The organism is Nonomuraea sp. NPDC048892 (assembly GCF_040649735.1).
In the GTDB taxonomy this organism is placed as follows: domain Bacteria; phylum Actinomycetota; class Actinomycetes; order Streptosporangiales; family Streptosporangiaceae; genus Nonomuraea; species Nonomuraea maheshkhaliensis.
Map to the genome: position 1 here is coordinate 1 of NZ_JBEZFZ010000027.1, position 55,488 is coordinate 55,488.

The window sequence follows — 55,488 nt, forward strand, 5'->3', positions numbered from 1 at the left end:
CCGACGTCCGCCTGCAGTTCACCGCCAACACCGGCGCCCCAGGCGGCCAGGTCGCCGAGTTCCAGATCTTCGGCACCCCGGCACCCAACCCCGACCTGACCGTGTCGGGCCTGACCTCCTCCCCGGCCTCACCGGTCGAGACCGACGCGGTGACGCTGTCGGCCACGGTGCGCAACGCCGGCACCGCCACCTCCGCCGCCACCTCGGTGGCCTTCTACGCCGGGGACAGCAAGGTCGGCAGCGCCGCTGTCGGCGCGCTGGCCGCAGGGGCGACCGCGACCGTGTCGGCGAACATCGGGGTCAGGGACGCGGGCACGTACCAGCTTGAAGCCAGGGTGGACGAGCAGAACGCGGTCCCCGAGCAGAACGAGGGCAACAACTCCGCCACCGGCACGCTGACCGTGCGGCCGGTCGACACGGCCGACCTGATCGCCTCCCCGGTCTCCTGGACGCCGGGCAACCCGGCCGCGGGCAACACGGTGACGTTCTCGGTCGCGATCAGGAACCAGGGCACCGTGGCATCCAGCGGGGGCTCCCACGGCATCACGCTCACTGTGCTCAACGACGCGGGCACCGTCGTCAGGACGCTGACCGGGTCGGCGAGCGGCGCCATCGCGGCCGGAGCCACCGCCGCGCCGGTCTCCCTGGGCACGTGGACGGCCGCCGACGGCAAGTACACCGTGCGCACCGTGCTCGCCGACGACGCCAACGAGCTGCCGGTCAAGCGGGCCAACAACACCAGCACGCTGCCGCTGTTCATCGGGCGGGGCGCGAGCATGCCGTACGACACGTACGAGGCCGAGGACGCCGCCGTCGGCGGCGGCGCGACCCGCGTCGGCCCCAGCAGGGACGTCGGCACGATCGCCGGCGAGGCCTCCGGGCGGCGCGCGGTGACGCTCGGCCAGACCGGGGCCTACGTCGAGTTCACCACCAGAGCGCCGACGAACAGCCTGGTCACCCGCTTCTCGATCCCCGACGCCCCGGGCGGCGGCGGCATCGACTCCACCCTGAACGTCTACGTCAACGGCAGCTTCCTCAAGGCCGTCAACCTCACCTCCCGCTACGCCTGGCTGTACGGGGCCGAGTCGAGCCCGAACAACAACCCCGGCTCAGGCCCGCCGAGACACATCTACGACGAGGCGAACCTGCTGCTCGGCACCACGGTCCCGGCGGGCGCCAGGATCAGGCTGCAGAAGGACGCGGCCAACACCTTCACCTACGCGATCGACTTCGTGGACTTCGAGCAGGTCACCCAGGCCGGCAACCCGGACCCGGCGAAGTACGCCGTACCGGCCGGTTTCGGGCACCAGGACGTGCAGAACGCCCTCGACAAGGCCCGGATGGACGCGAGCCTGACCGGCGTCTACCTGCCCGCCGGCGACTACCAGACGACCGGCAAGTTCCAGGTCTACGGCAAGGCGATCAAGGTGGTCGGCGCCGGCCCGTGGTTCACCAGGTTCCACGCCCCCTCGGGACAGCAGAACACCGACGTCGGCTTCCGCGCCGACGCCACCGCCAACGGCACCACGTTCGCGGGCTTCGCCTACTTCGGGAACTACGTCGAGCGCATCGACGGCCCCGGCAAGGTGTTCGACCTGACCAACGTGGCGAACCTGACGATCGAGAACGTCTGGATCGAGCACCAGGTCTGCATGTTGTGGGGCACGAACACCGACAACCTGACGATCAGGAACGCGCGGATCAGGAACGTGTTCGCCGACGGCCTGAACCTGACCAACGGCAGCACCGGCAACCACGTCACCAACGTCGAGACCCGCTCCACGGGTGACGACAGCTTCGCGCTGTTCTCGGCCACCGACCATAACTCCGGCGAGCAGACCGGCAACGTCTTCGAGAACCTCACCTCGCTGCTGACCTGGCGGGCGGCGGGTCTGGCCGTGTACGGCGGCTACGACAACACGTTCAGAAACATCTACATCGCCGACACGCTGGTGTACTCGGGCATCACGATCAGCTCGCTGGACTTCGGCTACCCGATGCACGGCTTCGGCGCCAGCCCGCCGACGACGTTCGACAACATCTCGCTGGTACGGGCGGGCGGGCACTTCTGGGGACAGCAGACGTTCCCGGCGCTGTGGGTGTTCTCCTCCTCGAAGGTGTTCCAGGGCATCCGGGTCAGCAATCTGGACATCGTGGACCCGACGTACAGCGGGATCATGTTCCAGACCGGCTACCAGAACCCGACCACCCCGCTGAACCCGATCAGGGACACGATCTTCACGAACGTGTCGATCAGCGGGGCGCGTAAGAGCGGTGACGCGTTCGACGCCAAGTCCGGCTTCGGCATCTGGGTGAACGAGCTGCCCGAGCCGGGTCAGGGCCCGGCGATCGGGTCGGCCACGATCAACGGCCTCAGGCTGGCGAACAACCACACCGACATCAGGAACACGACCTCGACCTTCACCCTGAATGTGAACTAACCGTACAGATCGGCTCTGGTGGGCAACCCCTGCCAGTCGCTCGCGCTGGTCACCGCGGCGGCGCTCAGCAGCGCCCCGCGGTGCAGGCGTTCCTGGGGGGTGAGGCCGTCGAGCGCCGCGCTGATGTAGCCGGCCGCGAACGCCTCCCCCGCCCCCGAGGTGTCCACGATGGGGACCTGCCAGCCCTGCACGTCGTACCGCATCCGGTCGGCCCGGACGCTGGCGCCCTTGGCGCCCCGGTCGACCACGACCTCGCGCTCGGGGGCGAGGGCGGGCTTGACCAGGTCGAGCTCGTCCTGGCGGAGGAAGAGCAGGTGCGAGGCGCAGGCCAGCTCGCTGAGCACCTCCTCGGCCTCCCGTACGGAGGGCCACAGCTCGGGGACGTACTCGACGGAGAAGGAGATCACCACGTCGGCGTTCCTGGCCGCGCTCACGGCGGCGCGCACGGCTTCCAGAGCGTTCCTGCCCAGGCCGGCCGTGATTCCGGTCACGTGCAGCATCTTCGCCGCGGCGATCCGGTCGATCGGCACGTTCCCGGGGGTGAGCAGCGAGCCGGCCGATCCCGCGCGGTAGTGGATCATCCTGGGCTCGCGCCCCACGCGTGTCTCCCTCAGGACCAGGCCCGTGCGCGTGCCCTCGGCCACGCGCACGTCGAGGACGTCCACGCCCTCGCCTCTGAGCGCGGTGAGCGCTCTGGCGCCGAGCTCGTCGGCGCCCAGTTTGCCCAGGTACGCGGAGCGGTGGCCGAGCCTGGCCAGGGCGATGGCCAGGGTGAACTCGGGCCCGCAGACGTCCAGTCTGGCCTCACTCTCGTGGCGGACCCGCCCGCTGGAGACGACCCCCAGCGCCTCCCCCAGGGTGTAGACGTCAGTCATGCGCCAGACTGTAGTGGCTCGGGCAGTCTCAAAAGGGATTTTTTGGACATCGTCCCAGGTTAAACCTGTGATCAAATATTTTCTGCAACTTTAGCGAACCTTTTCCCCAACTGATGACTCAAAGTAGTAGAGGGACCCGGCCCCCCGAGCCGGGTCTGAAGTTGTCTATACGGGGAGAGGAATCAGCACCCTCATGCAGAAGATCGCAGTAGGAATCCTTTCCGCCCTTGTGGGCGGATCCATGCTCGTCACCGGCGCGGGCGCCGCTTCCGCCGCCACCACCAAGCACGACACCCGTCTCGTCATCCGGGACATCAGCCCCAACCCCGTCGTGGTCAAGGGCGACGCCGAGACGACCGCGTACTTCGACGTCGGCGCCAGCCGCGACGTCAAGAAGGTCGAGTTCAGCGTGGCCCCCGCCGAGGGCTTCCACACGATGCGCAGCAAGAGCCTCAAGGAGCTCGAGGGCTGGCGCTACGCCATCGGCTTCAACAAGAACGACCCGGCCGGCAAGTGGAAGGCCACCGCCGTGGCCTTCGACGGCGAGGGCAAGAAGCTCGCCGAGGACTCGGCGTTCTTCGCCGTCGAGATCGCCAAGGACAAGGCCCAGACGCGGATCTCCCGCTTCAGCGCCGACCCCTCCAAGGTCCGCAAGGGCCGGTCGATCTACTTCTCCGGCACCCTGCTGGAGCGCGAAGGCCGCTTCGACTGGGACGGCGTCCGCGGCGAGCGCGTGAGCATCTACTACCGCGCCAACGGCTCCAGCGCCTGGAAGTGGGTCGCCAGCGACTGGACCTCGCGTAGTGGCAAGTTCTTCGCCAAGACGCGCGCCTACAAGAGCGGCACGTTCCGCGCCGTCTACAACGGCGACCGTGAGCTCGAGGGCACCACGAGCCGCACCGACTACGTGCGGGTCTACTCCTGGCGTCGATAGTCACCAGATTGTCTGAGGCCCGGCCCATTCGTGGGCCGGGCCTCCGGCATTCCCGGGAGTCTTTACCTTTCCCAAGGTTTATCGATCATTTAATCGCCGCATGGTGAGTCCCATTGCATTGATCGATCCCCCTAAGGAGCTCCCGTATGCCGCACCCGGTGATCGCCCTCGTCCTGAGCGTGACGAGCACGCTGGTGACGGCCCCCGCCCCGGAACTGTCCGTACGCTACGAGCAGCCCGGCTCCCGCGGCGCCGAGGAGGCCAGGCGGTTGCTGAAGGACAGCGGCGTGCTGAAGACGCGGCTCCGGCTGCCCGAGCGCGTCGAGATCGTCGCCCAGGACTGTGACGAGCCCGCCGCCCGCTGGAACCACGACAAGCGCCGGATCACCCTGTGCTACTCGCTGGTGGACAAGGTACGCGACACGATCAAGGGCATCTCCGAGACCGAGGAGACCGGCGAGCACGCCGAGGAGCACCGCATGGACGGCGCGCTGTCCGTGCTCTTCCACCACCAGCTCGGCCACGCCCTGACCACGCTCAACGGCCTGCCCGACAGCGACGCGCAGGCCGACCAGTTCGCGGCGCTCGCGCTGGCCGCCGACGCCCCCAAGCGCGTGGTGGCCGCCGCCGAGGCCCGCCACCTGCTGGCCGGCCACGCGGGCATCGGCCATCTGTCCGGCATGGAGGAGTCCGCCACGTTCGCCTGCCTGCTGTACGGCACAGACCCGGCCAAGTACGACCGGATCGCCAAGGGCGGCTGGGTCCCGCCCGAGCGCGCGCCCTCCTGCGCCGGCGAGTACGCCAAGGTCAAGTCGGCCATCGGCGACAAGGTCGTGAAAGTCGGCACCTGACGGGTAGCGTCCCGGGTATGCCCGACGACCTGCTCAAAGACCTCAACCCGTTCGACATCTTCGACGCCGAGGCCGCCCGGCTCGACCGGCACTTCTCGGGGCTCGACGAGGCCGGCTGGCTGCGCCCGTCCCGCTGCGACGGCTGGACGGTCCGCGACGTGCTGGCGCACCTGGCCGGCGAGGAGCTGTACAACCAGGCCTGCCTGCACGGCTCCGTCCAGGAGCTGCTGAGCCGCCTGGCCGACGAGGGGATCGGCGGCTACAACGACTTCAACGAGTGGTGCGTGCGGCAGCGCAGGGAGCTTCCCATCGAGGAGGTCCTGGAGGAGTGGCGGACGCAGAACGGCGCCACCCGCGAGGAGATGCGCGCCCTCGGCCCCGACGCCCTGCTCGACACGATGGCGGGGCCGTACCCGACGGGCCGGCAGGCCTTCCACTACGACTCCGAGTACGCAACCCACGCCGACGACGTCGGCGCGCCCGTCTCCGCGCAGGAGGCCCCCGGCCGGCTGGCCTGGCGGGTGGCGGTGGGCCGGTTCGTGCTCGCCGAGCAGGACGCCAAGGTGCGGGTGGAGCAGTCGGCCGACCAGATCGTGGCGGCCGTGGACGGTGTCACGGCCACGCTGTCGTACCCGGAGTTCGTCGAGGCCACAGTGGGCCGCCTGCCCGCCTCCCACGGCCTCGACCCGCGCGTCGCCGCCGCGCTGAGGTGCCTGGCCTGATCCCGCCTGATCCTGAGACTGATCCTGATCTGAGCCTGAGACTGATACTGAGAGGAGTGCGATCATGTGGCTGCGCAACCGCGCGGGCACCGAGCCGGTCACCGCGCGCAGCCCGCTGGGCGCGCGTCGTGTCCTGTCGCTCGTCGCGCTCGTGCTCGGGGTGGTGGCGGCGGTCGTCTTCGCCGTGCTCGCGATGAGCACCGGCGCGCAGGTCTGGGTCTGGGAGGCCCTCATCGCCGCCGCGGTGGCCGTCGTCGCCGCGATCGACCTGGCCGTGCTGCGGCACCGCCGCTCACGTCGTACGGGCGGATGACGTCACGTGCGGGCTCGCGTCGTGCGGGCGGATGACGTCACGGGTGTTGATGAGCCCGGATAATGAGGGGATGTCAACACCGCGGCAGCGCTACCGGGAGCAGGTCAAGAGCGAGATCAAGCAGGCCGCGCTCGCCCAGATCGGCGGCGGCGGGGCGGCGGCGCTGAGCCTCAACGCGGTGGCCAAGCAGCTGGGCATGACCGGGCCCGCGCTCTACAAGTACTTCGACAGCCGCGACAGCCTGCTCACCGACCTGATCCTCGACGGCTACGCGGAGCTGGCGGCTGCCGTACGCGCCGGGATCCGCGACGGCGGGCCGCGCGAGCGCCTGCACGGGCTCGGGGGGGCCTTCCTGACCTGGGTCACGGCCAACCCGCACGTCTTCCAACTGCTCGCGGGCACGCCGTCGCCCGGCTACCAGGCGCCGCCGGAGAGCGTCGATCGGGCCAGGGACGTGCTGGGGCCGTTCCTGCCGGTGTTCGGGCAGGGACGGTGCGGGCCCGCTGTGGAGCCGCTGCGGGAGGAGATGCTGGGCTGGGTGGAGCAGACTCCCGCCGTGGCCGAGTGGGTGCGGGCGTACGCGCCCGACGGCGACCCGGCCACGGCGCTGACCGGGACCATCATGGTGTGGAGCCGGCTCCAGGGCGTCCTGAGCCTGGAGGTCCAGGGACAGTTCGCCGGGATGGGACACCGGACGTCCACGCTGCTGACCGCGGAGATGGACTCACTGGCCGACACCATGGGCATCTAGCGTCCTCAGGCCTTGCCGTACCTCTGGTTGAACCGCTCGACCCGGCCGGCGGTGTCGAGGATGCGGCCACGGCCCGTGTAGAAGGGGTGGCTGGCGGACGACACGTCCACGTCGATGACCGGATACGTCTTGCCGTCCTCCCACTCGATGCTCCTGTCGCTGGTCAGGGTCGAGCGGGTGAGGAAGGCGAAGCCGACGCTCGGGTCACGGAAGACGACCGGACGGTAGGCGGGGTGCAGGTTCTTTCTCATGGCCCCTGCAACCATGTGACAACGGTTTTCATTCCCTGGCTTCCGGATCCAGTCCGAGCACGGTCCGGCCCCCGTCCACGGGGATCGTCGCGCCGTTGACGAAGGCGGCGTCGTCGGAGAGCAGGTGGGCCACGACGGAGGCCACCTCGGCCGGCGCGGCGACCCGGCCGAGCGGGTGCAGCCTGGCCAGGTCGGCCTCCACCCGCGCCGCCTCCTCCGGAGTCAGGCCGGCCAGGAAATCCTGGTACCGCTCGGTCGCCACCGAACCGGGGGCCACGGCGTTCACCCGGATGCCGTGCCTGCCGTACTCGACCGCGAGCGCCCTGGTCAGCCCCTCCGTGGCGGCCTTGGCCGTGGAGTAGGGCAGGCTGCCGGGCACCGCCCTGGTGGCCTGGTGCGAGGTGACGTTGACGATGGCGCCAGGGGTGCCGGCGGTCAGGAAGTGGCGTACGGCGGTCGCGCAGCCCACCACCGCCAGGTCCAGGTTGGCCGCGATCAGCGCCCTGACCTCGGCGATCGGCGACGAGTGCACGGAGAGGTCGCGGAACACGGCCGCGTTGTTGACCCAGCCCGCCAGCGTGCCCGACTCCTGCGCCAGATCGGCCGCCCAGGCCGCCACCTCCTCGTCGGCCGCGTCGCCGATCACGGGGACGACCCGGGGGCCGGCCCAGGACAGGGCCTCCTTGTCGCGTTCGACGACCACCACCGTGCGCTCGTCCGTGCGCCCGCCCGCGTGCCTGTCCGTGTGCCTGTCCGAGTGCCCGTCGCGTTGGAGCAGCCGCTCCACCACGGCCCTGCCGATCCCGCGCCCGCCGCCTGTGACCACATAGGAAATGCTCATGCTTCCGACGCTATGTCCGGCAGCGCCGCTCGGGGCGGACCCGTCCCGGGACGCCTGTCGTTGAGGCCGCCTTTGGACAAAGTGACATGTATCACCGAGTCCGCCTGTTCATGAACGGGAACCAATCAAAGGTGATCGCGCCCGCCGCCCGAAGCACGTCCGCACGAATGATCGGCGCACTCGCGATCACTCAGACCGCCGGTTACGGTGTCCTCTACTACGCGTACTCGGTGCTCATCCCGCCCATGTCGCGCGACCTGGACGCCGGGGTCGCCCAGCTCACCGGGGCGCTCACGTTCGCGGTGCTGGTGTCCGCCCTGGCCGCGCCGCTCGTCGGGCGCCTGCTCGACCGGCGCGGCGGGCGCGGGCTGATGACGCTCGGCTCGGTGCTGGGCGCGCTGGCCGTGCTCGCCTGGTCGCAGGTCCGTACGGTGACACAGCTCTACCTCGCCTGCGGCCTGCTCGGGGTGGCGTCGTCGATGGTGCTGTACGAGGCGGCGTTCGCGGTGATCGTGGCCTGGTTCGACGCGGAACGGCGGGCGCGGGCGCTGCTCGCGGTGACGGTGGTGGCCGGGTTCGCCTCCAGCATCTTCCTGCCGCTGACCGGGTTCCTCGTGGAGTTGTACGGGTGGCGGCAGGCCCTGGTCGTCCTAGCCGCCGGCTACGCGCTGACCGCCGTGCCCCTGCACGGGCTGGCGCTGCGCAGCCGGTCGGCGCCGCCCCACGCCGCGCGGCGGGAGATCGTCGCGACTGCCCTGCGCGAACGGCCGTTCTGGCTGCTCGTGGCGGCCTTCCTGACGCAGACGGGCGCGCTGGCGGTCATGGGGGTGCTGCTGGTGACGTACCTCATCACCCTGGGACACGCACCCGTGTTCGCGGCCGGCGTGGCCGGGCTGCTCGGCGTCCTGTCCGTGACCGGGCGGCTGGTGACGACCGGCCTCCAGACGCGCTGGCCGGTGGCGACGATCACGGCCGTCATGTTCGCCCTCCAGGGGCTGGCGGCGGTGCTGCTGCCGCTGACCGGGCGCAGCGTGGGCGGGGCTGTCGTGGCGGTGGTGCTGTTCGGGCTGGGCTTCGGGGTGTCCACGATCGCCCGTCCCGCGCTGCTGGCGGACCGGTACGGGACGGCCGCGTACGGGTCGCTGAGCGGGGCTCTGGCGCTGCCGATCACCGTGGCCAAGGCGGTGGCGCCGTTGCTGGCGGCCGGGCTGGCGCAGGTCGCGGGCTACCCGGCGGTGATGGCCGCGGTCGCGACGGCCTGCGGCCTCGGGGCCCTGTCACTGCTTCTGTATGGCAGGATGCCGGCGCGCCCTTGAAGGGCTTCGGACAGCGTACGGACGCGGCTTGGGACGGCTTCGGGTCGCGTACGGACGCATGTTGGCTTGAGCGGCTTCAGGTCGCGCACGAACCCGCCCCGGCCTACGATCGAGGGGTCCCACGGAACCCACAGGACTCACGGAACCGACGGAACCCACGGAACCGACAGAACCCACGGAACCCGCAGGACCACGGACCCGAACAGCAACCCGGACTCGACAGCACCCACGGAAGCGACGGCACCCACGGACCCACGAAAAATTGGGGAATCAGTCGGCCGTCTGCCGTGGGCGGAAACGACGACCCGCCCTCCCACGAACACGTAAGGTAGCCGCATGGATACCCCCACCGACGTCCTGCACCGCGTGTTCGGCTACGACGCGTTCCGTGAGGGCCAGCAGGAGATCATCGATCATGTCGTGGCCGGCGGCGACGCGCTCGTCCTCATGCCCACCGGCGGCGGCAAATCGCTCTGCTACCAGATCCCCGCGCTGGTGCGCCGGGGCGTCGGGGTGGTCATCTCACCGCTGATCGCGCTCATGCAGGACCAGGTCGACGCGCTGCGGGCGCTCGGCGTGCGGGCGGGGTTCCTCAACTCGACCCAGAGTATCGACGAGCGGCAGCTCGTGGAGTCGGAGTTCCTGGCCGGCGAGCTCGACCTGCTCTACCTCGCCCCCGAGCGGCTGCGCGTCGACTCCACGCTGCGGCTGCTCGGCAAGGGCGACATCTCGGTGTTCGCCATCGACGAGGCGCACTGCGTGGCGCAGTGGGGGCACGACTTCCGTCCCGACTACCTGGAGCTGTCCAGGCTGCACGAGCTGTGGCCCGACGTCCCGCGCATCGCCCTGACCGCGACCGCCACCCCCGCGACGCATGCCGAGATCTCCTCCCGGCTCGGCCTCGACCAGGCCCGCCACTTCGTGGCCAGCTTCGACCGGCCCAACATCCACTATCGCATCGCGTCGAAGAGCGAGCCCAAGCGCCAGTTGCTGGAGTTCCTGCGCACGGAGCATCCCGGCGATGCGGGCATCGTCTACTGCCTGTCTCGCTCCTCGGTCGACAAGCTGGCCGAGTTCCTGGTCGACAACGGCATTGCGGCGGTGCCGTACCACGCGGGGCTCGACGCCCAGACCCGTGCCCTGCACCAGTCCCGCTTCCTGCGCGAGGAGGGGCTGATCGTGGTCGCCACGATCGCGTTCGGCATGGGCATCGACAAGCCCGACGTGCGCTTCGTGGCCCACCTCGACCTGCCGAAGTCGCTGGAGGGCTACTACCAGGAGACCGGGCGCGCGGGCCGCGACGGCCTGCCCGCCACGGCGTGGATGGCCTACGGGCTCAACGACGTGGTGCAGCACCGGCGGATGGCGATGGAGGGCGACGAGGCACACCGCCGGCGCCAGGTGCTCCACCTCGACGCGATGCTGGCGCTGTGCGAGACCGTCACCTGCCGGCGCATCATGCTGCTCGACTATTTCGGGCAGAAGGGCTCGCAGCCGTGCGGCAACTGCGACACCTGCCAGACCCCGCCCGCCTCCTGGGACGGCACGGTCCCGGCGCAGAAGGTGCTGTCCACGGTGCTGCGGCTGGCGCGGGAGCGGCGGCAGAAGTTCGGGGTCGGGCAGGTGGTGGACATCCTGCTCGGCAAGAAGACCGCCAAGGTGCTGCAGCACGGCCATGAAACCCTCAAGGTGTTCGGAGTCGGCGACGACCTGGGCAACGCCGAATGGCACGGGGTGGTGCGCCAGTTGCTGGCCCAGGGGCTGCTGGCGGTCGAGTCCGACTACGGGGCGTTGGTGCTGACCGACGACAGCGCCGCCGTACTGAGAGGCCAACGCGAGGTGATGCTGAGGCGCGAAACCCCCCGCCCGACCAGAGCCAAGGCACCCTCCTCCGGCACCAAGTCCGCCCAGGCCGCCATCGAACTTTCAGCAGAAGCGACCCCGATCTTCGAACGCCTACGCTCCTGGCGCGGAGCGACCGCCAAGGAACAGGGCGTGCCTGCCTACGTCATCTTCCACGACGCAACCCTCCGCGAGATAGCCACCCGCATGCCGACGACGTTGGGGGAGCTGAGCCAGGTGAACGGCGTCGGAGAAAACAAGCTGGCGAAATACGGGGACCAGGTCCTGGCAGCCCTCCGAGGCGACGAACCGGAAGAATGAACCCTTGCTGGGCCCCCGACCAAACCCCGGCTGAGCCCGGGGACCCCGGGCTGAATTCAAGACTGCTCCCTGGGACTTCCCGGCTGAGCCGACGGCCGAGCTGTGGCTGGAATCCTCGGCTGAGTAGCGGTGGCCTTGTCGGGCTTTGTTGAGCCTGGCTGCGGGGTGGGCCGGTGGATGGGAGCGGCGTGGTGGTGGCGACGGCCGCACGAAGAACGGTCGTCGCCACCACGTTGGCCGGCCTGTCCGCGGCGGATCCGACGCGTCGCCTCGCGGACCGGGCCGGACGGGTTTCCGTCCCCCCTTGGCACGGTGTGGCCTGCGTGAACTTCCCGGCCGTGGTGGCCGGGCGTCCGTTTCCGATCTTCTCACCGTATCGGTCGTAACGTCGCGTATTCGCTTATAGCCGTGCCGGGACCAAACGTCTGGCTTTTTCGTACAGGATGATCGTACGGCGTAGGAGCGGTTGATGTGAGGGCGGGTGGGGCCCCAGTTGTGGGTGAAGTAGTCCGGTGGTGGCAGCACAGCTGTGTACGAACCAGTCCGGGTAACGGCCTAGCTGTGTAGGGACCGGTCCGGGTGAGAGGCCAGCTGTGCGCGAACCAGGTTCGGGCGGTGGCCGGTTGTGGCAAACCAGTCCGGGTAACGGCCTGAGTGAGCCAGCGGGCGGTCCTGCGATGGCGCGTCGCCAGGCACGGGCACCGCTGGGCTGAACCCGCCCGGGTGAGGAGCACGTTGCGCGCGAGCCAGGCTCAGGCGGGGGTCAATTGTGGGCGAACCAGTCTGGGTGGCGGCCTAGGTGGGCCAGCAAGTGGTCCTGTGGCGGCGCGTGGGCGGGTACGGGTACTGGTGGGGCGAATCTTCCTGGGCGGTCCTGGTCGGTGACGAACAGGTGGGCCAGGTCGAGCAACTCCTCGGCCAGGAGCGGTGGGATCAGGCGGTGCTCGCCGCAGGCCCTGGCCACGTCCCAGCCGTGTGCGGTGAGCTCGATGGCGCCGATCGCCGCCACCATCGGGCTGGTCAGGTGCCGGTCGCCGACGGGGACGAGGTCGCCGCCGGCCATGGCCGCCCATCGCCCGAGCACCTCCGTGGCGCCGTCCCGTACCAGGAGGGCGGGGTTGCCCACCCACAGCTGCCCCCCAAGTGATGGCGGTCCGGGCGACGATGGCACCTGTGGCAGCGGCCCAGGCGGCACCGGCCCAGGCGATGGCGATCCGAATGACGGCGGCCCCGGTCTCGGCGACCCCGGTGGCAGCGACCCAGGCGACGGCGGCCCCAGTGACGGTGGTCCGGTGGAGCGGCCGCCTGTGTCGGTGCCGGTAGGCCCGCCGGGGGGATGCCGGGGTGGGCAGGGGTGGCTGGAGCCGGTGAGGCCCGGAGGGAGCAGGATGGGGCCGGTGGCGGCCTCGTTGAGGGTTTGCAGGGAGTCGGTCATGTGGTCCAGCAACCGTTGCAGGTTCCAGCCGTCACACGGTGTGCTGTGGCAGAGCGCTGATGGGGTGACAGCGCGCAGGCTGCCGAGGGTGTAGTCGATGGCTCGCTCCAGCAGCGCCACGCCCGCCGCCAGCGCCCGTCCATGCTCGCGCATATCGCCTCCTCATAGGTGAAGACCCCTGGCGAGCGGAAAAGTCATCGTCTCCATCGGAGCGTTTCCAAGACGGTGTCGGGTATGTCCGCATTTGCTGCCTGGTGAACCGTACGCTTGGGGCGGGAGCGAAAGGATCTGTCATGGGCGTGCTCAGCCGGCTGTTCGACCGATTCCTCGGCCTGCCCGAGGCCACGACGCCCGACATCGAGGTCGTCCGTGAGCTGCGCGTGCCGATGCCCGACGGGGTCGTTCTGCGCGCCGACCGCTACCGCCCGCGCGGGTCCGAGCCGCTGCCGGTGGTGCTGATGCGCACTCCGTACGGCAAGCACAAGCTCGACATGACGGGCACCGCCCGCGTGCTGGCCAGGCGGGGCATGCAGGTGGTCGTGCAGGACGTCAGGGGTACGTTCAGCTCGGGCGGCCGGTTCTCGGCCTTCCACCAGGAGCGGCGGGACGGTCTCGCCACCGCCGCCTGGCTGCGCGAGCAGCCCTGGTGCGACGGAAGGCTGGCGACGGCGGGGGCGAGTTACCTCGGGTACACGCAGTGGGCGATCGGCCCCTACCTCGGTCCTCCGCTGGAGGCGATGTGCCTGGGGGTGACGGCCGGCGAGTTCAGGACGACGTTCTATCCGGGCGGCGTCTTCGCCCTGCACAACCTGCTGACCTGGGCGGCGCTGCTCGGCACGCAGGAGGACGCGTGGCTGAGCGGGCTGCTGCCGAACCCGCGCCGGGAGAGCCGGGTGCGGCGCGCCATGGCGCACGTGCCGATCGGCCGGTCCGATGTGGCCGCCATCGGCAAGCGGGTGCCGTTCCTGCGCGACGCCGCCGCCCACACCGAGGCGGACGACCCCTTCTGGGCCGACACCGACCACACCGCCGCCGCCGTCACGATGACAACGCCGACCAGCATGGTGACCGGCTGGTGGGATCTGCTCCTGCCCGCGCAGCTACGTGACTTCGCGGCCCTGCGCGCGGCCGGGCGGCACAGCCGGATCCTGATCGGCCCCTGGGGGCACGACCTGGGCGCTTTGCGGGCGCTGCTGACCGAGGAGGTGTCCTGGCTGTCGGCGCATCTGCTCGGGGACACCGCCCAGCTCCAGCGCTCCCCGGTACGGCTCTACCTCCAAGGAGCCGGCGCCTGGCTCGACTTCGACGACTGGCCGCCGCCGCGGTCCGTACCGGCTGAGCTGCATCTGCTCGATCGGTGGGCCCTCGGTTGGGACGGACCGGGAACCGGCGGGCCCGACGGCTTCACCTACGATCCCGCGCATCCCACGCGCTCGGCCGGCGGGCCGCTGCTCGATATGCGGGAGTCGAAGCAGCGTGACAACCGCGCCGTCGAGGCCCGTCCCGACGTGCTCGTCTACACCGGGGCGCCGCTCCCCCGCCGGCTCGACCTGATCGGGCCCGTCTCGGCCACCGTGCACGTACGCACCGACACCGGGCACGCCGACCTGTTCGTCCGGTTGTGCGACGTCGATCGGGACGGCGTGTCGCGCAACGTCACCGACGGCATCCTGCGACTGCCGACCGGGAGCGCGGGCGTGGTCAGGGCCGAGGTCGAGCTGCAGCCGACCGGGTACCGGTTCCAGCCTGGGCACCGGCTGCGGGTGCAGGTGGCGGGCGGGGCGTTCCCCCGGTTCGCGCGCAACCACGGGACCGGGGAGCCCGTGGGGAAGGCGGTGCGGACCCGGCCGACGCGCTTCGAGATCTTCCACGACGCGGAGCATCCGTCGTCGCTCACCCTGCCGGTGTTCGAGGGGTGATCGCTGCTACCGGCCCCGCCAAGAACCTTTTCCGCTGAGCGCGAGTAAGGGAGGTGACGGGAAGGGGTGGGTTGTTGTGGTGATGAGGGTGCTGCGGGTGCTGGCGGTCTGTTCGGTGGTGGTGGCGGCGGTCGGGGGATGTGCGGGTGGTGGGGGCGGCTCGGGTGAAGTCGGTGCCAAGGCTTCCGGTACGTCCCGGGCTGCCGCAGGTGCGAGCGTCACGGCGACCCTTGAAGGGACCCCGGCGGCTCCTTCTGCGAGCGAGCCGGCTCCCGTGGTGACGGAGGGGAAGGGGTGTAACGGTACGCCGGTCTTCCTGGGTGAGGGGTTTCCCGAGGTGCGGGGGACGGCGGCGGGTGCCGAGTTGTGGGGGTTGTTGTTCGTCGGGCCGCCGCCGCTCAGCCAGGACAAGGAGATCAAGATCGTGTGGCGGATGACCGGCGAAGGGCCGTTGCGGGTACGCGCCACACTCCCGGACGGGAGCACGGCCAGGCTGGCATGGGGCCCTGAGCAGCACGGTGGATCGACCTGGAGGCGGCCCGGGCAGGAGTGGGGCACCGGGTTCGTGTTCCCGAAGGCGGGCTGCTGGAAGGTCGAGCTCACCCGGACCAGCGGCTCGGGTCACGCCTGGCTGCTCGTCAAGTGACCCCGGCGACCGGGCCCGTCGTCGAGTGGTGGTCAAGGCCGGCGTTCGCGCGGGGTCAGGTGGGGAGGGTGCGGTCGATGAAGGAGGTCACGTCGTCCAGCACCTCGTCCTTGTTCGTCTCGTTGAAGACCTCGTGCCTGGCCCCCGGATAGATGCGTTCGGTGAGGTCGCCGCCCCTGACGGCGTGGATGCCCGAGCGGCTGCCGGGCAGCGGGACGAGCTGGTCGTCGTCCCCGTGCACCCACAGCGTGGGCAGGGCACCGAACGTGCCGCCCTTGGCGATCGTGTCGAGCGCCGTCGCGAACGCCTCCAGCGTCGTGCGCTTGAACGGCCCGTGCCACACCAGCGGGTCCTCGGCGTACGCGGCGCCGACGGACAGGTCGCGGGAGAGGGTGGCGGGGTCGATGGGGGTGTCCGGCGGCTCCTCGTACGTGAGCAGTTCGGGCACGATCGCCCATTCCCCGATCACCGGCCCGGACAGGACGAGTGCGGTCAGACCGGAGCCGTAACGCTGGGCGTAACGAGCCGCGATCATGCCGCCCATCGAGTGGCCGATCACGACGACGGGGACGCCCGGATGGTCGGCCCTGGTTCGCTCCTCGACGGTGTGCACGTCGGTGACCACGTCCTCGAAGTCCTCGATGAGCACCCGGTCGCCCTCGGACTTGCCGTGGCCCATGTGGTCGAGGCCGTAGACGGCGGCGCCGTGGCGGACGAGGCGGTCGGCCACGTACTCGTAGCGGCCGATGTGCTCGCCATAGCCGTGGACCAGGACGGCGACGTATCGAGGCCGGTCATGGGGCCATTCGCGGACCGTGTTGCGGCCCTTGGCGCCGGTGAAGGTGTGCTCGCGCGACTCGGCCATGCTCACTCCTAGCTCGCCATTGCGGTGAGGGTACGCCGCCCGTTCGATGATCGTCCAATGCGGGAGGGAAAAGGGGGTGCCGCGAGGTCCGAAAACCGCCGACCTGTGAGCGGGCGGCGGTGTTGTAACAGGTATGGACATCTACACCACGATCGACAGCCCCTTGGGGGAGATTCTGCTGGCCGGGGACGGTTCCGTGCTGACCCGCGTGTCGTTCGACGTGACCTCGGCGCGGGCGGGGTGGCGGCGGGAGCCGGGCGCGTTCGCCGAGGCGGAGCGGCAGCTCGGCGAGTACTTCGCGGGCGACCGCACCGCGTTCGAGCTGCCGTTCCGCACGCGGGGCAGCGCGTTCCACGAGCGGGTGTGGGCGGCGGTGGCGGCGCTCCCGTACGGCACGACGACGAGTTACGGCGCGCTGGCCGCGCGCATCGGCGCGCCCGCCGACCGCGTCCGCGCCGTCGGGGCGGCCGTCGGCGCGAACCCGCTGCTCCTCGTGCTGCCCTGCCACCGCGTCGTCGCCGCGAACGGCGCTCTGACCGGGTACGCCGGCGGCCTCGAACGCAAGCACGCCCTGCTCACGCTGGAAGGCGTGCTGCAGCCTCAGCTCTGGAGCGCCTCATGATGAGGACTCTGGAGCGGGCCGACTGGGCCGGGCTGGCCGGGGAGCTGGACGCGTACGGGTGCGCGCTGACGCCGCAGGTGCTCACCCCGGAGGAATGCGGGCAGATCGCCGGGCTGTACGAGGAGGCCGGATTCTTCCGGGCCACCATCGACATGGAGCGTTATCGGTTCGGCGCCGGGCAGTACCGCTACTTCGATCATCCGCTCCCGCCGCTGGTCGAACGGCTGCGGGCGGCGTTCTATCCCCGGCTGCTGCCGATCGCCCGCGACTGGGCGGCCAGGCTGGGGCAGCCCGCGCCGTGGCCGGACGATTTCGGGGAATGGTTGGACATGTGCCACGCGGCCGGTCAGAAGCGGCCGACGCCGATCCTGCTGCGCTACCGCAGCGACGACTGGAACGCCCTGCACCGCGACCTGTACGGGGACCTGGTCTTCCCGCTGCAGGTGGTGATCGGGCTGGACCGGCCGGGCGCGGACTACACCGGGGGCGAGTTCCTGCTGGTCGAGCAGCGGCCCCGGGCGCAGTCGCGGGGCACGGTGACCCTGTTGCCGCAGGGGCACGGGCTGATCTTCACCACGCGGGACCGGCCGGTCCGGTCGTCGCGTGGCTGGTCGGCCGCGCCGGTGCGGCACGGGGTGAGCACCGTACGCTCCGGCCTGCGGCACACGCTGGGCCTCGTCTTCCACGACGCCAAGTGACGCCCGGAACGGCGGGAGCCGGGTTCTGCGCGGAGGAGTTGGCGCGGGTTGTGGAGCTTGTCAGGGCTCGACGCGCCCGTACGGTCGTGATCGGGCACGGGCGGGACGGCGGGCCCGCTGCCGAGGCGTTCGCGCGGGCCTGGGCCGGCACGGTGCTGGCGGTGGTCGGCTGGCCGGAGCAGGCGGCCTCCTGGTTGCGGCAGGCCAGGCGGTTCACGGCGGGTGAGCCGGACGCCTGGGTGGTGGCGGGCGCGCCGCGCGGGTGGGCCGGCATGAGCGAGCGGCTGCGGCGCAGCACGGAGTGGGAGCCTGCGCGTACGTACGGCTTCGCGGCCACCGCCCGCGCGGTCGCGCTGGCCCCGCCTGGGACACTGGAGGGCATGCGCGGTGCCGACCACGACGGAAATGCCTGGCAGATCGGCCGAAACGTGATTTTTCGGGAAATATCGTGATCCCGCTCCCCCCGCGTGAGATCGCCCCCGGGGCGGTCCACGTGCCCGGCTGGCTCACCCTCGACGAGCAGCGCCACCTCGTCCAAGCCTGCCGCGCCTGGGCCCAGAGCCCCGTGCCGATCCGGCACACCGTGCTGCCGAGGGGCGGCGTCATGTCGGTCCAGACCGTCTGCCTGGGCTGGCACTGGCAGCCGTACCGCTACACCCGCCTGGCCCACGACGTGAACGGCCGGCAGGTCGCGGACTTCCCCGGGTGGCTGGCCGACCTGGGCCGCCGCGCCCTGTCCGACGCCTACAGCTCCGCCGCCCGCGCCGAGGGCGCCGACGGCGGAGTGACCGCGCCGCAGCCGTACGAGCCCGGCGCGTACAAGCCCGGCGCGTACAAGCCCAGCGCGTACGAGCCCGACACCGCCCTGATCAACTTCTACGACGGCCAGGCGAAGATGGGCATGCACCAGGACAAGGACGAGAAGTCGGATGCCCCGGTGGTGTCGCTGAGCATCGGCGACGCCTGTCTCTTCCGCTTCGGCAACCCCGAGACGCGCGGCCGGCCGTACACCGACGTGCGGCTCGCCTCGGGCGACCTGTTCGTGTTCGGCGGGCCGTCGCGCTTCGCCTACCACGGCGTGCCGAAGGTCTACCCGGGGACGGGCGATCCCGCCACCGGGCTGGCCTCCGGCCGGCTCAACCTGACGATGCGCGTCACCGGCCTGCGCTGACGCAGCCGAAACGCGTCACCGTCCCGCTATGACCGAAGCGCGTCACTGGCCCGCGAGGACGTAGTCGAACTCGTCGTCGGCGAACCGACGCCGCAGCTTGCGGACGATCTTGGCCCCGTCGTCCTGCGGCCCCTCCCGGTAGAAGGGCTTGCCGGAGCGGCCGAACGTGATCGTCGAGCCGCCCTCCCACTTGCCGAGCAGCTCGGAGCCGAGCGTGAAGCCGTCGCCCGGCTCGAACCCGAGCGTGCGCGCGTAGTCGACGGACCCGTACACCAGCTGCCTGACCAGCTCGATCGGCACCTCCTGCCAGCCCGCGTACTCGCCGAAGAAGTATTCGCGGAAGCGGACGAGGTCGCGGTCGTTGAGCACGTCGGGGCCGATGACGTTCTTCACGCCCAGGCAGTAGACGTCGGCCAGGTAGCCGCAGACGTGCAGCCGGTCCCAGGTGTGGCGGCGGGCGATGAGCACGGAGACCGCGCCGCCGGCGCCGGAGTCGGGGGCGTCGTCGACCCAGCCGGTGCTCGGGTCGAAGCCGAGCCCCTCGCTCCAGCCCGCGTTGATCCAGCAGCCGACGACCTCGGCCTCGGCGCCGCCCTCCGCGGCGTCGGCCGTCTCGGCGGCGATGGCGCGCACCAGCGGCGCGACGACCGACGGGGACACCTTGAGCGCGCGGGCGATCTCCTTGGGAGATCGGCCCTGCCGGCGCAGCTCGCGTACCTGGTCCTTCAGTTCCATTGCGGCAGCCTAACGGTCACCGGCACCCGCCGGTGACCGCCACGGCCGGGCGGGGTTCACTTGCTGAGCCGGCGCGACAACCAGGCGAGGGCCGGCGGGTAGCGGTACTCGATGCCGCCGTGCCCGGCGTCGAAGAGCTCGAAGTGGATCCGCTCGCCCGGCACGCCCGCCGCCTCCACGGCCCGGTGGAACGCCACGGCGCCGAAGTCGAGGAAGTACTCGTCGCGGCGGCCCGCGTCCACCCAGATGGCGCGCATCGAACGCAGCGCCTCGGCGTAGCGGGGCTCGCCGGCCATGATGACCGGGTCGCGTTCGAGCCAGCGCTCCCAGACCTCGGGCACGACGGCTCCGGTGTCGTCGAACGGCAGGCGCACGGTCCCGTCGGCGTCGGCGGAATAGGCGGCCGAGTAGGCGTACATCTCCAGCAGTTCGAGGTCGCCGTCCTTGGTGCCGGCCAGACGGCCGCGGAAGTCGGTCAGGAACGTGTCGTACGAGCCGTCGTACATGTCACGCAGCCTGCGCGCCAGCCCGGGGAAGTGCGGCCGGGCGGAGACCTCGAACAGCGCGTCGCCCGCGTGCGTGGCCAGCGCGCCGAACACGTCGGGCGCCAGCATGGCGCTCACCATGGCGCCGTAGCCGCCGCTGGACTTGCCGGTGACGGCACGGTGGTCGCGGTCGGCGATCGTCCGGTAGTGCGCGTCCACGTACGGGACGATCTCGTCGCGCAGGTACGAGTGGTAGGGGCCGGTGGCGGGCGAGTCGAGGTACTGGCTGCCGCCGAGCGCGGTCCAGGCGTCGACGTACACGACTATGGCGGGCGGCACGTCGCCGCCGGCGAACAACGCGTCGGCCAGCTCCGGGTACGGCTGGCGGAACGGAGCCCGGTTGAACCACATGGCGACGTGGCCGGTGTAGCCGAGCAGCACGTAGATGGAGGGGTAGCGGCGCTCGGAGTCGTCGTCGTAGCCCGGCGGGACGTACACGACCAGGGGGCGCTCGTGCGGGTCGCCCAAGGGGTTGCCCCGCAGCAGCGCGCTGTCGACGACGTGGTGATCGAGCCGTCCGGCCAGCTCGGCGGACCAGGGCAACATGAGATCTCCTTGTTCGATGGGACGCGGCCTGCGATGGGCTTGGCGTCTGCCTTTTACGAGACGTGGCCTGCTTTGACGGGCCTGCTTTGACGGGCCTGCTTTGACGGGCCTGCTGCGACGGGCCTGCTGCGACGGGACCCGGCCGTATGGGGGCCGGGGTGGTCAGCCGACCGACGTGGTCACGGTGTCCACGGCCGTCTGGCCGACGGAACGCCCCGAGACCAGGACGAGCGCGAGGTTGCGCAGGTCGGCGAGGCGTTCGAGCGGGTCGCCCGCGACGGCGATGAGGTCGGCCCGCTTGCCGGGGTCGAGGCTGCCGGTGACCTCGCCCACCCCGCAGGCGTCGGCGGCCAGCACGGTGGCCAGCTCGATGATCTCCGCGTTGCCGTAACCGGCCATCGCGAACACCTCCAGGCCGCCCACGTACAGGTCGGCCGGGTTCGCCACCCCGCCGGCCGCGAACCCGCAGTCGGTGCCCGCGATCTGCCGCACCCCCGCCTCCCGCATGAAGGAGACCCCCTGCAGCCAAGCTTCCTGCATCTCCTGTCCGTACACCTTGCGGATGCGGTCGAACACGCCGTGCGCGGTGGGGCAGACGTACGTGCCGGCGGCGGCGATCAGCTCGACGAGCTTGGCGTCGTAGCGGTGGCCCGACGAGGTGAAGAACGTGCAGTGCTCGATCGTGGCGACCCCGGCCTCGACGGCGCTGCGGATCGCCGCGTGCGCGTGGGCGTGGGCGGCGACGCCCTTGCCGCGCGTGGCCGCCTCCTCGACGACGGCGCGTAACTGCTCCGTGGTGTACTGCGGCACCCAACTCGGCGGCGCGCCCGGCGTCATCAGGCCGCCCGAGGCCATCACCTTGAGGCAGTCGGCGCCCGCGCGCAGGTTCTCCCTGGCCACGCGGCGCACGGCGGGCTCGTCGTCGGCCTCGCCGCCCATGTACCAGCAGTGGCCGCCGGTGATGGTGATGGGCCTGGTGGCGGCCAGGATGTGCGGCCCGACGGCCAGGCCCTCCTCGATGGCGTCACGCAGCGCCAGGTCGAGGAAGTCGCGCCCGCCGAGGTCGCGGGCCGTGGTGACGCCGGCGGAGACGAGCTTGCGGGCGTTCTCCGCCATCCGCAGCAGCAGGTGGCGCTCGCTCTCGGGGCTGCGCCTGGTCACCGGGTCGACCTGGGCGTCGAAGCCCAGGTGCACGTGGGCGTCGATCAGGCCGGGCAGCACGGTGTGCTCCGGCAGATCAAGCACCTCGACACCCTCGCCGACGTCACCCTCGCCGACCCCATCGTCCCCGGCCGCCCCACCGCCGGCGCCTGCCTCTCGCGCGCTGCCGCGCGGTCCGACGGAGACAATCCGGTCGCCATCGATGAGGACCTCTCCGTCGGTGATCACCTCTCCCCGGCGTCCGGTGAGCACCCTTGCCGCGCGAATGATCCTCATGCGCTCCACCCTGTCACGCGCCTAAAGGTCAGGAGAAGGGGATCGTAAGCCGCACGCGGCACCGTTGAGGTCATCGAGCCACAGAGCATGGAGGATCGGGACGATGAGCCAGACCGCCGAGTACGACCTCATCCGCCACTTCGACGCCCCCCGCGAGACGGTGTGGGCCGCCTGGACCGAGCCCGAGCGGTTCTCCCGCTGGTTCGGGCCGGAGACGCTGTCCACGCCGGTGGGCCGGATCACCCTGGACGCGCGGCCGGGCGGGGCCTGGCAGACGACGCTGGTGGGCGAGGAGGGGTTCGAGGTGACGATGGGCGGGACGTACCGGGAGGTGTCGGCGCCGGCGCGGCTGGTGTTCACCACCGGCGACCCCGACAACCCCGGCGACGCACCCGCGTCCGTCGTCACGATCCGCCTGGCGGAGGTGGACGGCAGGACCGAGATGCACTTCCACCAGTACGGCGTCAACACCGCCCAGGAGCACGCCGAGCAGGCGAAGGCGGGCTGGCTCGACTTCTTCGACCGCCTGGCCGCACACGTCGAACCCGGTCAGCCCGCCGGGACCGCCGAGCCGGCCGGGGCCCGCCTCTGAGTGGCGATCACCTCGTGGGGGACGATGTCCCGATGGACTATGTCGCGGCGATCGATGTCGGCGGAACCACCATGAAAGGCGGACTCATTGCCAGAGACGGGACAATCCTCCACTTCGAACGCCGCCCCGCCCCGCGCGCCGAGGGCCCTGACCGAGTCATCGAGGCCATCTCCACCTTCGTCACCGACCTGTCTCGCCCCCGGAACGACGCCTGGGGCGGGGCCGGGGCTGAGGATCTGGGTGGGGACGGGGACCGCAGTGGGATCCCGGGCGCGGACCTGAGCGACGACCTGCGCGGAGCCCCCGGCGCAGACCGGCGCGGGGACCTGGGTGGGGACAGGAGCGGCATCCCGGGCGGGAGCCGGGGCGGAGGGCGGCCGGTTGCTGTAGGGGTGGCCGTGCCGGGGTTGGTGACGCCTACGCACGCGGTCTTCTCGGCCGCGTTCGGCTGGCGTGACGTGCCCGTCGCCGCATTCGCCGGCCCGCTCGCCGACGGGGACCTGCCCGTCGCGCTGGGCCACGACGTGCGCTCGGCCGGGGAGGCGGAGCTCGCGTACGGGGGCGGCGGGAGCGACGTGCTGTACCTGCCGATCGGCACGGGGATCGCGGGCGCCGTGGTGCTGTCGGGGTCCCTGTACGGAGGCGCCGGAGGATGGGCCGGGCAGATCGGGCACATCCCGGTGTGGCCGGACGGGGCCGACTGCGGGTGCGGGCAGAAGGGGTGCCTGGCGGCGTACGCGTCGGGCTCGGCCGTCGCGGCGCGGTGCGGGGTGGGCTCGGCCGAGGAGGTGGTCCGGCTGGTCGCGTCGGGGGACGCGCGGGCCACCGCGGTGTGGGCGGAGGCGGTGGAGGCCCTGGCCGTGGCGCTGGCGACGTACACGCTGACGCTGGACCCAGCGGAGATCGTCATCGGCGGCGGGGTGTCACTCGCGGGGGAAGCGCTGCTCGTGCCGCTACGCGAACGGCTGGCGGCCAGGCTCACCTTCCGCCCTGCCCCCGCCCTCCGGGCCTCGCGCCTGGGCCCACAGGCCGGCCTGATGGGCGCGGGCCTGCTGGCCTGGCGCGCAGCCTCGAACACCTCCGCCCGACCCACGAACTGAGCGCCGCCAGTCCGACCGTTCGGCTGCCAGAGTGGGGTCAGCAGGTCGCGGGCGTCGTCGGGAGGCGCCGCCTCACCCGAGCAGGCTCAGGGCGTCGTCGAGCTTGTACGACGCTCCCTTCGCGTACGCCGCCGCGTACGCCGCCTCCCCCAGCTCCTCCCGCGCCCGCGCCGAAGCCCGTTCGATGTCGATCTGTTCCGGCACCCCGGCGGGCGACTGGTGCTGTCGTCTGGCCGCGTCGGCCAGGCCCAGCAGGGTCGCGGTCAGTTCGGCCGAATCGGCGGCCGCGGCGGCGCCCTCGACGGCGCTCGCCATCGTCCGGGGGTCGCCGACCTTGCCACCGGCCACCAGCGCCTCGGTGTGCAGGTCCATGGCGGCGGGCCGGTCGCCGCGCAGCTCCATCAGGTAGCCGAGTTCGAGCAGCGTGTCAGGCAGGTGCAGGGCCGGCTCCACCCCGGGGTCGCGTGACAGCCCTTCGAGCAGGTGGCGCAGGTGCCGCTCGGCCACCTCCAAACGTCCCGACCGGCGGGCGGCGTAGGCCAGGCCCATCTCGGCCATGGTGGAGCCCTTGCTGTACCCCTGGGCCTCGGCCAGCTTCAGCGCCCGGCCGGACAGCTCGATGGCGCGGTCGAAGTCGCCGCTCTGCATGGCGACCCAGCCGAGCCAGGCGGTGTGCGTAGAGACCTCCGACCACAGCCCGAGGTCCTCGGCCATGCGCAGTCCCTCGCCGAACAGCTGGACGGCCCGTTCGACGTCGTTGGACATCTGGGCCAGCGAGGCGAGCCATTCGGTGGCCCGCAGCAGCCCCCACCGGTCCCCCAGCTCGGTGAACAGCCGGGCGCTCTCTCCCGCGATCCGTTCGAGCGCCTCGACGTCGCGCAGGGTGAAGGCGTCCATGGCCTGCCGGGTGAGCGCGGTGGCGATGCCCCACCGGTCGTTCAGCTCCCTGAACGTGACCAGCGCCCGCTCCGCCAGCAGTTGCCCGGTCGGCATGTCCTCGACGTGCAGCCCGGCGAACAGCTCGGCCCTGGCCCGCTCCCCCGGGTCCTCGATGGCCTCGATCACGGGCTGCCAGTCGGCTCGTTCGCCCACCATGAGAGCGAACCCGACCTCCCAGCCCGCAGCCCGCGCCAGCGCCCCATGGTCGTCGTCGCCGCCCTGAGCGCCCCCGTCCGGACCAGCCCCGTCCCGAGCGACCATGTCCTGAGCGACCACGTCCTGAGCGCCGCCATCCGAGCCGCGTGGGATGGCCAGGGCGGTCGCCAGCGCGCGCCGGCCCTCGGCCAGCCTGCCGCGCAGGAACCAGTACCAGGCCAGCGCGTTGACCAGCCGCGCCGCCCCGCCCGCGTCCCGCCGGGCCACCGCAGTGTCGAGCGCCGCGCGCATGTTGGCCGCCTCCGCGTCCAGGCGCAGCAGCCAGTCGCGCTGGTCGGACCCATACAGGCAGGGCTCAGCGCGTACGGCCAGGTCCAGGTAGTGGTGCAGGTGCGCCAGACGTACAAGATCGAGCTCGCCGGCCTCCGACAGCCTGGCCAGGCAGTACTCCGACACCGACTCCAGCAGCCGGTACCGCATCCCGGCGGGGGCGTCCACGACCACCACCAGAGAGCGGTCGACCAGGCGGGCGAGCAGATCCAGGACGTCGAGCCCGCTCTCGCCGCCGGCCGCGCAGACGGACTCGGCGGCCTCCAGCGTGCAGCCGTCGGCGTGTACGGCCAGGCGGCGCAGGACGACGCGCTCGTCCTCGGACAGCAGGTCCCAGCTCCAGTCGATCACGGCGGTGAGCGTCTGCTGGCGGGCCGGCGCGCCGCGCTGCCCCGAGGCCAGCAGCCGGAACCTGTCGTCCAGCCGGGACACCACCCCGTGCACGCCCAGCGCCCGCACCCGGGTCGCGGCCAGCTCCAGCGCCAGCGGGATGCCGTCGAGGCGGCGGCACAGCTGCGCGACGGCCTGCGCGTTGCCGGCGTCCAGCGCGAAGCCCCTGGCGGAGGCGGCGGCCCTGGAGACGAACAGCCGTACGGCGTTGGAGCGCGCCATGGCGGCCAGGTCGGCGCTGGTGGGGACGTCGAGCGGCGGCACGCTCCACAGCACCTCGCCGGAGACGGCCAGCGGCTCCCGGCTCGTGGTCAGGATGCGCAGGTCGGGGCAGGCCCGCAGGAGCAGTTCTGCCAGCTCGGCGACCTGGTCGACCACGTGCTCGCAGTTGTCGAGCAGGAGCAGCGTGCGCCGGGTCCTGAGCGCGGCGGCCAGCCGCCCGCCCAGCACCGCGAGATCCCCGCCAACGCCGGCCGCGCCCCCGAACCGGCCGCTCTCGGCCGGCGACCGGCCGGTCCCGTCGGTGGCAGGTGCGCCGGGGTCCGCTCCCGGGACAGGGCCGGCCTCCTCCCTGATGTCCAGGGCCGCCATCACCGCCTCCGCCGGCGACCGGGACGCCTGGTCCAGCGCGACCAGCCAGGCCCCGTCGGCGAAGCCGTCGGCCAGCCGGTTCGCCGCCTCCAGCGCCAGCCGGGTCTTCCCGACCCCGCCGCTGCCGGTGAGCGTCACCAGCCGTTCCTCCTCGACCAGCGCGCACACCTCGGCCAGCGCCTCCTCCCGGCCGATCAGCTTGCTGACGGGGGCGGGCAGGTTGGTCACGGGACGGCCGGTAGGCACGCTCAGCGCCGGGTCCTGGCCGAGGATCGCCTGGTGCAGCGCGACCAGTTCGGGCCCGGGGTCGAGGCCCAGCTCGTCGGCCAGCCGGTCGCGCAGCTCGCCGTACGCGGCCAGCGCCTCGCTCTGCCGCCCGGCCCGGTACAGGGCGCGCATGTGAACGGCGCGCAGCCGTTCCCTGAGCGGATGGCGTCCCACGAGGTCGCCAAGCTCGCCGACGAGCAGCCCGTGCTCGCCCAGCTCCAGGCGCGCCTCCGCGTGCTGCTCCAGCGCCGACAGCCGCTGCTCCTCCAGACGGTGCACGGCCGAGCGCGTGTACTCCTCGTCGGCGAAGTCCGCGTACGCGGGCCCGCGCCACAGCGCCAGCGCGTCGGCCAGCAGCCCGGCCCTGGTGCGCGGGCTCTCGGTGCTCTCGGCCCTGGCCAGCAGCTCCGCGAACCGTACGGCGTCGAGAGCGCCTTCGTCGGTGCGGAGCAGGTAGCCGGGGGCACGGGACACGACGAGGTTCTTGCCGCCCGCCTCGGCGTCCTCGAACGCCTTGCGCAGCTGCGAGACGCGCACCTGCAGCGCGCCCGCCGGGTTGCCCGGCGGCTCCTCGCCCCACAGGTCGTGCACGAGCCGGTCGGCGGAGACGGGGTGGCCCTCGTGGACGAGCAGGTCGACGAGGAGCGCCCGGACCTTGAGGCCGGGGACCGTCACGACCTCCCCCGCGTCGGTCCAGACGGCCAGCGGCCCCAGTACCCCGAATTTCATGGGGTCACCCTATGGTGCATTTGTCCGCACCGCTGAGCCGTCAAAGACCTGCGGTCAGGAGGGCGGGGCCTTTCTGGCGGAGCCGCGGTAGAGCTCGGCGTCGTAGCGGCGGTCGTTGTCCTCCAGCTTGGCCCGCGCCGCCTCCACCAGGTCCACCCCGAGGACGTCCGCCAGCCGTACCAGATAGAGGGTCACGTCGCCGAGTTCGGTGCGCATCCTGGCCAGCGTGTCGGGGTCGGGGCTGGCCGACTCCTCGGCCGTGAGCCACTGGAACTCCGCCACCAGCTCGCCCACCTCGCCCGCCAGCGCCATGGCGAGGTTCTTCGGCGTGTGGAACCCCTCCCACTCCCTGACGCGCGCGAACTCGCGCAGCCGCTCGGCAAGACTCTCCAGCTCCGTCGTCACGCCACCCGACCTTACCGACGTCGTCACGCCACCGGACCCTACCGACGTCGTCGCGCCACCCGGCCCTACCGACCTCCGCCTGTAGGGTGCTGCGCGTGAATGGGGTCGAGTTGTTCCTGCTGGGCCGGACGCTGATGAAGATCGGCGAGGAGGCGATGCCGACCGAGGGGATCGGCGAGCAGTCCACGAGCGTGCGCACCGTCCTGATCGTCGTGAGCGACCTGCGCGCCCACCCCGACACCACGGTGGGCGCGATCGCCGCCCGCACGGGGCTGCCGCAGAGCGCGGTGTCGGCGGCCATCGCGCGGCTGCGCACCGCGGGCGCGGTGACGGCCGAGACCGATCCGAGAGACCGGCGGCGCACGATCATCCGGGAGACGCCCGAGGTGTCGGAGCGGGTGTCGCAGATCAGGGACACCCCGATCGACGACGCGCTGGCGGCCGCGCTGGGGACCGAGGATCCGCAGCGCGTACGCCGGACGGTGACGGCTCTGGAGGAACTGGCGGATCAGCTCATCCCGGACCTGCGCGGCTAATCCATCAAATTTGATGCATCAAAAATGATGAATTAGAGTGGCGTGCATGAGCACAGACCTCCTGCGCGTGCCGGGCGCCCGCCTCCACTACGAACTGCGCGGCTCGGGGCCGCTCCTGCTGATCTCCCAGAGCGGCGAGGGCGACGCGGACCGCAGCATCGACCTGGTGACCCTGCTCGCCGCCGACCACACCGTGATCACGTACGACCGGCGCGGCCTGAGCCGCAGCACGATCGACCCCGGCGAAGACGGCACCGTCACCGTCGAGCGGCACGCCGACGACGTGCACCGGCTGCTCGCGCACCTCACCGACCAGCCCGTCGTCATGCTGGGCCAGAGTCTGGGCGCCTCCATCGGCCTCCACCTGGCCGTCCGCCATCCCGGGCAGCTCAGCCTGCTCATCGCCCACGAGCCCGTCTCACCCTGGCTGCTGCCCGCGGCCGAGCGCGCCCGGCACCGCGCCGAGCTGGCCGAGATCCGTGAGCTCTACCTGCGGGCCGGGCTCCCCGCCGCGCTCAAGGAGGTGGCGCGCGTGCTCGGCATCACCGGCGACGACACCGAGCCTGACCTGACCCCGCAACCCATGACACCCCAGCGCGAGGCGAACTTCGACTTCTTCCTCCGGCACGACTTCCGCGCCGTCATCGACGACGAGCTCGATGTGGCCGGCTGCCGGGCCCGGATCGTCCCCGCGACCGGAATCGCCACGCCGCACACCGTCTTCGACCGGCGGTGCGCGGTCGAGCTGGCCAGGCGGCTGGGCACCGTGCCGGTGGAGTTCCCCGGCGGCCACAACGGCAACACCAGCCATCCCCGCGCATACGCCGCCCGCCTGCGCGAGCTCATCGCCACCCGCTAGGGCTCGTGGCGGGCCGTGCTGTCCCTGACGATCAGCTCCGTGGCCAGTTCGACCCGTTTCGTCTCCGGTACGTCGCCGTGCCCCATCGCCAGCACCGTCCGCGTGGCCAGGGCCGCCATCTCCTGCAGCGGCTGGCGTACGGTCGTCAGCGGCGGCCAGGCCGACTTGGCCAGCGGCAGGTCGTCGAAGCCCACCACGCTCAGGTCCTCGGGAACGCGCAGCCCGCGCTGGCGGGCCGCCTCGAAGACGCCGAAGGCCATGAGGTCGCTGCCCGCGAAGATGGCGGTGGGCGGCTCGGGCAGGGAAAGCAGGGCGTGGCCCTGGTCGTGGCCGGAGTCGACGAGGAACGTGCCACGTTTGATCAGGTCGGGGATGACCGGCAGGCCGGCCGTCTCCAGAGCCGCGCGATAACCGTCTATGCGCGCCTGGCTGCACAGCATGTCGGCCGGGCCGCTGATCATGCCGATGCGCCGGTGGCCGAGCTCCAGGAGGTGACGGGTGGCGGCGAGGCCGCCGTTCCAGTTGGTCGCCCCGACGGACACGACGCCGGGAGCGGGCTCGCCCTCGGGGTCCACCACGGCGAACGGCAGCGAACGGGCGCTGAGCTGGGCCTGGATGCCGGTCGACAGGCGTGAGGCGACGATCACCACGCCGTCGGTCCGCCTGGCGGCCAGGCGTTCGAGCCAGTCGCGGCCGGGGCCGGCGTGGGTGTGCAGGACCGAGATGACAACGCTGGCGCCTGCCTCGTGGGCGGCGATCTCCGCGCCGCGGACGATCTCCATGGCCCAGGGCGACTCGATCTCCGCGAACACCAGGTCCACCAGGCCCGCCGGGGTGTCGTCCTGGCTGATCCGGCGCTGGTAGCCGTGCTCCTGGAGCAGCCGCTCGACCCGATGGCGGGTCGCCGGGGCGACCTCCGGGCGCCCGTTGATGACCTTGGAGACCGTCGGGATGGAGACTCCGGCCTCCTCCGCGATCAGTGCGATCGTCACCCGCCTCTTCGCTGACACAAATCGGGAGTGTATCCGAAAGTTTCGGTTTGGGATCGCTCCCATCCGAGGTGTTGACGCTTTACACAGCGTTTACTTACGATCGCGGCATCGAAATTATCGGGGGGTTCACGAAACTTTCGCCCAGCTGAGGAAGGGACCCCTATGAGACGCAGTCTGGTGTTGGCCGCCGCCGTCGTCCTCCTGGCAGGCTGTGGTGGCGGAGGTGAACCCGCTCCACAGCAGAGCGCGGGCGGCTCGCCCGCGAAGGTCACGCTGGAGTGGTGGCACCTGTCGACCGCCGAGCCGCTCAAGTCGCTCTGGGCGCAGCGGGCCAAGGAGTTCGAGGCCAAGAACCCGCACGTCACGATCAAGGCGACGGTGCTGGAGAACGAGGCGTACAAGGCCAAGCTCACCACCATCACGCAGTCGGGCAACGCCCCCGACGTCTTCGCCAGCTGGGGCGGCGGTGTGCTCAAGCAGCAGATCGACGCCGGGCTGGTCAAGGACATCTCGGCCGACGTCGCCGACGTGCTGCCGAACTTCACGCCGGCCGCGCTGAGCGCGTACCAGCTGGACGGCAAGACGTACGGCCTGCCGACCGACATCGGCATGGTGGGCTTCTGGTACAACAAGAAGCTTTTCGAGAAGGCGGGCATCACCGAGGCGCCGGCCACGTGGTCGGCGTTCCTCGAGGACGTCAAGAAGCTGAAGGCCGCGGGCGTCACCCCGATCGCGCTGGCCGGCAAGGAGAAGTGGCCCGGCCACTACTACTGGGCCTACCTCGCGATGCGCATCGCCGGACTGGACGCGCTCAAGCAGGCCGCCGTCGACCACGACTTCACCAAGCCCGACTTCGTGGCCGCGGGGCAGCAGGTCAAGGCGCTGGCCGACCTGCAGCCGTTCCAGAAGGGCTTCCTCGGCGCCGCCTACTCCACCCCCGACGGCCAGTCCGCGACCGTGAGCAACGGCAAGGCGGCCATGGAGCTGATGGGCCAGTGGGCGCCGAGCGTGCAGGCCGACGCGGGCAAGGGCCTCGGCGACGACCTCGGCTTCTTCGCCTTCCCCTCCGTCGAGGGCGGCAAGGGCTCGGCCGGTGACGCCTTCGGCGGCGGTGGCGGGCTGGCCGTGGGCACGGACGCGCCCAAGGAGGCCGTCGACTTCGTCAAGTTCATGACCGAGATGGGCAACCACAGCAAAGCCGTCGAAGCGGGCGGCGTGCTGCCGGTGCTCAAGGGCGAGGAGAGCGCGGTCAAGGACCCCAACCTCAAGCAGGTGGCGACCATGCTGGCCAGTGCCAGCGGCTACCAGCTCTACCTCGACCAGGCCTACCCGCCGGCCGTCGGCCAGCAGGTCAACGACAGCGTGGCCGAGCTGATCGCCGGCACGAAGACGCCGGAAGAGGTCGGCGCGGACATCTCCGAGGTCGCGAAGAGCGAAGGATGACGACTCTCACGAGAGGGCCGGAGGCGGTCAAGCTTCCGGCCCCCGCCCCCGCCGCCAGGCGCAGGGGACGCTGGGTGAGCATCGCCCTGTTCCTGCTGCCCGCGCTGGTGCTGTTCCTCCTGCTGGTCGTGGCCCCCATGCTGGTGGCCCTCTATTCGAGCGTGTTCAGGTGGAACGGCTTCGGCGGCCTGCCCACCAACTTCATCGGCCTGGACAACTTCACCCGGCTGTTCACCAGCGAGATCTTCGCCCAGGACATGGGGCACCTGCTGGTGCTGGTGCTGCTGTCGATCTGCGTGCAGCTGCCGTTCTCGCTGGCCATCGCCATGCTGCTGAACCAGCGCATCCGCGGGCGGGCGCTCTACCGGGTGCTGTTCTTCGCGCCGTACGTGCTGTCGGAGGTCATCACCGGCGTGCTGTTCTCGCTGATCCTCTCGCCCGGCTCGGGCATGGCGAACCAGCTGCTGTCGGTGTTCGGCTGGGAGTCGGAGTGGCTGGCCGATCCGAACATGGTGATGCCGTCGCTGTTCCTGGTCATGACCTGGAAGTACTTCGGCTTCCACATGATGATCTATCTGGCCGGCCGCCAGAACATCCCGAACGAGCTGATCGAGGCCGCCCAGATCGACGGGGCCACGGGGTGGAAGACGTTCAGGTACGTCACGCTGCCACTGCTCGGCCCGACGATCCGGATCAGCGTCTTCCTGTCCGTCATCTACACGATCCAGCTGTTCGACCTGGTCTGGATCCTCACCGGCGGCGGGCCCTCGCACTCCTCGGAGACGATGGCCGTCACGATGATGGACTGGGGGTTCAAGCGCTCCCAGGTCGGTTACGCCAGCGCGATCAGCGTGGTGATGTTCGCCCTCAGCCTCGTCTTCGCCCTGCTCTACCAGCGCTTCGTGATGCGCCGTGACCTTGAGGGCGCCACCACCAGCGCGGGAGGACGGCCATGAAACGTGATCGCCGCAAACCGGCCACGCCGCGGCGCAACACGCTGCCCCTGCACGTGATCGCGATCGTCGTGGGCCTGTTCATGGTCGCCCCGGTCGGCTACGCGCTGCTCGGCGGCTTCAAGGACAACAGCGAGTTGTCCGGCAACCCGTTCGGGCTGCCGGAGGCGTGGATCACGGCCAACTACACCGACGTGCTGGGTTCGGGCTCGTTCTGGCTGCAGGTCTGGAACAGCACATTCATCGCGGTCGTCACGACCGTGCTGACGGTCGCGCTGGCGGCGCTGGCGGGGTTCGTCTTCGCCAGGTTCGCCTTCCGCGGCAGGGAGCTGTTCTTCACCCTGTTCACGGCGGGGCTGATGTTCCCGTTCGCGGTGGCGATCCTGCCGATCTTCGTGCTGCTGCGCACGTTCGGGCTGCTGGACAACCCGCTGGGCGTGATCCTCACGCAGGCCGCCTTCGGCCTGCCACTGACGATCATCATCCTGCGCGGCTTCTTCCGCAGCATCCCGGGCGAGATCGAGGAGGCGGCCACGATCGACGGGTGCTCGCCGTTCGGGTTCTTCTGGCGGATCCTGCTGCCGATGGCCCGGCCCGCCATCGCCACCGTCTCCGTGCTGGCCGTCGTGGGCAGCTGGAACAACTTCATGCTGCCGCTGGTCGTGTTCAGCGAGGAGAGCAGCTGGACACTGCCGCTGGGCATCCAGCAGTTCCAGGGCCAGTACGCCTCCGACACCGCCCGCATCCTGGCCTATCTCATCCTGGCCATGGTGCCCGCGCTCGGGTTCTACGCCATAGCGGAACGTCACCTGGTCGGTGGTCTCACCGCCGGTGCCACGAAGGGGTGATCAGACTTCATGCTGCACGTGTCCGGAACCCATCTCGTCCGGGACGACGACACACCGGTACGCCTGCGGGGGGTGGGTCTCGGGGGCTGGATGAACATGGAGAACTTCATCACCGGCTATCCGGCGAACGAGACCTCCATGCGGCACGCCGTGCGCTCCGTCCTCGGGGACGACCGGGCGGAGCTGTTCTTCGACCGGCTGCTGACCTCGTTCTTCACCGAACGGGACGCCGCGCTGCTGGCCGGGCTGGGCGTCAACTGTGTGCGCATCCCGGTCAACTACCGCCACTGGGAGTCCGACGACCGCCCGATGGAGATCGACGGGCGCGGCTTCCGTCACCTCGACCGGGTGATCGGGCTGCTGGGCGAGCACGGCGTCTACAGCGTGATCGACCTGCACGCGCTGCCCGGCTCCCAGAACCAGCACTGGCATTCCGACAACCCGACGCACGTGGCCGCGTTCTGGCAGCACCGGCACTTCCAGGATCGGGCGGTGCACCTGTGGGAGGTCATCGCGGACCACTATCGCGACCATCCGTGGGTGGCGGGATACAACCCGGTCAACGAGCCTGGGGACCTGACCGGCAAGGTGATCGGGCCGTTCTACGACCGGCTGGTGAAGGCGATCAGGGCCGCCGATCCGGGCCACATCCTGTTCCTGGACGGCAACACCTACAGCACCGATTTCTCGATATTTCGGGAGATGTATGAGAACACGGTTTTTGTCCTCCATGACTACGCGCTGGCCGGGTTCGCCCACGGGGGCCCGTACCCGGGATACACGCGCGGCGAGTGGTGCGACAAGAACGAACTGGAGCGGACGTTCGCCCGGCGCTCCCGCTTCCAGCGCGAGACCGGCACCCCGCTGTGGGTGGGCGAGTTCGGCCCCGTCTACACCGGCGACCCGGCTGTGGACGCCCAGCGCTACCAGATCCTGCGCGACCAGCTCGACATCTACGACGGACACGGGGCGGGCTGGTCGCTCTGGACGTACAAGGACGTCGGGTTGCAGGGCCTGGTGCACGCCGCGGGGCCGTACCTGGACCGGTTCGGCCCGTTCATCGCCAAGAAACGGCGGCTCGGGGCGGACCGGTGGGGCTCGACGATGGAGGAGTCGGCGGACGAGCTGGCGCCGCTGCACACGCTGATCGAGACCGAGTTCCCCCGCTGGGACCCGTACCCGTGGGGCGCGCGTTACCAGGCCGACGACCTGATCAGGCACATCCTGCTGGCGCAGGCGCTGCTGCCGGAGTACGCGGACCTGTTCCGCGACCTCGGGGACGACGAACTGCTCGCGTTGGCTGACTCGTTCCTCCTGGAACGCTGCGTACGCCGCGAGCCGTTGCTCGACCTCCTGTCCGCCAACCTCCAGGAGTAACCGGCATCGTCCGCCTTCGATGACACTATTTTCGTATCATCGAGTCATGCTCTACGCAACGCCGCAGCTGACCGCCGCCGATCTCCGAGTTCTCGCGGACCTCGAAGAGATGCGCCACGACCTTCGCATACACCTCCGCCCGGAGGAACAGTGGACGAAACAGCTGCGGCGGAGCCTCACCGCCAGGGCTGTCGTCGGTTCGAGCTCCATCGAGGGTTATGGGGCTTCGGTCGACGACATGGAAGCGCTGATGGCCGGAGAAGCGCCGCTGGAGACCAGCGACGTGACACGGCGGGAGTTGGAGAATTACCAGCGGGCGATGACCTATATTCAGGCGCTCTCCGATGCCGGCACCGAGTTCAGCTACGACCTCGGGCTGCTCAACGGCCTGCACTTCATGATGCAGGAGCCGCACAGGAGAAAGCGGCCGGGGCGGCTCCGGCAGGGGCCGGTCTACATCACGAGCGTTGACGATCCAACCGTCGCCGCCTACACGGGGCCTCCTGCCAGTTTGCTGCCCGGGCTCATGGACGAGCTCGTCCAATGGCTCAACGAGGGTGATCTGGACGCGCCGGTCCATGTCCGGGCCTCGATGGCGCACCTGAATCTGGTGAAGATCCACCCCTGGGCCGACGGGAACGGGCGCATGTCGAGGGCGCTGTCCACGCTGGTGTTCGCCAGGGAGGCGCTGCTGCCGCCGGAGTTCTCCTCCATCGAGGAGTGGCTGGGACGGGGGCAGAACACCTACTCCTATTACCAAATCCTGGAGGAGGTGGGCGGCCCGAAGTGGAGTCCGCACCGGCCGACGCACGGGTGGATCAAGTTCTGCCTGCGTGCTCACCATCTGATGGCCCAGCAGGCCAGGCGCAGGGTCGATCTGCTGAGGCGAGCGTGGTCCGCTCTGTCGGAGGCGGCCGTCGCCGACGGGCTGGACGAGCGGACCGTCTTCGCCCTCCTTCCGGCCTTCTGGACGTCGCGCGTACGGCGGACCGTGTACCAGCAGGATGCCGGCCTCAGCTCGCAGCAGGCCGTGCGCGACATCCGCGAGATGTGCCGGCTCGGCTGGCTGACCTCGGAGGGCCAGGCGAGAGGCCGCTACTACGTCGCAGGGCCGGCCATGCGGCCCGTCATGGAGGCGGTCAAGCAGTCGTCGCAGCCTTACGACGATCCCTACCGCCGCAGGTGAGGCCGGCCAGGACGGGATGACGCATTCGGTCTCGGGCGGGACCGAACCTTTCGGCTCCTCCGTGTTCGGGAGGCGTGGGCGCCGCTACGGGAGGTGTGGGCGCCGCCGAAGGATCGGGGCCTTCCCGGGCATGTGACCCCGGTCGGGCGCCGGGTGGCGGCCGTCGTCAGCCGGTCATCACCCGGTGGGGGCCCGGCACGTCCTTCGGCTGCCTGATCACGCGGTACCAGCCCTTCGGCAGCGTGATCGCCGCGTGCTCCTCGTGCACGAGCCGGCCGCCGACCGGCAGGTGCAGGAAACCGCGGGACAGCGTGCCGGGGCCGGGGATGGCGTGGGCGTGCCCGGTGGCCTCGCCGTAGGACAGCACCAGCCGCCCACGAGCGTCCCTGGGCTGCGAGAGCGACACGACGGGGGCGGTCTCCTCGGGGATGGGCATGAGCAGGATGTCGCCCTGGCGGTACATGGACCAATGACTCCTTCGGATCAGGTGATGATCGAAAGCTAGCGGCCCGCACCGACAATTCCCGCCCCCGGCTGCCATCTCCCGCCTGTCGCCTCCGCCCACCCCGCCCCCCGGCCGACGTCGGCGCGGGCCTTCAAGGGGTGACGGGCCCGCGAAGCGGCGGCGTGGGCGGTCAGGGGACGGGTCCGCGCGGGAGCGGCGACGCACACTCAGCGGTGGCGGGCTCGGGAGGCGGCGGCGTGGGCGCGGTTGGCGCAGCGGGTCGAGCAGAACTGGCGCCGGCCCGGGCGGCTCCTGTCGACGAAGGCGTCCTGGCAGGGGCTGGCCGCGCAGAGTCGCACCCGTTCCCAGTCGCCCGACGCGGCGAGGTCCAGCAGTTCCGTCACCGCCCGCACCGTCAGCCGCTGTCCGAGTGAGGCGGTCGAGGGGGCGGCGAGCCGCAGGACCGGGGTGCCCGCCGACTCCGCCACGACCGCGCGCATCGGCGCCTCGTCCGCCCATCGCGCCAGGGCCCGCGCCCGCTGCTCCGGATCGCCGTCCAGGACCTGCCGCAGCCGCGACCGCACGGCCCGCACCTCGTCCAGATCCGCCGCACTCACGGAACCGGTACGGCGATCGGAGAAACCCGGCACGCCCAGTTCGGTGCAGAAGCGTCGCAACGCCGGGACGTCTGGCAGGCGTTCCGGGTCGTCCAGATACTCGTCCCAGGTGTTGGCCAGGTCGATCGCCACGAGGCCCGTCTCGGCGTACTGGCGCATCCGCTCTCCTCTTTGCTAACGTCAGGACTATGAACACATTAACTCCTGACAGACATCTGGTCATCCTCGACGCCCCATCCAACCTCGGCCTGCGCCCACCGGCCCCCGGCGTCGTGCCGGGCTGTTACAAGGCCCCGTGGGCGCTGCGGGACACCGGCCTCGTCCGGCGGCTCGGCGCGTCCGACGCCGGCGCCCTCGTCCCGCCCCGCTACGTGGCCACGTGGAAACCGGGCGACGGCGTGCGCAACGGAGCCGCCATCACCGCCTACGCCCGCGCCCTGGCCGGCCGGGTGAGTGGCATCAGGCGCGACGGCGGGTTCCCCGTGCTGCTCGGCGGCGACTGCTCGATCCTGCTCGGCCCCGCGCTGGCGCTGCGTGAAGCGGGCCGGTACGGGCTGGCGTACCTGGACGCGCACGCCGACTTCCGCCACCTGGGCAACTCCCCACATGTCGGCTCGGCGGCCGGCGAGGATCTGGCGCTGGTCACCGGGCGGGGCGAGGACTACCTGACCGACATCGGCGGGCTGCGGCCGTACGTCAGGGACGAGGACGTGATCGTGCTGGGTGTGCGGGACGAGGAGGATCTGCGGGACATCGCGGACAGCGGGCTGGCGTACGTCCCCGCCGGCGACCTGGACGACCTGAGAGACCGCGCCACGCAGGTGCTCGGCCGTGACGAGCTCGACGGGTTCTGGATCCACGTGGACGCGGACGTGCTCGACCCCTCCATCCTGCCCGCCGTCGACTCCCCCACCCCGGGAGGGCTCGACGCCGCTCAGCTGACCGAGCTGCTGCGCGGGCTGCTGGCGCTGCCGGGAGCCGTCGGGCTCGAGGTGACGATCCTGGACCCCGACCTGGACGAGGACGGCAGCCAGGCGGCCCTGCTGGCCGACATCCTGGTGGCCGCGCTCACGGGCTGAGCGGCAGTATGTACGGGTTCGTGCTGGAGTGGCCGGCCGCGTTGGTGGCCGTGATGAAGGTCCAAGGGGAGGAGGGCACGTAAGGGGCCCAGGCCGATTCGAGCCGGTCCCGTCCGTACCACTCCTGCCGCACCGCCACCCCCTCGAAGCTCAGCGTCCCCCCGCGCAGGTTGTGGCCCTCGACCAGGACGCCGGGCCGCCCGCCGAGCTCCTTCGGGTACGCGTTGACGATGATCGGCTGCTGCCACCCGGCCGCGATGTCGTCGGCCAGCGACGGCGTGTCGTAGCGGGCCTGGCAGGTGAAGAACGGGTCCCATCCGTACGAGATGATCTTCGCGGCGTGCCGCCCCGCCGCCATGACCTGGAGGTCGAGCCGGCTCTTCGTGGTCCGCCCGCGCGGCGGCAGCGGGTCGAGCCGCCCGCACTCCCCGGGGGCGGGCGTGGGTTCGAAGCCCTCGACGTTCACCCAGAGCTCCACCCCGTCCGGCACCCGCCGCGCCGCCGCCTCCACGTAGTCGCCAGTGAAGCCGTGGTACGCCCGCGCGTTGCTCACCTCGCCCACGACCGGCACCAGCCGGGGCGCGACCGAAGCGCCGGCCTCGTGCGCCGCGTACACCGGCACCTTGCCGGTGCCCCGCCCGTCCTGGACGGCGACCGCCATGGGCAGGCCCGCGCGGGTGGCCGCGATGTCCGCCAGCCCCTCCCCCGCCTGCGCGGGCGGGAAGCCGCGCCCCCTGCGCGCGTCGATGTACGGGCTGACCACCAGCCTCTTGCCCGGCAGCGCGGCGGCGACGACGGCGTGCTGGGCCGCGTACAGCTCGATGATCGGATCGCGCTCGGACCGCGCCCGCATGGCCAGCTCGAAGGACTGGTACATCCCACCGAAGGAGCTCAGCCCACCGAACCGCCGCCCGTAGTCGGCCAGCACCCGCGCGGTGAAGGCGTTGAGCGCGGCGAGGTGGCCGAGGTCGGGCTCCCACGGCTTGCCCTGCCGCTGCGGCGCGGCGGGCAGCCCGGGGAAGACCGTCATCCCGTACGCGCTCGCCTCCCGCATCAGGTGGCCGAGCCCGTCGCCGTCGGTGGAGATCAGGACGAGGTCGTGCTCGGCGTCGGAGCAGGACCCGGCCAGCGTGAGCCGATAGACGACGCGGTCGCCGGTCTCGATCCGCCGGTCGATCCCGGGGCAGCGGAGCAGACCCGGCCCGAACTCCTCGCCGCTCGCGTAGGAGTAGACCTGGCGGACGCGCTTGCCGGGCACCTCGGCGCACGGCCGGCCGTCGACGAGGCAGCCGTCGAAGTCGGGGTCCTGGCCGGCGGCGAACCGGGGGCCGAAGGTGATCAGCGTGTCGCCGCCGATGGCGTGGACGGCCTCGACCATGCGCCGCGTGACGCACAGGTCGGCGCGCGGCATCACCCAGTAGCCGGTGACCGCGTAGGGGGCCATGACCCGGGTGTCGCGGGCCGGACATTCCTCCGGCTCGGGGTCGCGGGGGATGATCATGCCCGCCACGAAGGCGACCGCCACGACGAGCCACAGGATCCGGTGCACCCACGCCCCTTCCACGCCTCCCCCAGCCCTTCACCCAGCCTACGCACCGCACCCCCGGTGCGGGCCGCCCGGAGGTGATCGCGGAGAATGACGGCAGGGGGTGGGACGACATGCAGATCGACCTCAGCGGAAAGACCGCGCTGGTCACCGGCTCGACCCAGGGCATCGGGGCGGCCATCGCCACGGGGCTGGCCAGGGCAGGAGCCCGGGTGGGGATCAACGGCCGCAGCGAGCGCTCGGTGGCGACGGCGATCGAGCGGATCACGAAGGAACTCGACGGCGAAGGCTCGGCGCACGACCTGGTCGCCGTTCCCGGCGACGTCTCCTCGGACGAGGGCTGCGAGCAGGTGCTGGGCGCGCTGCCGCAGGTGGACGTCCTGGTCAACAACCTGGGCATCTTCGAGGCCAAGCCGCCGCTGGAGATCAGCGACGCCGAGTGGCGCCGCTTCTTCGAGGTCAACGTGCTGACCGCGGTCCGCCTGACCCGCGCGTACCTGCCGGGCATGCGCGAGCGCGGCTGGGGCCGCGTCCTCAACATCGCCAGTGACTCGGCCATCGTCACGCCCTCCGAGATGATCCACTACGGGACCTCGAAGACGGCGCTGCTGGCGGTCTCCAGGGGCTTCGCCAAGGAGGCGGCGGGCAGCGGGGTGACGGTCAACTCCGTGATCGCGGGCCCGACGCACACGGCCGGCGTGGAGGAGTTCGTCTACCAACTCGTGGACAAGAAGCTGCCCTGGGAGGAGGCGCAGCGAGAGTTCATGCGGCTGCACCGGCCGCAGTCGCTGATCCAGCGGCTGATCGAGCCCGAGGAGATCGCGAACATGGTGGTCTACCTCAGCTCGGCGCTCGCCTCCGCGACGACAGGTGGCGCGCTGCGGGTGGACGGCGGTTACGTGGACGCGATCCTGCCGTAAGCACGCGTTCCCCGCGGACGCCGTAGCGCCCGTCTTCCCGGACGCCGCAGGGCCCGTTCTTCCTGGACGGGGCCACACCGTCAGCGGCGGTCGAGGCCCGACAGCTGCCAGGCCAGGCGGCGCCGTACGACGGGAAGGCGGCCGGCCAGCCGCAGCACCGCGTTGCGCAGCGGGCGCAGGGCGGCGCTCGCGGTGGCCAGCGAGGTCAGCCGGCTCGCCAGCCGCACGACCTTCTCCGCCACCGGCCGCCGCGCGCCCGCGTAGGCGTCGAGCAGGGAGTCGGGCCCGCCCGCCAGCACGCCGGCCAGCGCCTCGCCCAGCTTCACCGCGTCCTCGATGCCGAGGTTCATGCCCTGCCCGCCGGCCGGCGAGTGCACGTGCGCCGCGTCCCCGGCGAGCAGGACGCGCCCGTGGCGGTAGGTGTCGGCGATCCGGTGGTGCACGCGGAAGCGGGAACCCCAGACGACCTCCTTCACCACGGCGGGCTCGGCCTCGGGCCCCCGCGTGTCGAGCAGGCGCTGCACGAACGCCGCGTCGGGCTCGTGCGGGGCCTCGTCCACGGTGGCCACGATCCGGTGGAACCCGTCGGGCAGCGGGGCGACGACCACCAGGCCGTCGGGCGAGAAGTACAGGACGACCTCGTCGCTCGGCACGCCGCCGGTCAGCCGCACGTCGGCCAGGGAGAACGACTCGGCGTACGTGCCGCCGCCGAAGCCGATGCCGGACTGCTCGCGCACGAGGCTGTGCATCCCGTCGGCCCCCACCAGGTAGGAGGCGCGTACGGCGCTGCCGTCGGCGAGGGTGGCGGTGATGCCGGAGTCGTCCTGCTCGATCGCGGTCACCTGGACCGGCCGCAGCACCTTCCCGCCCAGCTCCTCCAGCCGGGCCAGCAGGTACGCCTCGGTGTCCGCCTGGGAGATCATCAGCGTGTACGGGTACCGCGTCGGCAGCCCCTCGAAGGGCACCGGCACCAGGAGCCGGTCGCGGTCGCGGATGGTGAAGCGCGGCGTGTGCACCCCGCGCGCGTCCAGGGCTGGGCTGACCCCGTACGGCTCCAGCAGCTCCAGCGTGCGCGAGTGCACGACGGCGGCCCTGGAGGTGTTCGTACCCTCGGCCTGCCCGTCCACGATGACGACGTCGTGGCCGAGCTGGGTCAGGACGACGGCGGCGGTGAGCCCGACGGGGCCGGCGCCGACGACGAGCACATCGGTGGTGATCATGATTCCTCCTTGGCAAGCCAACGTTCGTTGGCCAACACATGTTGACGATACCCACGCCCCTTCCGAGATGTCAACGCTTGTTGGCCACCAGGGGTTGGTTCGGCCCCGACCCCCCGGCCCGCCCTATGCCGCCATGTCGCGAAATATCCCCCGCCGACGCCGATGACCTGGCCCAGGGCAGCCACCGCGATAGCTCGAACCGTTCACGCCCTCCCCGCCCTTGACAACGACAGAAAACATCTGTCACTCCGCCATCAAATACACCAGAACAAAGCTTTGCGCCCACCTTCAAGTCGTGTTAGAAGGGAGAGAAGCAGAGAGGACCGGGCACTGTGACGGTGATTCTCGACGGCATCTCCGTGCGACAGCGCGGAGAGACCTGGCTGGACGACGTCAATCTCGAATTAGCACCAGGAATGACCACCGTCATCGGCCCGATGATGGCGGGAAAGACGACGTTGATGCGCGTCGCCGCCGGATTGCTGGCCCCGGAGACAGGCCGGGTGACGGTCAACGGAAAAGACGTCACCGGAATATCGGTGCGGAAAAGATCGGTCGCCTTCGTCTATCAGCAATTCATCAATTACCCGTCGCTGACCGTCTACGAGAACATCGCCTCCCCGCTCCGCCTCGACCCGCGCTTCCGCCGCGACGGCGTCGACCGCCGGGTGCGCGAGGTGGCCGAGCTCATGGGCCTGGCCGAGCTGCTGGGGCGCCGGCCCGCCGAGCTGTCGGGCGGGCAGCAGCAGCGCACCGCCATCGCCCGCGCCCTGGCCCGCCCCGTGGACCTGCTGCTGCTCGACGAGCCCCTGGCCAACCTGGACTTCAAGCTGCGCGAGCAGTTGCGCGCCGACCTGAAAGCCATGTTCGCCGGCTCGGGCGGCGTCGTGCTCTGGTCCACCGCCGACCCGAACGAGGCGCTGACGTTCGCCGCGCCGACCGTGGTGCTGGGCGAGGGCCGGGTCAGGCACGTCGGGGACGTCGCCGGCATGTACGCCCACCCGCCCACGCTCTCCGTGGCGGCCACGCTCAGCGACCCCCCGCTCAACCTGCTGCCCGGCGTCGTCCGCGACGGCCGCATCGAGGTGCTCGGCGCCTCCTTCCCCGCGCCCCGCGCGCACGCCACCGGCCACGGGGTCGTGCTCGGCGTGCGCCCGCACCAGGTCACGATCGGCAGCGCGCCGGTCACCGCCGCGCTGGAGCTGCCGGCCGAGATCAGGCTGGCCGAGGTGACCGGCAGCGCGACCTTCCTGCACCTGCTCCTCCAGGACGGCCACCACCTGGTCGCGCACCTGCCCGGCACCCAGCAGTTCACGCCGGGCGAGAGCATGCGCGCGTACGTGGACCCGGCGCACGTCTTCGTGTTCGACCAGGACGGCGGCCGGCTGCTCGGCACCAGCGCCGCGGAGGTGGACCTGCATGGCTGACATCCGGCTGGAGGGCGTCGGCCACAGCTACGACGGCGGCCGGACGTGGGCGCTGAAGCCGATGACCTGGACGTGGCGCGGCTCCAGGGCGTACGCGCTGCTGGGCCCGAGCGGCTGCGGCAAGACCACACTCCTGAACATCATCTCCGGCCTGCTCACCCCCACGGTCGGCCGGATCTGGTTCGACGACCGCGAGGTCACCGGCGTGCCCACCGCGGGCCGCAACATCGCGCAGGTCTTCCAGTTCCCCGTCCTTTACGAGGAGATGTCGGTCTACGACAACCTCGCCTTCCCCCTGCGCAACCGCAAGGTGCCCAAACAGGAGATCGACCGCCGCGTCCGCCAGGTGTCGCGGCTGCTCGGCCTGGAGGAGGTGCTGCGCCGCCGCTCGCGCCGGCTCGACCCGGGCCGCCAGCAGATCGTCAGCCTGGGCCGCGGCCTCGTCCGCCACGAGGTGGCCGCGGTGCTGCTCGACGAGCCGCTCACCGTGGTGGATCCGGCGCTGAAGTGGACGCTGCGCAGCAAGCTCAAGGAGATCCACCGCGACACCGGCCACACGCTGGTCTACGTCACGCACGACCAGACGGAGGCGCTGACGTTCGCCGACGAGGTGGTGGTGCTCAACGACGGGGCGATCGTGCAGGCGGGCGAGCCGGCGGAGCTGTTCCTGTCTCCGGCGCACGAGTTCGTGGGCCACTTCATCGGCTCCCCCGGCATGAACGTGCTGCCCGCGGAGGTGACCGGCGACGTCGTCAAGGTCGGGCAGTCCGTGGTCGGTGCGGTCGCGGACGGCCTGCCGCCGGGCCCGGTGCGGATCGGGGTGCGGCCGGAGTTCGTCCGGATCACCGCCGAGCGCGTCTCCCCCGGCGTCGCGGCCCGGGTGAGGGGGACCGATCGGATGGGCGCGTACGACCTGGTCCACACCACGGTCGGCGAGCACCAGGTGGTCGCCAAGACCGAGGCGGGCTCGGCCCACGAGCCGGGCACGCGCACATTCCTGCACTTCCCCGTCGAGCGCACGTTCCTGTTCAGGGACCAGGTCAGGTGCGGCTCACTCGCACCCCTGAACGAAGGGGGCCAGAGGTGAGCGAACAGGGCGACGTTCGGACGGAGGAGTCGCGTCCCGCGCTGAAGCGCAAGGACAACCGGGCCTGGTGGCTGGTCCTGCCGGTCGTCGTGTCCGTGGCGTTCACGGCGGTGATCCCGCTGATGACCGTGGTCAACTTCTCCGTCCAGGACGTCTTCAGCCCGGTCGACCGGGTCTTCGTCGGCCTGGAGTGGTTCCGCTCGATCTCCAGAGACCCCGAGGTGCGCGCGGCGCTGGTGCGCACGCTGCTGTTCTCGGCGCAGGTGCTGCTGCTGGAGATCCCGCTGGGCGTGGCGCTGGCGGTGGTGATGCCGCGCCGCGGCGTGTGGGTGTCGGTCGCGCTGGTGCTGGTCGCGCTGCCGCTGCTCATCCCGTGGAACGTGGTGGGCACGATCTGGCAGATCTTCGCCCGCGGCGACATCGGGCTCGGCGGCTGGACGATCAACAACGTGCTGGGCGTCAACTTCAACTACACGCTGGACTCCACGGACGCCTGGATCACGGTGCTGCTCATGGACGTGTGGCACTGGACGCCGCTGGTGGCGCTGCTGGCGTACGCGGGGCTGCGCTCGATCCCCGAGCCGTACTTCCAGGCCGCGCAGATCGACGCCGCCTCGGCGTGGGCCACGTTCCGGCACATCCAGCTGCCCAGACTGCGCGGCGTGCTGACGATCGCGGTCCTGCTCAGGTTCATGGACAGCTTCATGATCTACACCGAGCCGTTCGTGGTGACCGGCGGCGGGCCTGGCAACGCGACCTCGTTCCTCAGCATCCTGCTGTCGAAGATCGCGGTCGGCCAGTTCGACGTGGGGCCGGCGGCGGCGTTCTCGCTGCTCTACTTCCTGCTCGTGCAGATCCTCTGCTACGTCTTCTTCACCGTGCTCACCAGGTCGGGGAGGTGAGGACCATGACCAGGACCACCGGCCGGCGGCTGCCGTGGGCGCGCACGGTCTTCTGGCTCTACGTGGCCACGCTCATGCTGCCGCTGCTGTGGATGTTCGGCATGTCGATCCGCCCGAACGAGGACATCCTCGGCAGCTTCTCGCTCATCCCGCAGCGCGTGACGTTCGACAACTACGCCACCTTCTTCACCGACTCCTCGTGGTATTCGAGCTATCTGAACTCCATCGTCTACACCTCGCTGAACGCGGTCATGTCGCTCATCGTGGCGCTGCCCGCCGCCTACGCTTTCTCGCGTTTCCGGTTCGCCGGGGACAAACACCTGTTCTTCTGGCTGCTGACCAATCGCATGGCCCCGCCGGCGGTATTCCTGCTGCCGTTCTTCCAGATTTATCAGAGCGTCGGCCTGTTCGACACGCATCTCGGCGTGGCCATCGCGCACATGCTCTTCAACGTCCCGCTGGCGGTGTGGATCCTGGAAGGATTCATGTCCGGAATTCCGCGGGAAATAGACGAGACCGCGGCGATCGACGGCTATTCGCTGCCGCGTTTCTTCGTCAAGATCTTCCTGCCGATGATCCGGTCCGCGATCGGCGTGACCGCGTTCTTCTGCTTCATGTTCAGCTGGGTCGAGCTGCTGATCGCCAGGACGATCACCTCGGTGAACGCGAAGCCGATCGCCGCGACGATGACGCGGACGGTGAGCGCGGCGGGCGTGGACTGGGGCCTGCTCGCGACGGCGGGAGTGCTCACGATCGTGCCCGGCGCGATCGTGATCTGGTTCGTCCGCAACTACATCGCCAAGGGCTTCGCCCTGGGAAGGGTCTAGCCGTGCTCGACTGGATGGTCTGGACGCTGCCCACCGCCCTGGTCTTCGCCGGGCTGGTCGTGCTGCTGGCCGTGATGGCGGTCTGGGGCCGGATCTCCCCTCCCGTGGCCAGGCGGGGCTTCCTGCGGATCGAGACCGACCGGGGCGACCGGCTCTACATCGGGCTGATCAGCGCCGCCGTCGTCCTGGCCGGCTGGATAGCGGTCACCGACCTGTCCATGTGGCTCGCGCTCGGCTGCGCGCTGCTGGTGGCGGTCGTGATCGGCATGTGGGGCTAACAGAGAAGGAGCTGAAGATGAGGCATCGGGCAGGCAGGTCCGCGGCCGCAGGTCTGACAGTGCTCGTCATGATGGCGGCAGGCTGCACCCAGGGCGCGGACAAGCCCACCAGCGACTTCAAGGAGGCCGACGGGAAGGCGGCGGCCCAGAGATGGGTGACGGAGCAGTTCACCCCGAGCACGCTGTCCAAGGACCAGCAGCTCGCGGAGATGGACTGGTTCATCAAGGCCGCGGCGCCGTACCGCGGCATGCAGATCAACGTGGTCTCCGAGACGATCACCACGCACGAGTACGAGTCGCAGCAGCTCGCCAAGGCGTTCAGCGAGATCACCGGGATCAGGATCAAGCACGACCTGATCCAGGAGGGCGACGTCGTCGAGAAGCTGCAGACGCAGATCCAGGGCGACCAGAACATCTACGACGCCTACGTCAACGACTCCGACCTCATCGGCACCCACTCGCGCGGCGACTACGTGGTCCCGCTGTCGGACTACATGGCGGGTGAGGGCAAGAACGTCACCTCCCCCACGCTCGACCTGGACGACTTCATCGGCATCAGCTTCACCACCGGCCCGGACAAGAAGATCTACCAGCTCCCCGACCAGCAGTTCGCGAACCTCTACTGGTTCCGCTACGACTGGTTCACCGACCCGGAGATCAAGAAGCAGTTCAAGGACGCCTACGGCTACGACCTGGGCGTGCCGGTCAACTGGGCGGCCTATGAGGACATCGCCGAGTTCTTCACCACCAAGGTCAACGGCAACGGCACCGTCGACGGCAAGAAGGTCTACGGCCACATGGACTACGGCCGCAAGGACCCGTCGCTGGGCTGGCGCTTCACCGACGCCTGGCTGTCCATGGCGGGCAACGGCGATCCCGGCATCCCCAACGGCCTGCCGGTGGACGACTGGGGCATCAGGGTGGAGAACTGCCGCCCGGTCGGCTCCTCGGTGACCCGCGGCGGCGACACCAACGGCCCGGCCGCGGTCTACGCGCTCACCAAGTACGTGGACTGGCTGAAGAAGTACGCGCCCAGAGAGGCCGCGGGCATGAACTTCAGCGAGGCGGGCCCCGTCCCCGCCCAGGGCTCGATCGCCCAGCAGATCTTCTGGTACACCTCGTTCACCGCCGACATGACCAAGGAGGGGCTGCCGGTCGTCAACGGCGACGGCACGCCCAAGTGGCGCATCGCGCCGAGCCCGCACGGGGCGTACTGGAAGGACGGCAACAAACTGGGCTACCAGGACGCCGGCTCGTGGACGCTGCTGAAGAACACCCCGCAGGAGCGCAGGGCCGCGGCCTGGCTGTACGCGCAGTTCGTCACGTCGAAGACGGTCTCGCTGAAGAAGTCGATCGTCGGCCTGACCTTCATCCGCGAGTCGGACATCAAGAGCGACTACTTCGCCGACAACGCGAAGAAGTACGGCGGCCTGATCGAGTTCTACGGCTCGCCGGCCCGCGTGCAGTGGACGCCGACCGGCACGAACGTGCCCGACTACCCGAAGCTGGCGCAGCTGTGGTGGCAGAACGTGGCCACCGCCGTGACCGGCGAGACCACGCCGCAGCAGTCGATGGACAACCTGGCCAAGCAGCAGGACGACATCCTGTCCCGCCTGGAGCGCCTGTCGCGCGAGCGGCAGGGGTACGGCGGCCAGTGCGCGCCCAAGCTCAACCAGGAGCGGCCGGCCCAGTACTGGTACGACCAGCCGGGCGCGCCCGCGCCGAAGCTGGCCGACGAGCGCGGCAAGCCGGAGACGGTCGACTACGACAAGCTGATCGCCACCTGGAAGCAGGGGAACTGACAAGACGACCGCCGCCCGTGGCAGGAACGGGCGGCGGTCAGCCCTTCAGGTGCGCGCCCAGCCAGTCGAAGGCCCGTTCCTGCATGGGCACGTCGAAGCTGTGCGGCACGTCGGCGAAGACCGCTTCGTAGGCTTCCGGGGCCTGCGCGTAGCGGTCGCCGATGATCGTGTGGGCCCGGCGCATGCCGTCCTCGGGGAAGAGGCGGTCGCGCATGGCGTACTGGACCATGAGCGGTCGCGGGGCGCGGGCGGCGACCAGGTCCGGCCAGTCGCCCAGCCGCGGCAGCCCCGGCGGCCAGAACATCCAGGTGTGCAGGGGCACGTGCGCGGCCAGCATCTCGCGGAAGGTGGAGGTCATCGCGGTGACCACGACCGCGCTCATCTCGGGGTCGAAGGCCCCGAGCAGCGCGGCCCGCGCGCCGCCGCCCGACAGCCCGGCGCAGCCGACGAGGCCGACGTCGGGGCGCGAGCGCAGGTAGGCCGCGGCCGCGAGGTCCTCCCCCGCGACGACGCCGGTGAACGAGGTGCCGAGCGCCGCGCACTGCTTGGCCACGACGTGCTCGTGCTCCTTGGCGGCCTGGTCGTAACGGTCGGCCTCGCTCAGCGGACGGTCGGCCTCGCTCAGGGGGCCGTCGGGGAGCTCCAGCGGGAAGCGGCGGCTGCCCCACACGAACACGTCGTGGGCCAGCACCGCGAACCCGCGCCTGGCCAGCTCCCCGGCGAAGGCGCGCCCGCCGTAGATCTCGTCCCGCAGCCGGCGCACCTCGGGGGACGGCCCCTCAGGTCCGTCGGCGATCTTCTCCTTACCGGCCCACTTCATGCCCGCGTGGCAGTGCAGCGCCACCACCCCGGGCAGCGGGCCGCCCGCACCGGTCGGTTTGAGCAGGTACGCGTGGGTACGCGGCCCGAAGCCCACCGACCACGACAGCTCCTCGCCGTCCAGGCCGTCCGCGCTCCAGGTGCGCTCGACCCGCACGCCGGCCGCCTCAAGGTCGAGCACCCCGACGGCCTCCCGCGCCGCCGCAGCCAGCTCCGGCCCCGGCAGGCTGGGATAGAGGCCGAGCTGGGCCTGCGCGAGGCCGGCCAGCTCAGCGAACACGCGTGCCGCCGTCCGCGAGGTGCACGGGAGCCCCGGTACGGGCGGAGACGTTGGCCGCGTGGCCGGTCAGCACGCTGCGGATGCCGTCGCGGTAGCCGGCCTGCCGGGCCAGCGGGTCGTTGTCGGGGCCGCGGAAGACGTCGTTCAGCAGCAGCCGGTCGCCGCCGCCGTGCCCGCCGGCCCCCGTCTCGATCGGCACCTCCTCCGGCTCGCTCCAGTGCCGGCGCAGCGTGAGCCGCTCCGACGAGCCGGTCGCGTGCTCCTTGGCCGCCGCGCTCGGGTCGATGGCGGCGTGCGGGGGCGTCCACTCCCGCTCCACCACGTCCAGCTCCAGCCGCCCTGCCGTGCCGTTGAAGGCCACCCGGTAGCCCTCCCACGGGGAGTGGGCGTGCAGGGAGTAGGTCATGACGGCGCGGTTGGCGTAGCGGACCATCACCGACATGTTGTCGTCGATGTCGATGCCCTCGCCGAAGACGTCCTGGTCGCGGATGTAGCCGTCCTCGTGCTCGGCCTCCGGGTAGAGGCGCCGCAGCCGCTCGTCCTTGGAGATGTCCAGCAGGTACGGGTCCGTGCCCAGGCCTGGCGCGCCCTGGGCGCGCTCGGGACGCTCGCCCACGCCACGCTTCCTGGCGTTGTCGGCGCCGTAGAAACGCAGGGCGGTCTGCGCGAAGACCAGCTCGGGCGCCGAATCGAGCCACCAGTTCATCAGGTCGAAGTGGTGGGTGGACTTGTGCACCAGCAGCCCGCCGGAGTTGGCCCGGCCGCGGTGCCAGCGGCGGAAGTAGTCGGCGCCGTGGATGGTGTCCAGCATCCACTCGAAGTGCACCGAGGTCACCTCGCCGATCGCGCCCTGCATCAGCAGGCGGCGCACGGCGGAGTTGCGCGGCGAGTACCGGTAGTTGAAGGTCACGATCAGCTTGCCCGAGCTGCGCTCGGCGGCCGCGGCGATGGCCGCGCAGCCGTCGGCGTCGATCGTGAGCGGCTTCTCCACGATGACGTCGCGCCCGGCGTCGAGCGCCGCGCACACGTATTTCGCGTGCGTGGCGTCGACGGTGGTGACGATGACCGCGTCGGCGAGCTCGAGCACCTTGCCGAACTCCGCGGGCGCGAAGCGCGGCACCTCCTGACCGATCCGCTCGGCGTAATAGTCCATGCGGGTCCGGTTGGTGTCGCACAGGGCGACGATGGTGCCGGCGTCGCGCCACTCCCCGAGCAGCGCGTCGACGTACATCTGCGCGCGGTGCCCGAGCCCGACGAACGCGTACCTCATGCTTCTCCTATCAACCAGCGATGGAGGCGTTGGCCTCCGTGATGAACTTCTGCGCGGCGTCGTCGGGGGCCATCCGGCCGAACATGACCTCTTCCGAGTAGCGCGTGAGGATGTCCTCCATGGCGCTGGCGCCCTTCGGCGGGGCGGCGGGCGGGTCGGTGAGCTCGCCCTTGGCCTCGTCGAGGAAGGCCAGCGTCTTCTTGTCGGCGTCAGGGAGCTTGTCCTTGACCGCCGCGAGCACCTTGGAGCTGGCGGGCAGGCCGCGGTCGCTCAGGATGATCGCGCCCGCCTCGGGGTCGTTGATCATGTAGTCGATGAACTTGGCCGCCTCGGCGGGGTGCTCGGACTTCGACGAGGCGCTGTAGAACATGGCCGGCTGCAGGAACATGCCGCCGGCGGTGGCGCCCTTGATCTTCGGCATCCGCAGCAGGTCGAGGTCAGAGCCGGACGCCTTGGCCGCCGCGCCGAGCTGGTTGCTCCACCACATGCCCATCGCGCCGGTGTTGGTGCCGAGCAGCGACTGGTCGATGCTGGTGGCGCCGATCTCGGAGCTCTTGGCCGCGTCGGGCGCGCCCTTGCCCTTGATCAGGTTCTGCATGATCGACCACCATTCCTTGATGGTCTCCGGCGTCAGGCCGAGCTTGTTGCCGGCGTAGAACTGCTCGCCCTTCTGGGTGGCGTAGATCTGCAGGTAGGCCGGGTTCCAGCTGAGCTGCGTGCCGGTGACCTTGCCGCCGCTGCCGGCGGTGACCTTGTTGGCCAGCGCGATGTAGTCGTCCCACGTCCACTGCTTGTCGTCAGGCAGCTCCGCCTTGGCCTGCTCGACCAGCGACTTGTTGACGAGCAGCGAGAAGGCGTTGACGCCGGTGGGGATGGCGTACTGCTTGCCGTCGATGGCGCCGGTGGTCAGCACCTTCGCGTCGACGTCGGCGGTGTTGACCTTGCTGGCCAGGTCGGCCAGGGTGCCGCGCTCGGCGTATTCGCGCAGGCCCCGGATCTCCAGGCTCATGACGTCGGGCGCGTCGCTGCCGGCGACCTTCGTGGACAGCGTCTCGTAGTAGCTGGCCCAGTCCGAGAACTCGCCCTCGACGTCGATCGTCGGGTTCTTCGCCTCGAACTTCTTGATGGCCTCCTCGGTCATCTTCTGCCGCGCGTCGCTGCCCCAGTAGGAGAAGCGCAGCTTGATCTTGCCGTCGGCGGGCTCGCCGCCGCCACCGCCGCTGCCGCAGGCCGCGGTGACCGCCAGCACAGCGGTGGCGAGCAGTGCCGCCGACCACATCTTCTTGCCAGAGCTCACGGCTCTACCTCCTAGGGGATGTTCTCTGTTGGGGGGTGGACGAACTACTTCAGGCCCGTGGTCGCCACACCACGGATCAGGTATTTCTGGCCTGCCAGGAAGAACCCGAAGATGGGGCCGAGCGCGATGATCGACATGGCGAACATCGGCCCCCACGACGAATCGCTACTGGCGTCCAGGAACGTGCGCAACGCTACCGGCACGGTGAAATTGTCGGGATTGTTGAGATAGAGCAGCTGGCTGAGGAAGTCGTTCCAGGTCCAGATGAACGTGAAGATCGCGGTGGTGGCCAGCGCCGGCATGCACAGCGGCATGACGACCCTGATGAAGATGCGCCAGTAGCCGGCGCCGTCGATCTCCGCCGCCTCGTCCAGCTCCCGCGGCAGCGTGCGGATGAACTGCACCATGAGGAAGATGAAGAACGCGTCGGTGGCCAGGACCTTGGGCATGACCAGCGGCCAGATCGTGTTGATCAGGTCGAGCTTCGAGAACATGATGTACTGCGGCACGATCGTCACGTGGTGCGGCAGCATGATCGTGCCCAGCATGATCGCGAACCACAGCTTCTTCAGCGGGAAGTTCAGCCGGGCGAAGGCGTAGGCCGCCAGCGAGCAGGCCACCAGGTTCGCCACCACCGACAGCACGGTGATCACCGCTGAGTTCCACAGGTAGTAGCCGAAGGGGTGCTTCAGCGCGTACCAGCCCTCGGTGTAGTTCTCGGTCGTGACCTGGCTGGGCCAAAGGCCCGGCTCGCGGAAGATGAGCTCTTCCGGCTTGAGCGAACTGGAGATCATCCAGAGCAGCGGATAGAGCATGACCAGGCCGAAGCCGATCAGCAGGATGTGCTTGACCACGGGTCCGCCGTTGAGCGGGCGGAACAGCACCGGGATCGGCCTACTTCGTGTCGCCATAGAAGACCCAATACTTGGAAGCGAGGAAGTTCACCCCGGTCAGCCCGGCGATGATCAGGAGCAGGACCCAGGCCATCGCGGCGGCGTAGCCCATGTCGTAGTTCTTGAACCCCTGGAGATAGAGGTAGAGCGTGTAGAACAGGGTGGAGTCGGCCGGGCCGCCCCTGCCGCCGCTCACGATGAACGCCTGGGTGAACGACTGGAACGACTTGATGAGCTCCAGCACGAGGTTGAAGAAGATGATCGGCGTCAGCAGCGGCAGCGTGATGGAGCGGAACTGACGAAGCCAGCCGGCCCCGTCCACGGCGGCTGCCTCGTAGTAACTGCTCGGGATCTGCCGCAGCCCCGCCAGGAAGATGATCATCGGCGCGCCGAACGTCCACACGTGCAGGAGGATCAGCGTGCCCAGCGCGTAGTCGGGGTGACCCACCCAGCCGGGCCCCTGGATGCCGAAGATCGACAGCACCGCGTTGACCAGGCCGTCGGCGCCGAAGACCTTGCGCCACAGGATCGCGATGGCGACGCTGCCGCCCAGCAGCGAGGGCAGGTAGAAGATCGAGCGGTAGATGGGCAGCCCGCGCAGCCCGCGGTCGAGCACGAGGGCCAGCGCGAGCGCGAAGGCCAGTTGCAGCGGCACCGAGACGATCACGTAGACCGTGGTCACCTTGAGCGAGTTCAGGAACCTCGGATCCTCGGTGAACATCTTGGTGTAGTTGTCGAGCCCGACCCACTTGGCCTCCTCCAGGAGGCTGTAGTCGGTGAACGACAGGTAGAGCGAGGCGAAGATCGGGCCGATCGTGATGACGAGCAGGCCGACGAACCAGGGCGCCAGGAAGAGATAGGCGGCCCGTGCCTCACGGCGGGACCGTTTCGTGGATCGGTGGCCGCCACCTGCCGGCCCGCTCGCCACCGAAACTTCTGTCATCACGGACCTTCCGGCAAGAAGCGAATGGATAGCGCTTTCCTATAGCTGGCAGGAAAGTTCCGTCAACCCTTTGCAGACGTTACATAGCCGTTACCGATATATCGCGACCGCATTTCCCCTGCTAGCACGCTCGTCCCACAAATAAGTCAGATGAGTTACGATCCGATTTAGTACAACCGTTTGCAGAGCCCGCTATCGTAGAGCCGCGGTGGAGTCCCTGATGACCAGCCGGGTCTCCAGCGACGTGGTGGCCGTCACCTCCTGGATGAGCAGATCGACCGCCAGCCGCCCGGCGGCGGCCGTGGGCATGGCGACCGTGGTGAGCTTCGGCCGTGACAGCCGCCCGGGCACGATGTCGTCGATCCCCACCACGCTCACGTCCGCCGGCACGCTCAGCCCGAGATCGCCGAGTCCCTCGATCAGGCCGATCGCGACCAGGTCGTTGTAGGCCAGCACGCCGGTCACCCCCGAGTCCCGCACGCGGGCCGCCGCGGCGTACCCGCCGCGCTCGGTGGGCGCGTTGGGGCCCACCACGACGAGGTCGACGTCCGGCACCTGCTCGGCGGCCGTACGGATCTCGGCGCTCGTCCACGAGCCGGCCGGCCCCGACACCAGCGCGACCCGGGTGTGCCCGAGCCCGGCCAGATGCTCGACCGCCAGCCTGGCGCCGTGGCCCACGTCCATCAGCACGGTGGCCGCGCCGCGCAGCCGCCGGTTGATCACCACGAACGGCACCCGTTCGGCCAGCCGTTCGAGCGCCTTGTTGGACGAGCGCGGGCTGCACAGCACCACGCCGTCCACCTGCTTGGAGAACGCCTGCACCAGCTCCTCCTCCGCGGCCGGCTCCTCGTCGGTGTCGGCCACGAACAGGTGGTAGTCGCGCTGGCGGGCCGCCGCGTGGGCCGCCTTGATCAGCGGCGGGAAGAACGGGTTGGCGATGTCGGCCACGATCAGGCCGAGATTGTGGGTGCGCCCGGTCGTGAGCGCCCTGGCCGCCCGGTTGGGCCGGTACCCCAGCTCCTCGGCCACCGTCAGCACCCTGGAGCGGGTGGCGGCGTTCACCATGTGGGGCGCGGAGAAGGTCCGGGACACGGTCGACACATGGACCCCGGACGCCCTGGCCACATCACGAATCGTCACTGTCACGTCGCACACCCTAACGCAACCGCTTGCAGGCGCTTGGAAGTCGGTGAAAGCGCTTGCCACCAGAACTCGCCGGGAACCCCCAGCTAGAGAGCCGGTGACGAAATCGCCTCTTGACGCCTCACCCTTGCTGACCCGAAGGTTTAGTGCAACTGTTTGCAGTCTTGAAGGAGCCACTCACGGTGAGCAGAGTCCTCGTCACCGGAAGCGCAGGACGCCTCGGCCGCAGCGTGGTCAGCACGCTCGCGGCGGCCGGGCACGAGGTCATCGGCGTCGACCGCGCCCCGGGCACTCCGGCGGAGGCGGCCGTCACGTTACCGGCCGACCTCACCGACACGGGTGAGACGTTCGAGGTGATCGCCAGGTTCCGGCCCGAGTCGGTGATCCACCTCGCCGCGATCGCCACCCCGTTCAGCTTCCCGGAATCGGTGATCTTCAAGGTCAACACCCGGCTCGCGTTCAACGTGTGCGAGGCGTCGGTGGCGCTCGGCGTGCCCGGCGTGGTGGTGGCCAGCAGCCCCACCGTCATGGGGTACGGTGCGCCGGGCGGGTGGGCGCCGCACTATCTGCCGATCGACGAGGAACATCCTGTTCTGCCGTGGAACGCGTACAACCTGTCCAAGGTGACCGCCGAGCAGACGATGCGGGCCTTCTCCCGCGCGGGGAAGACGAAGATGGCCGCGGTGCGGCCCTGCTTCGTGATCCCGCCCGAGGAGTGGGCGGGCGCGCCGACACAGGCCGGCCACACCGTGCGTGAGCGGCTCGACCGGCCCGAGCTGGGCGGGGTGTCGCTGTTCAACTACATCGACTCCCGCGACGCCGCCGAGATGATCGCCGTGCTCGGCGAGGCGCTGCCCGAGCTGCCCAACGGCGAGATCTTCTTCGCCGGTGCGGCCGACGCGCTGGCCAGGAAGCCGCTGGCC

Annotated in this window: 53 protein-coding genes (1 of these 53 only partly in view); 32 read left to right on the top strand and 21 right to left on the bottom strand. The window is 70.6% G+C overall.

The features are described from left to right. Positions 1–2,441, top strand: a 2,441-nt coding sequence (locus AB0C28_RS46135; protein WP_358082379.1) for a CARDB domain-containing protein, incomplete at its 5' end; no start/stop codon positions are given. Here AB0C28_RS46135 and AB0C28_RS46140 read toward each other — a convergent pair. Next, positions 2,438–3,316 carry a sugar kinase gene (locus AB0C28_RS46140; protein ID WP_358082382.1) on the bottom strand — a complete coding sequence of 293 codons (879 nt, stop codon included), beginning with the start codon at positions 3,314–3,316 and terminating at the stop codon, positions 2,438–2,440. The two genes, AB0C28_RS46135 and AB0C28_RS46140, sit on opposite strands and share 4 nt — an antisense overlap. Before the next feature lie 193 nt (positions 3,317–3,509). Here AB0C28_RS46140 and AB0C28_RS46145 point away from each other — a divergent pair, with 193 nt between their 5' ends. The 5 genes from AB0C28_RS46145 to AB0C28_RS46165 all read left to right on the top strand — a co-directional run bounded on the left by AB0C28_RS46145 (position 3,510) and on the right by AB0C28_RS46165 (position 6,887). Then, positions 3,510–4,250, top strand: a complete 741-nt coding sequence (locus AB0C28_RS46145; RefSeq protein ID WP_358082385.1) for a hypothetical protein — start codon at positions 3,510–3,512, stop codon at positions 4,248–4,250. A 146-nt stretch (positions 4,251–4,396) separates the two neighbouring features. Then, positions 4,397–5,101 carry a DUF4344 domain-containing metallopeptidase gene (locus AB0C28_RS46150; RefSeq protein WP_357861828.1) on the top strand — a complete coding sequence of 235 codons (705 nt, stop codon included), beginning with the start codon at positions 4,397–4,399 and terminating at the stop codon, positions 5,099–5,101. 17 nt (positions 5,102–5,118) lie between these two features. Further along, entirely contained in the window at positions 5,119–5,823 is a 705-nt protein-coding gene (locus AB0C28_RS46155) for a maleylpyruvate isomerase family mycothiol-dependent enzyme (protein WP_357861826.1), read from the top strand. 64 nt (positions 5,824–5,887) lie between these two features. Next, positions 5,888–6,136, top strand: coding sequence for a DUF6343 family protein (locus AB0C28_RS46160; protein ID WP_357861824.1), 249 nt, complete (start codon positions 5,888–5,890; stop codon positions 6,134–6,136). A 70-nt stretch (positions 6,137–6,206) separates the two neighbouring features. Next, entirely contained in the window at positions 6,207–6,887 is a 681-nt protein-coding gene (locus AB0C28_RS46165; protein ID WP_358082388.1) for a WHG domain-containing protein, read from the top strand. A gap of 5 nt (positions 6,888–6,892) precedes the next feature. On the opposite strand, the gene AB0C28_RS46170 is transcribed toward AB0C28_RS46165, so the two are convergent. Both AB0C28_RS46170 and AB0C28_RS46175 read right to left on the bottom strand, forming a co-directional pair. Continuing rightward, positions 6,893–7,138, bottom strand: coding sequence for a type B 50S ribosomal protein L31 (locus AB0C28_RS46170; RefSeq protein ID WP_357861820.1), 246 nt, complete (start codon positions 7,136–7,138; stop codon positions 6,893–6,895). A 28-nt stretch (positions 7,139–7,166) separates the two neighbouring features. Next, positions 7,167–7,979, bottom strand: a complete 813-nt coding sequence (locus AB0C28_RS46175; protein WP_357861819.1) for an SDR family oxidoreductase — start codon at positions 7,977–7,979, stop codon at positions 7,167–7,169. 167 nt (positions 7,980–8,146) lie between these two features. Between AB0C28_RS46175 and AB0C28_RS46180 the strand changes: the two genes are divergently transcribed. Both AB0C28_RS46180 and recQ read left to right on the top strand, forming a co-directional pair. After that, positions 8,147–9,295: an MFS transporter gene (locus AB0C28_RS46180; protein WP_358082391.1), complete on the top strand. Its 1,149-nt coding sequence runs from the start codon at positions 8,147–8,149 to the stop codon at positions 9,293–9,295. Between the two features lie 336 nt (positions 9,296–9,631). Then, positions 9,632–11,458 (top strand): DNA helicase RecQ, encoded by a 1,827-nt coding sequence (recQ, locus tag AB0C28_RS46185; RefSeq protein WP_358082394.1) that lies wholly within the window; start codon positions 9,632–9,634, stop codon positions 11,456–11,458. A 763-nt stretch (positions 11,459–12,221) separates the two neighbouring features. Here the strand turns inward: recQ and AB0C28_RS46190 are convergent. Next, positions 12,222–13,046, bottom strand: a complete 825-nt coding sequence (locus AB0C28_RS46190; RefSeq protein ID WP_358082397.1) for a hypothetical protein — start codon at positions 13,044–13,046, stop codon at positions 12,222–12,224. A gap of 140 nt (positions 13,047–13,186) precedes the next feature. Between AB0C28_RS46190 and AB0C28_RS46195 the strand changes: the two genes are divergently transcribed. Together AB0C28_RS46195 and AB0C28_RS46200 are read left to right on the top strand one after the other, a co-directional pair. After that, on the top strand, positions 13,187–14,812 hold the full coding sequence (locus AB0C28_RS46195) for a CocE/NonD family hydrolase (RefSeq protein ID WP_358082400.1): 1,626 nt from the start codon (positions 13,187–13,189) through the stop codon (positions 14,810–14,812). A 277-nt stretch (positions 14,813–15,089) separates the two neighbouring features. Then, positions 15,090–15,458, top strand: coding sequence for a hypothetical protein (locus tag AB0C28_RS46200; protein WP_358082403.1), 369 nt, complete (start codon positions 15,090–15,092; stop codon positions 15,456–15,458). A gap of 55 nt (positions 15,459–15,513) precedes the next feature. Here AB0C28_RS46200 and AB0C28_RS46205 read toward each other — a convergent pair whose 3' ends face one another. Beyond that, a complete protein-coding gene (locus AB0C28_RS46205) occupies positions 15,514–16,323 on the bottom strand; it encodes a lysophospholipase (RefSeq protein ID WP_358082405.1) in 810 nt (269 codons plus the stop codon). Positions 16,324–16,456: 133 nt separating this feature from the next. Between AB0C28_RS46205 and AB0C28_RS46210 the strand changes: the two genes are divergently transcribed. The 4 genes from AB0C28_RS46210 to AB0C28_RS46225 are packed head-to-tail and all read left to right on the top strand — an operon-like array spanning position 16,457 to position 18,814. Further along, a complete protein-coding gene (locus AB0C28_RS46210) occupies positions 16,457–16,945 on the top strand; it encodes a methylated-DNA--[protein]-cysteine S-methyltransferase (RefSeq protein ID WP_358082408.1) in 489 nt (162 codons plus the stop codon). Continuing rightward, positions 16,942–17,643, top strand: a complete 702-nt coding sequence (locus AB0C28_RS46215; protein WP_358082411.1) for a 2OG-Fe(II) oxygenase — start codon at positions 16,942–16,944, stop codon at positions 17,641–17,643. The genes AB0C28_RS46210 and AB0C28_RS46215 overlap by 4 nt, the downstream gene beginning before the upstream one ends. A 50-nt stretch (positions 17,644–17,693) precedes the next feature. Then, on the top strand, positions 17,694–18,095 hold the full coding sequence (locus tag AB0C28_RS46220) for a hypothetical protein (protein ID WP_358082413.1): 402 nt from the start codon (positions 17,694–17,696) through the stop codon (positions 18,093–18,095). After that, positions 18,089–18,814: an alpha-ketoglutarate-dependent dioxygenase AlkB gene (locus AB0C28_RS46225; protein WP_357861840.1), complete on the top strand. Its 726-nt coding sequence runs from the start codon at positions 18,089–18,091 to the stop codon at positions 18,812–18,814. The genes AB0C28_RS46220 and AB0C28_RS46225 overlap by 7 nt, the downstream gene beginning before the upstream one ends. Positions 18,815–18,856: 42 nt before the next feature. Here AB0C28_RS46225 and AB0C28_RS46230 read toward each other — a convergent pair whose 3' ends face one another. The 3 genes from AB0C28_RS46230 to AB0C28_RS46240 form a co-directional block, all read right to left on the bottom strand. After that, positions 18,857–19,549, bottom strand: coding sequence for a helix-turn-helix domain-containing protein (locus tag AB0C28_RS46230; RefSeq protein WP_357861798.1), 693 nt, complete (start codon positions 19,547–19,549; stop codon positions 18,857–18,859). Positions 19,550–19,605: 56 nt separating this feature from the next. Further along, positions 19,606–20,640 (bottom strand): alpha/beta hydrolase-fold protein, encoded by a 1,035-nt coding sequence (locus tag AB0C28_RS46235; protein WP_358082416.1) that lies wholly within the window; start codon positions 20,638–20,640, stop codon positions 19,606–19,608. A gap of 162 nt (positions 20,641–20,802) precedes the next feature. Continuing rightward, entirely contained in the window at positions 20,803–22,077 is a 1,275-nt protein-coding gene (locus AB0C28_RS46240; RefSeq protein ID WP_357861794.1) for an amidohydrolase family protein, read from the bottom strand. A 103-nt stretch (positions 22,078–22,180) separates the two neighbouring features. On the opposite strand from AB0C28_RS46240, the gene AB0C28_RS46245 reads away from it, so the two are divergent. Then, complete coding sequence (locus AB0C28_RS46245) at positions 22,181–22,669, top strand: SRPBCC domain-containing protein (RefSeq protein WP_358082418.1); 489 nt, start codon at positions 22,181–22,183, stop codon at positions 22,667–22,669. Positions 22,670–22,740: 71 nt separating this feature from the next. After that, complete coding sequence (locus AB0C28_RS46250) at positions 22,741–23,769, top strand: ROK family protein (protein ID WP_358082558.1); 1,029 nt, start codon at positions 22,741–22,743, stop codon at positions 23,767–23,769. Positions 23,770–23,841: 72 nt separating this feature from the next. On the opposite strand, the gene AB0C28_RS46255 is transcribed toward AB0C28_RS46250, so the two are convergent. Beyond that, positions 23,842–27,171, bottom strand: a complete 3,330-nt coding sequence (locus AB0C28_RS46255) for a BTAD domain-containing putative transcriptional regulator (RefSeq protein WP_358082421.1) — start codon at positions 27,169–27,171, stop codon at positions 23,842–23,844. 54 nt (positions 27,172–27,225) lie between these two features. Beyond that, on the bottom strand, positions 27,226–27,576 hold the full coding sequence (locus AB0C28_RS46260) for a nucleotide pyrophosphohydrolase (RefSeq protein WP_358082424.1): 351 nt from the start codon (positions 27,574–27,576) through the stop codon (positions 27,226–27,228). A 95-nt stretch (positions 27,577–27,671) separates the two neighbouring features. Between AB0C28_RS46260 and AB0C28_RS46265 the strand changes: the two genes are divergently transcribed. Both AB0C28_RS46265 and AB0C28_RS46270 read left to right on the top strand, forming a co-directional pair. After that, a complete protein-coding gene (locus AB0C28_RS46265) occupies positions 27,672–28,112 on the top strand; it encodes a MarR family transcriptional regulator (RefSeq protein ID WP_326629723.1) in 441 nt (146 codons plus the stop codon). 46 nt (positions 28,113–28,158) lie between these two features. Continuing rightward, positions 28,159–28,971, top strand: a complete 813-nt coding sequence (locus AB0C28_RS46270; RefSeq protein ID WP_358082427.1) for an alpha/beta hydrolase — start codon at positions 28,159–28,161, stop codon at positions 28,969–28,971. On the opposite strand, the gene AB0C28_RS46275 is transcribed toward AB0C28_RS46270, so the two are convergent. Then, on the bottom strand, positions 28,968–30,026 hold the full coding sequence (locus AB0C28_RS46275; RefSeq protein ID WP_357861782.1) for a LacI family DNA-binding transcriptional regulator: 1,059 nt from the start codon (positions 30,024–30,026) through the stop codon (positions 28,968–28,970). The genes AB0C28_RS46270 and AB0C28_RS46275 overlap by 4 nt on opposite strands. A 99-nt stretch (positions 30,027–30,125) precedes the next feature. Between AB0C28_RS46275 and AB0C28_RS46280 the strand changes: the two genes are divergently transcribed. Genes AB0C28_RS46280 through AB0C28_RS46300 form a run of 5 tightly spaced genes read left to right on the top strand, consistent with a single transcriptional unit; the run spans position 30,126 to position 35,770 of the window. After that, positions 30,126–31,406, top strand: coding sequence for an extracellular solute-binding protein (locus AB0C28_RS46280; RefSeq protein ID WP_357861780.1), 1,281 nt, complete (start codon positions 30,126–30,128; stop codon positions 31,404–31,406). Further along, complete coding sequence (locus tag AB0C28_RS46285; RefSeq protein ID WP_357861778.1) at positions 31,403–32,362, top strand: sugar ABC transporter permease; 960 nt, start codon at positions 31,403–31,405, stop codon at positions 32,360–32,362. The genes AB0C28_RS46280 and AB0C28_RS46285 overlap by 4 nt, the downstream gene beginning before the upstream one ends. Continuing rightward, a complete protein-coding gene (locus AB0C28_RS46290) occupies positions 32,359–33,207 on the top strand; it encodes a carbohydrate ABC transporter permease (RefSeq protein ID WP_357861776.1) in 849 nt (282 codons plus the stop codon). Before AB0C28_RS46285 ends, AB0C28_RS46290 begins: the two co-directional genes overlap by 4 nt. A 9-nt stretch (positions 33,208–33,216) precedes the next feature. Continuing rightward, entirely contained in the window at positions 33,217–34,584 is a 1,368-nt protein-coding gene (locus AB0C28_RS46295) for a cellulase family glycosylhydrolase (RefSeq protein ID WP_358082429.1), read from the top strand. Between the two features lie 46 nt (positions 34,585–34,630). Beyond that, on the top strand, positions 34,631–35,770 hold the full coding sequence (locus AB0C28_RS46300) for a Fic family protein (protein ID WP_357861772.1): 1,140 nt from the start codon (positions 34,631–34,633) through the stop codon (positions 35,768–35,770). A 166-nt stretch (positions 35,771–35,936) separates the two neighbouring features. Here AB0C28_RS46300 and AB0C28_RS46305 read toward each other — a convergent pair whose 3' ends face one another. After that, a complete protein-coding gene (locus tag AB0C28_RS46305; RefSeq protein WP_346104574.1) occupies positions 35,937–36,233 on the bottom strand; it encodes a hypothetical protein in 297 nt (98 codons plus the stop codon). A gap of 209 nt (positions 36,234–36,442) precedes the next feature. Then, entirely contained in the window at positions 36,443–36,991 is a 549-nt protein-coding gene (locus AB0C28_RS46310; RefSeq protein ID WP_358082432.1) for a CGNR zinc finger domain-containing protein, read from the bottom strand. Between the two features lie 29 nt (positions 36,992–37,020). On the opposite strand from AB0C28_RS46310, the gene AB0C28_RS46315 reads away from it, so the two are divergent. Further along, a complete protein-coding gene (locus AB0C28_RS46315; RefSeq protein ID WP_358082434.1) occupies positions 37,021–37,911 on the top strand; it encodes an arginase family protein in 891 nt (296 codons plus the stop codon). Here the strand turns inward: AB0C28_RS46315 and AB0C28_RS46320 are convergent. Beyond that, on the bottom strand, positions 37,901–39,475 hold the full coding sequence (locus AB0C28_RS46320; RefSeq protein WP_358082437.1) for a DUF4434 domain-containing protein: 1,575 nt from the start codon (positions 39,473–39,475) through the stop codon (positions 37,901–37,903). The two genes, AB0C28_RS46315 and AB0C28_RS46320, sit on opposite strands and share 11 nt — an antisense overlap. Before the next feature lie 95 nt (positions 39,476–39,570). On the opposite strand from AB0C28_RS46320, the gene AB0C28_RS46325 reads away from it, so the two are divergent. Then, a complete protein-coding gene (locus AB0C28_RS46325) occupies positions 39,571–40,377 on the top strand; it encodes an SDR family oxidoreductase (RefSeq protein ID WP_357861765.1) in 807 nt (268 codons plus the stop codon). Positions 40,378–40,457: 80 nt separating this feature from the next. Here the strand turns inward: AB0C28_RS46325 and AB0C28_RS46330 are convergent, their stop codons facing one another. Continuing rightward, positions 40,458–41,597, bottom strand: a complete 1,140-nt coding sequence (locus AB0C28_RS46330) for an FAD-dependent monooxygenase (RefSeq protein ID WP_358082440.1) — start codon at positions 41,595–41,597, stop codon at positions 40,458–40,460. Positions 41,598–41,929: 332 nt separating this feature from the next. Between AB0C28_RS46330 and AB0C28_RS46335 the strand changes: the two genes are divergently transcribed. Genes AB0C28_RS46335 through AB0C28_RS46360 form a run of 6 tightly spaced genes read left to right on the top strand, consistent with a single transcriptional unit; the run spans position 41,930 to position 47,920 of the window. Further along, on the top strand, positions 41,930–43,024 hold the full coding sequence (locus AB0C28_RS46335; protein WP_358082442.1) for an ABC transporter ATP-binding protein: 1,095 nt from the start codon (positions 41,930–41,932) through the stop codon (positions 43,022–43,024). Next, the gene (locus AB0C28_RS46340; RefSeq protein ID WP_357861759.1) at positions 43,017–44,111 is read left to right on the top strand and encodes an ABC transporter ATP-binding protein; all 1,095 of its coding nucleotides are present in this window, start codon (positions 43,017–43,019) and stop codon (positions 44,109–44,111) included. The genes AB0C28_RS46335 and AB0C28_RS46340 overlap by 8 nt, the downstream gene beginning before the upstream one ends. Further along, positions 44,108–45,013: a sugar ABC transporter permease gene (locus AB0C28_RS46345; protein WP_357861757.1), complete on the top strand. Its 906-nt coding sequence runs from the start codon at positions 44,108–44,110 to the stop codon at positions 45,011–45,013. The genes AB0C28_RS46340 and AB0C28_RS46345 overlap by 4 nt, the downstream gene beginning before the upstream one ends. Before the next feature lie 5 nt (positions 45,014–45,018). After that, entirely contained in the window at positions 45,019–45,840 is an 822-nt protein-coding gene (locus tag AB0C28_RS46350; RefSeq protein ID WP_346104558.1) for a carbohydrate ABC transporter permease, read from the top strand. Between the two features lie 2 nt (positions 45,841–45,842). Beyond that, positions 45,843–46,118 carry a DUF2160 family membrane protein gene (locus AB0C28_RS46355; protein ID WP_357861755.1) on the top strand — a complete coding sequence of 92 codons (276 nt, stop codon included), beginning with the start codon at positions 45,843–45,845 and terminating at the stop codon, positions 46,116–46,118. A 17-nt stretch (positions 46,119–46,135) separates the two neighbouring features. After that, positions 46,136–47,920 carry an ABC transporter substrate-binding protein gene (locus AB0C28_RS46360; protein WP_357861754.1) on the top strand — a complete coding sequence of 595 codons (1,785 nt, stop codon included), beginning with the start codon at positions 46,136–46,138 and terminating at the stop codon, positions 47,918–47,920. 37 nt (positions 47,921–47,957) lie between these two features. Here AB0C28_RS46360 and AB0C28_RS46365 read toward each other — a convergent pair whose 3' ends face one another. The 6 genes from AB0C28_RS46365 to AB0C28_RS46390 form a co-directional block, all read right to left on the bottom strand. Beyond that, positions 47,958–49,019: a hypothetical protein gene (locus AB0C28_RS46365; RefSeq protein ID WP_358082445.1), complete on the bottom strand. Its 1,062-nt coding sequence runs from the start codon at positions 49,017–49,019 to the stop codon at positions 47,958–47,960. Further along, complete coding sequence (locus tag AB0C28_RS46370; RefSeq protein WP_358082447.1) at positions 49,009–50,289, bottom strand: Gfo/Idh/MocA family oxidoreductase; 1,281 nt, start codon at positions 50,287–50,289, stop codon at positions 49,009–49,011. Before AB0C28_RS46370 ends, AB0C28_RS46365 begins: the two co-directional genes overlap by 11 nt. Positions 50,290–50,299: 10 nt before the next feature. Next, positions 50,300–51,586, bottom strand: coding sequence for an extracellular solute-binding protein (locus tag AB0C28_RS46375; protein WP_357861748.1), 1,287 nt, complete (start codon positions 51,584–51,586; stop codon positions 50,300–50,302). Positions 51,587–51,630: 44 nt separating this feature from the next. Then, positions 51,631–52,497: a carbohydrate ABC transporter permease gene (locus AB0C28_RS46380; protein WP_346104547.1), complete on the bottom strand. Its 867-nt coding sequence runs from the start codon at positions 52,495–52,497 to the stop codon at positions 51,631–51,633. Further along, complete coding sequence (locus AB0C28_RS46385; RefSeq protein WP_357861746.1) at positions 52,481–53,422, bottom strand: sugar ABC transporter permease; 942 nt, start codon at positions 53,420–53,422, stop codon at positions 52,481–52,483. The genes AB0C28_RS46380 and AB0C28_RS46385 overlap by 17 nt, the downstream gene beginning before the upstream one ends. A 192-nt stretch (positions 53,423–53,614) precedes the next feature. Further along, positions 53,615–54,568 (bottom strand): LacI family DNA-binding transcriptional regulator, encoded by a 954-nt coding sequence (locus tag AB0C28_RS46390; RefSeq protein WP_358082450.1) that lies wholly within the window; start codon positions 54,566–54,568, stop codon positions 53,615–53,617. A 179-nt stretch (positions 54,569–54,747) separates the two neighbouring features. On the opposite strand from AB0C28_RS46390, the gene AB0C28_RS46395 reads away from it, so the two are divergent. Further along, positions 54,748–55,488, top strand: partial view of an NAD(P)-dependent oxidoreductase gene (locus AB0C28_RS46395; RefSeq protein ID WP_357861742.1) — the 5' portion only. Its footprint extends 186 nt past the window's final position; only the first 741 of its 927 coding nucleotides appear in the window; its start codon is at positions 54,748–54,750; the stop codon falls past the right edge of the window.

Coding starts and splice junctions, on each gene's coding strand:
- AB0C28_RS46140 (WP_358082382.1), bottom strand. CDS start 3,316: ATGACTGACGTCTACACCCTGGGGGAGGCGCTGGGGGTCGTCTCCAGC.
- AB0C28_RS46145 (WP_358082385.1), top strand. CDS start 3,510: ATGCAGAAGATCGCAGTAGGAATCCTTTCCGCCCTTGTGGGCGGATCC.
- AB0C28_RS46150 (WP_357861828.1), top strand. CDS start 4,397: ATGCCGCACCCGGTGATCGCCCTCGTCCTGAGCGTGACGAGCACGCTG.
- AB0C28_RS46155 (WP_357861826.1), top strand. CDS start 5,119: ATGCCCGACGACCTGCTCAAAGACCTCAACCCGTTCGACATCTTCGAC.
- AB0C28_RS46160 (WP_357861824.1), top strand. CDS start 5,888: ATGTGGCTGCGCAACCGCGCGGGCACCGAGCCGGTCACCGCGCGCAGC.
- AB0C28_RS46165 (WP_358082388.1), top strand. CDS start 6,207: ATGTCAACACCGCGGCAGCGCTACCGGGAGCAGGTCAAGAGCGAGATC.
- AB0C28_RS46170 (WP_357861820.1), bottom strand. CDS start 7,138: ATGAGAAAGAACCTGCACCCCGCCTACCGTCCGGTCGTCTTCCGTGAC.
- AB0C28_RS46175 (WP_357861819.1), bottom strand. CDS start 7,979: ATGAGCATTTCCTATGTGGTCACAGGCGGCGGGCGCGGGATCGGCAGG.
- AB0C28_RS46180 (WP_358082391.1), top strand. CDS start 8,147: ATGATCGGCGCACTCGCGATCACTCAGACCGCCGGTTACGGTGTCCTC.
- recQ (WP_358082394.1), top strand. CDS start 9,632: ATGGATACCCCCACCGACGTCCTGCACCGCGTGTTCGGCTACGACGCG.
- AB0C28_RS46190 (WP_358082397.1), bottom strand. CDS start 13,046: ATGCGCGAGCATGGACGGGCGCTGGCGGCGGGCGTGGCGCTGCTGGAG.
- AB0C28_RS46195 (WP_358082400.1), top strand. CDS start 13,187: ATGGGCGTGCTCAGCCGGCTGTTCGACCGATTCCTCGGCCTGCCCGAG.
- AB0C28_RS46205 (WP_358082405.1), bottom strand. CDS start 16,323: ATGGCCGAGTCGCGCGAGCACACCTTCACCGGCGCCAAGGGCCGCAAC.
- AB0C28_RS46210 (WP_358082408.1), top strand. CDS start 16,457: ATGGACATCTACACCACGATCGACAGCCCCTTGGGGGAGATTCTGCTG.
- AB0C28_RS46215 (WP_358082411.1), top strand. CDS start 16,942: ATGATGAGGACTCTGGAGCGGGCCGACTGGGCCGGGCTGGCCGGGGAG.
- AB0C28_RS46230 (WP_357861798.1), bottom strand. CDS start 19,549: ATGGAACTGAAGGACCAGGTACGCGAGCTGCGCCGGCAGGGCCGATCT.
- AB0C28_RS46235 (WP_358082416.1), bottom strand. CDS start 20,640: ATGTTGCCCTGGTCCGCCGAGCTGGCCGGACGGCTCGATCACCACGTC.
- AB0C28_RS46240 (WP_357861794.1), bottom strand. CDS start 22,077: ATGAGGATCATTCGCGCGGCAAGGGTGCTCACCGGACGCCGGGGAGAG.
- AB0C28_RS46245 (WP_358082418.1), top strand. CDS start 22,181: ATGAGCCAGACCGCCGAGTACGACCTCATCCGCCACTTCGACGCCCCC.
- AB0C28_RS46250 (WP_358082558.1), top strand. CDS start 22,741: ATGAAAGGCGGACTCATTGCCAGAGACGGGACAATCCTCCACTTCGAA.
- AB0C28_RS46255 (WP_358082421.1), bottom strand. CDS start 27,171: ATGAAATTCGGGGTACTGGGGCCGCTGGCCGTCTGGACCGACGCGGGG.
- AB0C28_RS46270 (WP_358082427.1), top strand. CDS start 28,159: ATGAGCACAGACCTCCTGCGCGTGCCGGGCGCCCGCCTCCACTACGAA.
- AB0C28_RS46275 (WP_357861782.1), bottom strand. CDS start 30,026: ATGGGAGCGATCCCAAACCGAAACTTTCGGATACACTCCCGATTTGTG.
- AB0C28_RS46280 (WP_357861780.1), top strand. CDS start 30,126: ATGAGACGCAGTCTGGTGTTGGCCGCCGCCGTCGTCCTCCTGGCAGGC.
- AB0C28_RS46285 (WP_357861778.1), top strand. CDS start 31,403: ATGACGACTCTCACGAGAGGGCCGGAGGCGGTCAAGCTTCCGGCCCCC.
- AB0C28_RS46290 (WP_357861776.1), top strand. CDS start 32,359: ATGAAACGTGATCGCCGCAAACCGGCCACGCCGCGGCGCAACACGCTG.
- AB0C28_RS46295 (WP_358082429.1), top strand. CDS start 33,217: ATGCTGCACGTGTCCGGAACCCATCTCGTCCGGGACGACGACACACCG.
- AB0C28_RS46300 (WP_357861772.1), top strand. CDS start 34,631: ATGCTCTACGCAACGCCGCAGCTGACCGCCGCCGATCTCCGAGTTCTC.
- AB0C28_RS46305 (WP_346104574.1), bottom strand. CDS start 36,233: ATGTACCGCCAGGGCGACATCCTGCTCATGCCCATCCCCGAGGAGACC.
- AB0C28_RS46310 (WP_358082432.1), bottom strand. CDS start 36,991: ATGCGCCAGTACGCCGAGACGGGCCTCGTGGCGATCGACCTGGCCAAC.
- AB0C28_RS46315 (WP_358082434.1), top strand. CDS start 37,021: ATGAACACATTAACTCCTGACAGACATCTGGTCATCCTCGACGCCCCA.
- AB0C28_RS46325 (WP_357861765.1), top strand. CDS start 39,571: ATGCAGATCGACCTCAGCGGAAAGACCGCGCTGGTCACCGGCTCGACC.
- AB0C28_RS46330 (WP_358082440.1), bottom strand. CDS start 41,597: ATGATCACCACCGATGTGCTCGTCGTCGGCGCCGGCCCCGTCGGGCTC.
- AB0C28_RS46340 (WP_357861759.1), top strand. CDS start 43,017: ATGGCTGACATCCGGCTGGAGGGCGTCGGCCACAGCTACGACGGCGGC.
- AB0C28_RS46350 (WP_346104558.1), top strand. CDS start 45,019: ATGACCAGGACCACCGGCCGGCGGCTGCCGTGGGCGCGCACGGTCTTC.
- AB0C28_RS46360 (WP_357861754.1), top strand. CDS start 46,136: ATGAGGCATCGGGCAGGCAGGTCCGCGGCCGCAGGTCTGACAGTGCTC.
- AB0C28_RS46370 (WP_358082447.1), bottom strand. CDS start 50,289: ATGAGGTACGCGTTCGTCGGGCTCGGGCACCGCGCGCAGATGTACGTC.
- AB0C28_RS46380 (WP_346104547.1), bottom strand. CDS start 52,497: ATGGCGACACGAAGTAGGCCGATCCCGGTGCTGTTCCGCCCGCTCAAC.
- AB0C28_RS46385 (WP_357861746.1), bottom strand. CDS start 53,422: ATGACAGAAGTTTCGGTGGCGAGCGGGCCGGCAGGTGGCGGCCACCGA.